General features: G+C 69.1%; 48 protein-coding genes (1 of these 48 running past the window's edge). 12 read left to right on the forward strand and 36 right to left on the reverse strand.

From position 1 onward, the window contains the following. The first annotated feature begins 375 nt into the window (after positions 1-375). Positions 376-951, forward strand: a complete 576-nt coding sequence (locus VFK57_09860) for a CDP-alcohol phosphatidyltransferase family protein (protein HET7696000.1) — start codon at positions 376-378, stop codon at positions 949-951. Here the strand turns inward: VFK57_09860 and VFK57_09865 are convergent. Genes VFK57_09865 through VFK57_09880 form a run of 4 tightly spaced genes read right to left on the reverse strand, consistent with a single transcriptional unit; the run spans position 927 to position 5,146 of the window. Further along, positions 927-1,739, reverse strand: a complete 813-nt coding sequence (locus VFK57_09865; GenBank protein HET7696001.1) for a metallophosphoesterase family protein — start codon at positions 1,737-1,739, stop codon at positions 927-929. The two genes, VFK57_09860 and VFK57_09865, sit on opposite strands and share 25 nt — an antisense overlap. Beyond that, the gene (locus VFK57_09870) at positions 1,670-2,704 is read right to left on the reverse strand and encodes a DUF3500 domain-containing protein (protein HET7696002.1); all 1,035 of its coding nucleotides are present in this window, start codon (positions 2,702-2,704) and stop codon (positions 1,670-1,672) included. Before VFK57_09870 ends, VFK57_09865 begins: the two co-directional genes overlap by 70 nt. Next, positions 2,701-3,468 carry a hypothetical protein gene (locus VFK57_09875; protein HET7696003.1) on the reverse strand — a complete coding sequence of 256 codons (768 nt, stop codon included), beginning with the start codon at positions 3,466-3,468 and terminating at the stop codon, positions 2,701-2,703. Before VFK57_09875 ends, VFK57_09870 begins: the two co-directional genes overlap by 4 nt. A gap of 1 nt (position 3,469) precedes the next feature. Beyond that, complete coding sequence (locus VFK57_09880; protein HET7696004.1) at positions 3,470-5,146, reverse strand: L-lactate permease; 1,677 nt, start codon at positions 5,144-5,146, stop codon at positions 3,470-3,472. Positions 5,147-5,232: 86 nt separating this feature from the next. Between VFK57_09880 and VFK57_09885 the strand changes: the two genes are divergently transcribed. Beyond that, positions 5,233-6,387, forward strand: a complete 1,155-nt coding sequence (locus VFK57_09885; GenBank protein ID HET7696005.1) for an alpha-hydroxy acid oxidase — start codon at positions 5,233-5,235, stop codon at positions 6,385-6,387. Positions 6,388-6,435: 48 nt separating this feature from the next. Here VFK57_09885 and VFK57_09890 read toward each other — a convergent pair whose 3' ends face one another. Then, positions 6,436-7,092 (reverse strand): hypothetical protein, encoded by a 657-nt coding sequence (locus tag VFK57_09890; protein ID HET7696006.1) that lies wholly within the window; start codon positions 7,090-7,092, stop codon positions 6,436-6,438. Positions 7,093-7,160: 68 nt separating this feature from the next. On the opposite strand from VFK57_09890, the gene VFK57_09895 reads away from it, so the two are divergent. Further along, positions 7,161-10,298, forward strand: coding sequence for a protein kinase (locus VFK57_09895; protein ID HET7696007.1), 3,138 nt, complete (start codon positions 7,161-7,163; stop codon positions 10,296-10,298). A gap of 61 nt (positions 10,299-10,359) precedes the next feature. Here VFK57_09895 and VFK57_09900 read toward each other — a convergent pair whose 3' ends face one another. Then, complete coding sequence (locus VFK57_09900) at positions 10,360-14,535, reverse strand: HYR domain-containing protein (GenBank protein ID HET7696008.1); 4,176 nt, start codon at positions 14,533-14,535, stop codon at positions 10,360-10,362. Between the two features lie 364 nt (positions 14,536-14,899). Here VFK57_09900 and VFK57_09905 point away from each other — a divergent pair, with 364 nt between their 5' ends. Further along, the gene (locus VFK57_09905) at positions 14,900-16,075 is read left to right on the forward strand and encodes a sensor domain-containing diguanylate cyclase (GenBank protein ID HET7696009.1); all 1,176 of its coding nucleotides are present in this window, start codon (positions 14,900-14,902) and stop codon (positions 16,073-16,075) included. Here VFK57_09905 and VFK57_09910 read toward each other — a convergent pair. The 10 genes from VFK57_09910 to VFK57_09955 form a co-directional block, all read right to left on the reverse strand. Next, positions 16,072-16,284: a hypothetical protein gene (locus VFK57_09910; GenBank protein ID HET7696010.1), complete on the reverse strand. Its 213-nt coding sequence runs from the start codon at positions 16,282-16,284 to the stop codon at positions 16,072-16,074. The two genes, VFK57_09905 and VFK57_09910, sit on opposite strands and share 4 nt — an antisense overlap. 88 nt (positions 16,285-16,372) lie before the next feature. Continuing rightward, entirely contained in the window at positions 16,373-21,493 is a 5,121-nt protein-coding gene (locus VFK57_09915; GenBank protein ID HET7696011.1) for a choice-of-anchor tandem repeat GloVer-containing protein, read from the reverse strand. 210 nt (positions 21,494-21,703) lie between these two features. Continuing rightward, positions 21,704-23,431, reverse strand: a complete 1,728-nt coding sequence (locus VFK57_09920; protein ID HET7696012.1) for a PQQ-binding-like beta-propeller repeat protein — start codon at positions 23,429-23,431, stop codon at positions 21,704-21,706. Positions 23,432-23,445: 14 nt separating this feature from the next. Beyond that, a complete protein-coding gene (locus VFK57_09925) occupies positions 23,446-23,952 on the reverse strand; it encodes a GNAT family N-acetyltransferase (GenBank protein ID HET7696013.1) in 507 nt (168 codons plus the stop codon). A 13-nt stretch (positions 23,953-23,965) separates the two neighbouring features. Then, positions 23,966-24,616, reverse strand: coding sequence for a YbhB/YbcL family Raf kinase inhibitor-like protein (locus VFK57_09930; protein HET7696014.1), 651 nt, complete (start codon positions 24,614-24,616; stop codon positions 23,966-23,968). Then, a complete protein-coding gene (locus tag VFK57_09935; protein HET7696015.1) occupies positions 24,613-25,449 on the reverse strand; it encodes a DUF1028 domain-containing protein in 837 nt (278 codons plus the stop codon). The genes VFK57_09930 and VFK57_09935 overlap by 4 nt, the downstream gene beginning before the upstream one ends. 9 nt (positions 25,450-25,458) lie before the next feature. Then, positions 25,459-26,001 carry a GNAT family N-acetyltransferase gene (locus tag VFK57_09940; GenBank protein HET7696016.1) on the reverse strand — a complete coding sequence of 181 codons (543 nt, stop codon included), beginning with the start codon at positions 25,999-26,001 and terminating at the stop codon, positions 25,459-25,461. A gap of 9 nt (positions 26,002-26,010) precedes the next feature. After that, entirely contained in the window at positions 26,011-26,328 is a 318-nt protein-coding gene (locus tag VFK57_09945; protein ID HET7696017.1) for a hypothetical protein, read from the reverse strand. A gap of 320 nt (positions 26,329-26,648) precedes the next feature. After that, entirely contained in the window at positions 26,649-29,822 is a 3,174-nt protein-coding gene (locus tag VFK57_09950; protein HET7696018.1) for a M14 family zinc carboxypeptidase, read from the reverse strand. Positions 29,823-29,827: 5 nt separating this feature from the next. Then, positions 29,828-31,039, reverse strand: coding sequence for a DUF3500 domain-containing protein (locus VFK57_09955; protein HET7696019.1), 1,212 nt, complete (start codon positions 31,037-31,039; stop codon positions 29,828-29,830). 113 nt (positions 31,040-31,152) lie between these two features. On the opposite strand from VFK57_09955, the gene VFK57_09960 reads away from it, so the two are divergent. After that, positions 31,153-32,088, forward strand: coding sequence for a TIM barrel protein (locus VFK57_09960; protein ID HET7696020.1), 936 nt, complete (start codon positions 31,153-31,155; stop codon positions 32,086-32,088). Between the two features lie 102 nt (positions 32,089-32,190). Further along, positions 32,191-32,979 carry an alpha/beta hydrolase gene (locus VFK57_09965; GenBank protein ID HET7696021.1) on the forward strand — a complete coding sequence of 263 codons (789 nt, stop codon included), beginning with the start codon at positions 32,191-32,193 and terminating at the stop codon, positions 32,977-32,979. Between the two features lie 54 nt (positions 32,980-33,033). On the opposite strand, the gene VFK57_09970 is transcribed toward VFK57_09965, so the two are convergent. Both VFK57_09970 and VFK57_09975 read right to left on the reverse strand, forming a co-directional pair. Then, on the reverse strand, positions 33,034-33,603 hold the full coding sequence (locus tag VFK57_09970; protein ID HET7696022.1) for a YdeI/OmpD-associated family protein: 570 nt from the start codon (positions 33,601-33,603) through the stop codon (positions 33,034-33,036). Positions 33,604-33,668: 65 nt separating this feature from the next. Next, a complete protein-coding gene (locus tag VFK57_09975; protein ID HET7696023.1) occupies positions 33,669-34,022 on the reverse strand; it encodes a YciI family protein in 354 nt (117 codons plus the stop codon). A 132-nt stretch (positions 34,023-34,154) separates the two neighbouring features. Between VFK57_09975 and VFK57_09980 the strand changes: the two genes are divergently transcribed. Beyond that, a complete protein-coding gene (locus VFK57_09980) occupies positions 34,155-36,839 on the forward strand; it encodes a hypothetical protein (GenBank protein ID HET7696024.1) in 2,685 nt (894 codons plus the stop codon). On the opposite strand, the gene VFK57_09985 is transcribed toward VFK57_09980, so the two are convergent. From VFK57_09985 to VFK57_10025, 9 genes are all read right to left on the reverse strand, one after another. Continuing rightward, the gene (locus VFK57_09985; GenBank protein HET7696025.1) at positions 36,764-37,255 is read right to left on the reverse strand and encodes a hypothetical protein; all 492 of its coding nucleotides are present in this window, start codon (positions 37,253-37,255) and stop codon (positions 36,764-36,766) included. The two genes, VFK57_09980 and VFK57_09985, sit on opposite strands and share 76 nt — an antisense overlap. Positions 37,256-37,274: 19 nt before the next feature. Further along, positions 37,275-38,171, reverse strand: coding sequence for a lysophospholipid acyltransferase family protein (locus VFK57_09990; GenBank protein HET7696026.1), 897 nt, complete (start codon positions 38,169-38,171; stop codon positions 37,275-37,277). A gap of 75 nt (positions 38,172-38,246) precedes the next feature. After that, entirely contained in the window at positions 38,247-39,158 is a 912-nt protein-coding gene (locus VFK57_09995) for a tetratricopeptide repeat protein (GenBank protein HET7696027.1), read from the reverse strand. Between the two features lie 7 nt (positions 39,159-39,165). Further along, positions 39,166-39,522 (reverse strand): hypothetical protein, encoded by a 357-nt coding sequence (locus VFK57_10000; protein ID HET7696028.1) that lies wholly within the window; start codon positions 39,520-39,522, stop codon positions 39,166-39,168. A gap of 105 nt (positions 39,523-39,627) precedes the next feature. Further along, positions 39,628-43,470 carry a TonB-dependent receptor gene (locus tag VFK57_10005; protein HET7696029.1) on the reverse strand — a complete coding sequence of 1,281 codons (3,843 nt, stop codon included), beginning with the start codon at positions 43,468-43,470 and terminating at the stop codon, positions 39,628-39,630. Between the two features lie 87 nt (positions 43,471-43,557). Then, on the reverse strand, positions 43,558-44,700 hold the full coding sequence (locus VFK57_10010; GenBank protein ID HET7696030.1) for a hypothetical protein: 1,143 nt from the start codon (positions 44,698-44,700) through the stop codon (positions 43,558-43,560). Positions 44,701-44,776: 76 nt separating this feature from the next. Further along, positions 44,777-45,058, reverse strand: a complete 282-nt coding sequence (locus VFK57_10015) for a ubiquitin-like small modifier protein 1 (protein HET7696031.1) — start codon at positions 45,056-45,058, stop codon at positions 44,777-44,779. Beyond that, complete coding sequence (locus VFK57_10020; GenBank protein ID HET7696032.1) at positions 45,058-46,176, reverse strand: hypothetical protein; 1,119 nt, start codon at positions 46,174-46,176, stop codon at positions 45,058-45,060. The genes VFK57_10015 and VFK57_10020 overlap by 1 nt, the downstream gene beginning before the upstream one ends. 11 nt (positions 46,177-46,187) lie before the next feature. Further along, the gene (locus tag VFK57_10025; GenBank protein ID HET7696033.1) at positions 46,188-47,096 is read right to left on the reverse strand and encodes an alpha/beta hydrolase; all 909 of its coding nucleotides are present in this window, start codon (positions 47,094-47,096) and stop codon (positions 46,188-46,190) included. A 177-nt stretch (positions 47,097-47,273) separates the two neighbouring features. On the opposite strand from VFK57_10025, the gene VFK57_10030 reads away from it, so the two are divergent. Further along, positions 47,274-47,492 (forward strand): DUF3072 domain-containing protein, encoded by a 219-nt coding sequence (locus VFK57_10030; protein HET7696034.1) that lies wholly within the window; start codon positions 47,274-47,276, stop codon positions 47,490-47,492. Here the strand turns inward: VFK57_10030 and VFK57_10035 are convergent. Next, on the reverse strand, positions 47,489-48,043 hold the full coding sequence (locus VFK57_10035; protein ID HET7696035.1) for a DinB family protein: 555 nt from the start codon (positions 48,041-48,043) through the stop codon (positions 47,489-47,491). The genes VFK57_10030 and VFK57_10035 overlap by 4 nt on opposite strands. Before the next feature lie 29 nt (positions 48,044-48,072). Between VFK57_10035 and VFK57_10040 the strand changes: the two genes are divergently transcribed. After that, the gene (locus VFK57_10040; GenBank protein ID HET7696036.1) at positions 48,073-49,155 is read left to right on the forward strand and encodes a Gfo/Idh/MocA family oxidoreductase; all 1,083 of its coding nucleotides are present in this window, start codon (positions 48,073-48,075) and stop codon (positions 49,153-49,155) included. A 354-nt stretch (positions 49,156-49,509) separates the two neighbouring features. On the opposite strand, the gene VFK57_10045 is transcribed toward VFK57_10040, so the two are convergent. Then, positions 49,510-50,190 (reverse strand): YdcF family protein, encoded by a 681-nt coding sequence (locus VFK57_10045; GenBank protein ID HET7696037.1) that lies wholly within the window; start codon positions 50,188-50,190, stop codon positions 49,510-49,512. Between the two features lie 29 nt (positions 50,191-50,219). Here VFK57_10045 and VFK57_10050 point away from each other — a divergent pair, with 29 nt between their 5' ends. Both VFK57_10050 and VFK57_10055 read left to right on the forward strand, forming a co-directional pair. Beyond that, positions 50,220-51,800 (forward strand): alkaline phosphatase D family protein, encoded by a 1,581-nt coding sequence (locus VFK57_10050; GenBank protein ID HET7696038.1) that lies wholly within the window; start codon positions 50,220-50,222, stop codon positions 51,798-51,800. A 10-nt stretch (positions 51,801-51,810) separates the two neighbouring features. Continuing rightward, on the forward strand, positions 51,811-52,740 hold the full coding sequence (locus VFK57_10055; protein ID HET7696039.1) for a DUF1080 domain-containing protein: 930 nt from the start codon (positions 51,811-51,813) through the stop codon (positions 52,738-52,740). 129 nt (positions 52,741-52,869) lie between these two features. Here VFK57_10055 and VFK57_10060 read toward each other — a convergent pair whose 3' ends face one another. The 7 genes from VFK57_10060 to VFK57_10090 form a co-directional block, all read right to left on the reverse strand. Further along, positions 52,870-53,406: a hypothetical protein gene (locus VFK57_10060; GenBank protein HET7696040.1), complete on the reverse strand. Its 537-nt coding sequence runs from the start codon at positions 53,404-53,406 to the stop codon at positions 52,870-52,872. A gap of 6 nt (positions 53,407-53,412) precedes the next feature. After that, positions 53,413-53,907: a hypothetical protein gene (locus tag VFK57_10065; GenBank protein ID HET7696041.1), complete on the reverse strand. Its 495-nt coding sequence runs from the start codon at positions 53,905-53,907 to the stop codon at positions 53,413-53,415. Between the two features lie 61 nt (positions 53,908-53,968). Continuing rightward, positions 53,969-54,622 carry a hypothetical protein gene (locus tag VFK57_10070; GenBank protein HET7696042.1) on the reverse strand — a complete coding sequence of 218 codons (654 nt, stop codon included), beginning with the start codon at positions 54,620-54,622 and terminating at the stop codon, positions 53,969-53,971. Positions 54,623-54,668: 46 nt separating this feature from the next. Next, positions 54,669-55,085: a hypothetical protein gene (locus VFK57_10075; protein ID HET7696043.1), complete on the reverse strand. Its 417-nt coding sequence runs from the start codon at positions 55,083-55,085 to the stop codon at positions 54,669-54,671. Between the two features lie 37 nt (positions 55,086-55,122). Then, positions 55,123-55,653, reverse strand: coding sequence for a signal peptidase II (locus tag VFK57_10080; protein HET7696044.1), 531 nt, complete (start codon positions 55,651-55,653; stop codon positions 55,123-55,125). Further along, positions 55,654-55,956 (reverse strand): DUF962 domain-containing protein, encoded by a 303-nt coding sequence (locus VFK57_10085; GenBank protein HET7696045.1) that lies wholly within the window; start codon positions 55,954-55,956, stop codon positions 55,654-55,656. It abuts the gene before it with no gap. A gap of 46 nt (positions 55,957-56,002) precedes the next feature. Continuing rightward, positions 56,003-56,638, reverse strand: a complete 636-nt coding sequence (locus VFK57_10090; GenBank protein ID HET7696046.1) for an outer membrane beta-barrel protein — start codon at positions 56,636-56,638, stop codon at positions 56,003-56,005. 147 nt (positions 56,639-56,785) lie between these two features. Here VFK57_10090 and VFK57_10095 point away from each other — a divergent pair, with 147 nt between their 5' ends. Continuing rightward, positions 56,786-57,671, forward strand: the start of a protein-coding gene (locus tag VFK57_10095; GenBank protein ID HET7696047.1) for a CehA/McbA family metallohydrolase. 1,385 nt of this gene lie beyond the right edge of the window; the window shows 886 of its 2,271 coding nt (coding positions 1-886); it begins with the start codon at positions 56,786-56,788; the stop codon falls past the right edge of the window.

The following is a 57,671-nucleotide window of genomic DNA, read 5'->3' on the forward strand; positions in this document are numbered from 1 at the left end:
CGGAACAAAACTCATCTCTCTGTTCCGAGTAACTCGATATGCTAGACATGCTGCGCCCTTAAGGGCGGTTAGTCAAGTATATTGTTACCGCCGGTAGCCAGTAGCCGGTAGGCCGGTAGCCGGTAGCCAGTAGCCGGTAGCCGGTTGCCGGTTGCCGGTAGCCAGTAGGCAGTAGTCAGTAGCCGGTTGCCAGGTAGCCAGTAGCCAGTAGTCAGTAGCCGGTAGCCGGTAGCCGGTAGCCGGTAACTGGTAACCGGTAACTGGTAACTGGTAACTGGTAACTGGTAACTGGTAACTGGTAACTGGTCACCGGTCACCGGTCACCGGTCACCGGTTCTGAGCCTCCCGCGGGGGGGTTTACGCCTTTCCTGCGGGATGCTCTCTGCGCCGCAACTGCTGGTCGCTTTTCGCGCTGCCTGCGCGCCGGCGCTGTTCGTGCTCGCGTGCTTCCGCTTTTCCGGAGGGGTGCTGGCGGCGATCGTCGTCGCCGCCGTGATCTCCGACGTCCTCGACGGGATGGTGGCTCGCCGGACCGGAACGGCCACGGACGCGCTGCGCCACGCCGACACCATCGTCGATACCATCTTCTTCGTCGGCGCCGCCATCGCGCTCAGGGTCGCGGTGCCTCACGCCTACGAAGGATTGTGGCTGCCGCTCGTGGCCCTGATCGTCGTGCACGTCTCGCGATCCACCTACGAGCTGACGAAATACGGCCGCCTGGCGGCGTATCACATGTGGTCGTCGAAGGCGCTCGGTCTTCTCCTCGTGGCGGCGCTGGCCACGGCGTTTCTCACGGGCCGCCCGACGCCGCTGCTCGGCGCCGGCCTCTGGTTCGGCGTGATCAACGAGCTGGAAGGGTTCCTCGCCTCAGTGCTGTTGCCGGTGTGGCGCTGCGACGTGCCGACGATCTTCCACGCGCGGGTGATTCACGCCAGTTCGACGCGCGAGTAGGCCGCCAGGATCGCCGCGGCCGATGGTGTGGACAGCACGTTTGCCGCGGCAAACTGCTCCGCCTGGGGATAGCTCGTGCCGCGGATGCGCTCCGCGGCGCGCGCCAGATCGTACGTGGTACGTTTCAGCTCCACCCCGCGATCCAGCAGCAGCCAGTACGCGCCGGGCTCACCGAACGGCATGCCGACGCTGCCGGCGTTCACCACCCTCGTCGTGCCGATCGTCCGATCGAATTGCATGTGGGTGTGACCGCACACGACCAGCGGCGCGCCTGCCGGATCGAACAGGAACCTCAGCCGCTCAGCGGGCGTCTCGGAGGTGAAGATGTCGGTGTCGTTCCGCGGCGTGGCGTGGCAGAACAGCACGTCGCCGATACCGTCGGCGTTCAGGCGCAGCGTGGACGGCCAGGACGCCAGACTGTCGGCGTGCCGCGGCGACAACACCTGCGCGGTCCACCGCAGCGGTTCGCGGAACTGGGCCGGAACCGCGTCGCTTTCCCGCCCGCGCATCCGCTCCAGCACCTCACGATCGCCGTTGCCGTGGATGCACTGAACCGGAATGTCGAGCGTCAGCAGCCGATCGAGGCACTCCCCCGGCATCGGCCCGGGAAGCACGTCTCCGCCGACGACGACCCGGTCGACGCCGGTGCCGCGGACCTCTTCGAGCACCGCCTCGAGCGCAGGCAGGTTGCCGTGGATGTCGTAGAGGGCGGCGATTTTCAGTGCGGCAGCGCTTTCACGTGTTCGCGCAGCAGATCGCGGCCGAAGTCGCCGTTGAAGTCGCGCCACACGGAATGAATGTGGTTGCCATCGTTCTGCGTGTTGTCGTACTCGATCAGGAACGTGGGTCCCTGCACGCGGTAATAGTGCTTCTGGCCGCGTTCGGTGCTGCCGGCCCAGGCGAACGCGATGGTGTCGAGCCCGGCCTTCTTGAGCCGCGCCATCCGCTCGGCGGCGACGTCGGGCGCCATCTTGCCGACGTAGACGTCGATCAACTTCGTCAGCGCTTCGCGCTGCGTCTTGTTCATCGCCGACATCTTCAGCCCCTCGGGCGTCAGCGGGTCGACCGACGGCTTCACCATGGTGAGGATGTCGGTCGGCGCGTTCGGCTGGACGACCGCCGTCGAGCGCTGAGTCGCGTCGAGTTGATCGAGCAGCGCACGCGCGGCGTCCTCCTCGTCGCCGAGGACGCGCAGACCTTTCTGCGGCCCCTGGCGCACTTCGGCGGGGTTCGAGCCGAAGAACGCCGGCGAACTGGCCGTCATGCTGCCGCCGACGACGTCGAAGCGGACCGACAGATGGTGCCCCTCGAGCCGCCATCCCCACGCCTGCTTGTCGCCCGGGGTGCCGAACACCGTCACCCAGTACATCTCGTGGTCGCGCGGGAAGCGCCGCTGCGGTCCTTCGATCTCGACCAGCACTTTCTCGAGCGCCATGATCGCGGTCGCGGTCAGGTAGCCGCGGGCGCTCAGCCCGGTCTTGATCAGCGCGTGCGCCAGCCCCCGCTGCGGCTCGCTCATCTCCTTGAAGTTGACCCCCTTGCGGGGGAACTGCTCGTTCGGGACGAAGTGCCAGTGCAGGCGCTCCTCCGAATCGAAAGCGAAGGCGGCCCGCTCGCGCTGCTCGGCGCTGAGCGCGTCGAGCCACTTCTGCGCCGCCGAAGACATGGCCCCCGCCGAGCGCGAGGACGCCAGCGTGGCGCCGCCGATGCTCGCGAGGATGACGACTGCTGCCGCGACGATCAGCTTCTTCATGGCGCGAATCCTATCAGATAGGTCAGCCTGCCGTTGCCTTTTGCGAACGGGACCTGCCCCGCCTCCCAGCGCATCGGCGCCGAGCCCTCGCACAATGCCTGAAGCTCGGCCACGGTGTAGGCCCGCAACTGCGACACGACGCCGTCCCACAACACCGTGAAGGGCACGAGCGGGAGGATGTACGTCCAGAAGAACCGCGGCCACGTGAACGGCCGCATGAACGGGGTCGCCAGCAGCACGAAGATCGGCGACAGCAGCACGGGCAGGGAGCGCAGCGAACGCTCCGAAATCTCCATGATCGCAATCGGCTGCCGCGCGGCGGCGGCGGCATGCAGCACGTCGCGGGCGTCGGCGGGGCGCAGGTGATGAAAGGCGTTGAACATCGTGCGCAGGCCGCCGAGGTGCGGCGGCACGCGCCGTGCGTCGACCGGGGTGCGCTCGTACGACACCAGCCCGCCCGACGCCGCCGCGATCTTCTCGAACGCCGCGAGGTTCGGGTAGAGATCGGTGAGCGTGGCGTGGACCTTCCGCCCGTTCGCGGCGAGAGCGGTGACGACGCCGAGCAGCGGTCCCGACCCGCCCGAGCACAGATCGACGATCTCGCTCGTGCGCCCCCCGTCGAGCGCACGGCGCACCAGCGGCGTCATCGCCCGATCCAGCCGGAAGCGCTCCTGGATGAACTGCAGGTAATCGGTGGCCAGATCGCGAACGATCGCGGGAAACCACGGCTGGTCCTCGAGCTCCAGCAGGTGCAGCCGCCGCATCTCAGGGAATCATCCACGGGAACACGTAGGCCTGCAGCATGACGATCACGCCCATCACGGTGACGAGCGCGACGCTGTGCCAGAAGACGAAGCGGAGGATTCGTCCTTCCTGCCCCGCCTGTCCGGTCGACGCCGTGGCGACGACGATGCTCTGGGCGTCGATCATCTTGCCCATCACGCCGCCGGTGCTGTTGGCGGTGACGATGAGGATCGGATTGAAGCCGAGCTGCTGCGCGGTGATCTTCTGCAGGCTGCCGAACAGCACGTTCGAGCTCGTGTCGGATCCGGTGAGCGCCACGCCGAGCCAGCCGAGCATGGTGGCGAAGAACGGATACAGCCACCCGGTCTTGGTGAAGGCCAGCCCCAGCGTCGCGTCGGTCCCGCTGTAGCGCGTGACGAAACCGAGCGACAGCATCAGCATGATGGTGAGGAGCGACGTGCGCATCCGGCGCAGCGTCGCGATCCCGACGGCGAGGAATTCCGCCAGCGACACCCGGAGGTAGATCGCGCTGGCGATCGCGGCGAGGAGGATGGCGGTGCCGGTGGCGGACGCCCAGTTGAACGTGAACCGCGCCGCTTCGGCGTGCCGCGCGCGATACGCCGGATCCTGGATCTGCGCGGGATCGACCGGTTCGGGCACCACCGGATAATCGCGGAACACCGTGCGATGCAGCTGCGGCACGTCCCACGCCGGCGCGAGGGGGCCGCGGTTCAGTGCCGCCTTCACCGGCACCAGACCCCAGACGATCACGGCGACGCTCAGGAACAGCCACGGGACCCAGGCGCGCGCGACGTTGTCCCTGGCGGGCGCGCGGCTGTCCCGGCCCGCCGGGGCGGCGGCCACTGACGCGTCCATCCAGTGATCCTTCGGCTGCCAGACGCGGCAGAACACGGCCAGCGCGCCGATCGCCGAGAGGCCGCCGGCGATGTCGACCAGTTCGACGCCGACGAAATTGCTCCAGGCGAACTGCACGACGGCGAACGTCCCGCCGCAGACGAGCACCGCCGGCCACACGGCGCGCAGCCCCGACACACCGCTCATCGTCGCCACCAGCCACGCCGGCACGAGCAGCGAGACGAACGGCAGTTGCCGTCCCGCCATCGCGCCGAGCGTTTCCGCCGGCAGCCCGGTCACCGCGGCGAGCGTGAGGATGGGCGTGCCGATGGCGCCGAAGGCGACCGGCGCGGTGTTGGCGATGAGCGAGAGTCCCGCGGCATAGAGCGGCGTGAAGCCGAGGCCGATCAACAGCGCCGAGCAGATCGCGACCGGCGTGCCGAAGCCCGACGCCCCCTCGATGAACGCGCCGAAGGCGAACGCGACCAGCAGCGCCTGGATCCGGCGATCGGCGGAGAGCCGGCCGACCGAGCCCTTGAGCACCTCGAACTGTCCGGTCTGCACGGTCAGGTTGTAGAGGAACACCGCCGCGAGCACGATCCAGCCGATCGGCAGGAGGCCGTACGCCGCGCCGTACGCCGCCGTCGCCAGCGCCGTGCCGGCAGGCATGCCGAACACGAACACGGCGATCCCCAGCGCCGACACCAGCCCGAGCAGCGCCGCATAGTGCGCCCGCCACTCGAGCACCGCCAGCGCCGCCAGCAGCAGCACGATGGGCAGCGCCGCCGCGCCGGTACTCAGCCACGGGCTCCCGAGCGGGTCATACACCTGAATCCAGGACAACGCGCACCATGATATGCGGAAGGCGGTAAGCGGTGAGCGGCAGGCGGTGCGCGGCAAGCCGCCGACAGCGGTTAGAATCGGACCTCGTGGCGCGACAATTCGTGAACGTCGAGGATCTCCGTCAGGCGGCCAGGCGGCGGCTGCCGCGATCGGTGTTCGATTACATCGACGGCGGCGCGGACGGCGAGGTGACACTGCGCGAGAACGTGCGCGCGTTCGAGGACATCGCCTTCCGGCCGCGCTGTGCGGTGGAGACGCCGCCGCCCGATCTGAAGACCACCGTCCTCGGCCTGCCGATCTCGATGCCGATCATTCTCGCGCCGGTCGGCAGCAGCCGCATGTTCTGGCCGCGCGGTGAAGAAGTCGCCGCCGCCGTCGCCGGCGCCGCCGGGACGATCTATTGCCTGTCCACCCTCTCGGGCTGCCGGCTCGAGGACGTGAAGAAATCGACGCCGGGCCCGGCCTGGTACCAGTTATACCTGTGCGGCGGACGCGAGGTGGCCTCCGCGACGGTGCAGCGCGCGCGTGACGTCGGCTATGCCGCGCTGATCCTCACCATCGACACCGCGGTCGCCGGAATGCGCGAGCGCGACCTGCGCAACGGCGCCAAGGAGCTGCTGACGCGCCGCGTCGGTCCGATGCTGCCGTACGTGGGCCAGTTCCTCAGCCGCCCCGGGTGGCTGCTGCAGTTCTTCCGCGACGGCGGCCTGATGAAGTTCCCCAACGTGATGCTCGCCGACGGCCCGATGCCGTACGCCGACGTCGGCCTCGCGCTCGAGCAGTCCACGGTCACCTGGAGCGACCTGGCCTGGATCCGCGAGATCTGGAAAGGGCCGATCGTGATCAAGGGCGTGCACACCGGCGATGATGCGCGGCGCGCCGTCGACGAAGGAGCGGCGGCGGTGGTGGTCTCCAATCACGGCGGCCGCCAGCTCGATGGCGTGCGCGCGACGATCCAGGTCCTGCCGGAAGTGATCGACGCGGTCGGCGGGCGGACCGAGGTGCTGCTCGACAGCGGCATTCGCCGCGGCGGAGACGTGGCCAAGGCGCTGTGCCTGGGCGCGCGCGCCGTCCTCGTCGGCCGCGCGTACGCCTACGGACTCGGCGCCGCAGGCGCGCCCGGCGTGAGCCGCGCGCTCGAGATCCTCCGCGCCGATCTGACCCGGACGATGAAGCTGCTCGGCGTCCGGTCGGTCGCGGAGCTGAATCACTCGCTCGTCGAGGTCAGCTGCCGGCGCTGAACGCCTCCACGGTTGCGCGGTGGTCCGGCAGGGCGCTTTCCCCGTCCGTCATGGTCCGCTCACCGCCGTTCGGTGCCGATCCGCCCACCAGCTCCACGCCGTGAACAGCACGCCCCCCGCGATCGCCACAGCGGTGAGCGCGCCGACCGACGGCGGCGCCGACGACGAGAGCGCGTCGCCCGCGAAGATCAGCAGCAGCGTCGCGGCGAGAATCGCAAATCCCCATCGGCCCACCGCGTCGCGCGCGCGCGTGCCACGGACGTACATCCAGACGCCGACGGCGTAGAGTCCCAGCTCGACGGCGATCGTGGCCGGGATGGAGTTCCACAACCCGAGGCCGATCCTGGGCCCGCCTGGATACAGCGGGAGATCCGGCCGGTGCATGAGCGCATCCAGGAACCAGTGACTGACCACCACCAGCGCGACGAGCGCCATCGCGCGCCGATCGCGGCGGACGAACAGCCAGCCCGCGGCAACACCCCACACCGGCAGGAGCAGCAGCGAATGTGAATACGGGTAGCTGGCGAAGTCGAGCGGCGTGAATGCGGTGTTGCCGGGATCGATGCGCACCTGCTCGGCGCCGAGGGCGAGCAGGAACGGCCACAGGATGTCGGCGAGCTGCGCCGCGCCGAACAGGACGCCGAGAGACACGCCGGGAGCGGCGCGCTTCGCGGCGAGGCCGACGGCGTAGTGTCCGAGGAACACGCCGCGATGATACCGGATGTGGCTTGTGTTCCCATCGCCGCCACCGGATAATTAGTCTGAAGCTCCCCATGCAATGTACTGCCTGCGGCGCCACGAGCGGCCCGAGTGCGACCGCGTGCGCCAGGTGCGGCATACCGTTCGATCCGGGCGCGACGGGTGTCGCGGCGATCTCTCCCCGTGGTGTCGCCGACGCCGACGCCACGCGCCTGATCGATTCGGACGCGACGCGGCTTGGTTCGCTGCCGGCGATGCCCGGCACGGCAACGCTCGGCGCGATTCCCTCCGCGGACGACCTCACGATCGCGCATACGCCGACGAGGGGGAGCACTCGGATCGATGCCGACGTGACCATGGCGCATACGCCGGGCGGGGCGCCGGCGTCCGCGACGGGCCCGCTGGCGGTCGGCGCCGCGTTCGGCGGCCGGTATCACATCATCAGGATGCTCGGCATGGGCGGCATGGGCGCCGTCTACCAGGCGTGGGACGCGGAGCTCGAGGTCGCGCTCGCGCTCAAGGTCGTGCGGCCCGCCGCCGCCGACGATCCCGAGGCGGCGGCCGAGATCGAACGCCGCTTCAAGCAGGAACTGCTCCTCGCCCGGCTGGTGACGCATCCCAACGTCGTGCGCATCCACGATCTGGGCGAGGTCGACGGCATCAAGTACATCACGATGCCGTACATCCACGGCACCGACCTGGCCGGCATCCTCGCTGAAAAAGGAAAGCTGCCGGTTCGCGAGAGCCTGCTCATCGCGCGGCAGATTGCGGCCGGCCTCCGCGCCGCGCACGAAGCCGGCGTCGTCCATCGCGATCTGAAGCCGGCCAACATCATGATCGACGCCGAGGGCCACGCGTTGATCACCGACTTCGGCATCGCGCGCACCAGTACCGGGGCCGGCGGGCCGTCCGGCCCGGTCCGTCCGGCCGGCCTGCCCGGACGGTTGACCGACGGCCACACCGTCGCGGGCACCATCGTCGGATCGATCGAGTACATGGCGCCGGAGCAGGCGCGCGGCGAGGCGGTCGACCAGCGGGCGGACGTGTACGCCTGGGGGCTGATGCTCTATCGCATGCTCGTCGGCAGGCAGGCCGCGGCGACCGGCGCCGAGATGCTGGCCAGCCTGCGGGCGCGGATGGAGGCCGAGCCGGCCAAGCTGCGCACGATCGACCGGACGATTCCCGAGGCGGTCGAAGCGCTGGTGTCGAAGTGCCTGCAGCCGGACCCGGCGGCCCGATTCGCCACGTCCGCCGATCTCGTGACGGCGCTGAACCGTCTCGACGAGAACGGCGTCCCGATCCCGCTGCCGGTACAGTTGCTGAAATCGGCGCGGTTCTGGGCCGCGGCCGCCATCGCCGCGATCGCGATCGTCACGACCACCTGGGTGATCGCCGATCGGCCCGAGCCGCCGACGCCCGATCCGATCGCCGTCCTGGTGGCGAACTTCACCAACAAGACCGGCGAGCCGGTGTTCGACGGCTTGATCGAGCCGGCCGTCACGGTCGGCATCGAAGGCGCCTCCTTCATCACGGCGTATCCCCGCCCGGCCGCGGAGCGCGTCGGACGCCGGATCAACGCCGGCACGCGGCTCGACGAATCGACGTCGCGCCTGGTCGCGATCAGCGAAGGCATCAAGGTCGTCCTGCTCGGATCGGTCGAGAAGCGCGGATCCGGCTACACCTTGTCGATGCAGGGGGTGGATCCGACGTCCCGGAAGGTGCTCTTCACCAGCAAGGCCGACGCGCGGGACCGCGACGCGGTGTTGAAGGCGAGCGGCACGCTGGCCGCGCGCGTCCGCGAAGCGCTCGGCGACACGCGGACGGCGGATCCGCGAGAGACGTTGTCCACCGCCTCGCTCGATGCGGTCAGCGCCTACACGCGCGCGCAGGAGCTGTCGAGCGCCGGCAAGGATCAGGAAGCGATCGAGTTCTTCCGGAAGGCCACCAGCATCGATCCCTCCTTCGGACGCGCCTACGGCGGCATGGCGATGAGCGCGACGCGGCTCGGGCGCAAGGACGAGGCGGCCAAGCTGTGGCAGGAAGCCCTGAAGCACGTCAGCGTGATGTCGGAGCGCGAGCAGTACCGCCTGCTCGGCGCCTACTACATGCTCGTGACCCGCAACATCGAGACCGCGCGCGACACCTACGAAAAGCTGGTGAAGCAATACCCCGCCGACGGCGCCGGCCACAACAATCTCGCCGTCTCCTACTTCGCCGCCCGGCAGTTCGACAAGGCGATGAACGAAGGCCGGCTCGCGCGGAAGATCTACCCGACCAACGCGCTGTACCGCTCCAATTACGCGCTCTACTCGATGTACGCCGGCAACTTCGCCGCGGCAGCCGAGGAAGCGTCGGGGCTGATCGCCGACGGGCTGGCGAGCTACGACACGTACCTGCCCCTCGCCATCAGCGCAATCGCGAACGGTCAGCCGGATGCCGCGCGTGACGCCTATCAGCGGATGGCTGCCGCCGACGCGACGGGGGCGTCGCTCGCCGCGACCGGGCTCGCCGATCTGGCGCTCGCGGAAGGGCGCGCCGCCGACGCGATCGCGATCCTGCAGGCCGGGATCAAAGCCGATCAGGCGCAGCAGAATCTGGCCGGCATCACCGCCAAGGAGACCGCGCTGGCCGACGCCTACGGCATGCAGGGGAACATCAAGGCCGCCGTCGCCGCGTCAGGCCGCGCGCTCAAGCTCGATCGCACCGAAATTCAGGTGCTGCCCGCCGTGCGCTGGCTGATTGCCGCCAACCAGCTCAACGAGGCGGAGCGGCTCGGGGCGGCGCTCGAACAGAACCTGGAACCACGCGTCCGCGCCTACGGGCGCATCGTCGCGGCGCAGGTCGCGCTGGCGCGCGGCAAGCGGGTCGAGGCCGTCGATGCGATGCGCGAGGCGCTGAAGCTCGCGGATCTCTGGCTGGTGCGGTTTCATCTCGGCCAGGCCTACCTGGCGGCCGGAGCCCCGGCCGAAGCGTTCTCCGAATTCGAGACGTGCATCAAGCGCCGCGGCGAGGGCTACGCGGTCTTTCTCGACGACGTCCCGACGGCGCGCGCCGTGGCTCCGGTGAACTACTGGATGGGACGGGCGCGCGAGGGGATGGGGCTGACCGCGCAGGCGCTCACCGAGTACCGCGCCTACGTGGCGGGCCGCGCCAAGGATTCTCCCGAACCGCTGCTGAAGGACGCCATCGCCAGGATGGCGAAGCTCGAGTAGCTCGCGCCGGCCGGTGACCGATGGCCGCTGACGCGGTCCATCGGCCATCGGCCGGCGCTCGTTACTGCTGATCGTGCGGGACGCGCACGATCACGTTGGACGTCACGGTCCGGCCGAGTGCGTCCGTCGCGGTCAGCACGATGGTGTAGAACCGCCCATCCGCGTCGTTGCCGTTCCGGTACGCTTCCAGCCTGACCACGAACGAGAAGTTCCCGGTGGCGTCGACCGACACGGTGCCGGACGGCTGGACTTTCTTGTACTCGTCCTGCACGCGGTAGCTGACGCTGGTCACGTTGAACCCGGTGACTCGTCCGCTGACCGTCACCGGCACGAGGACCTTGTTCGGCGACCACAGCAGCGTGCTGGGCGTCGCGGTCGCGGTCACCGTCAGCGGTGTGGCGTCGACCGTCACCGTGAAGCTGCCGGACGCGGTGTTGCCGGAGCTGTCCGTCGCCGTGCAGGTGACCGTGGTCACGCCGACGGCGAACGTCAATCCGGACGCCGGCGCGCAGACCACCGGCACCGATCCGTCGACCACGTCCGTCGCCGTCGCGCTGTAGGTCACGACCGCGCCCGCGGGGGATGTCGCCGCAACGATGATCGGTGACGGCAGCGACAGGACCGGCGCGGCAGTGTCGGTGACGGCGAAGGTGTAAGTCGCCGTCGCCTTGTTGCCCGAGTCGTCGGTCGCGGTGCACGTGATGGTATTCGTGCCCAGCGACAGCTTGGTGCCGCTCGGGGGCGTGCAGGCCACGGTCGGCGTGGTGTCGACGACGTCGGCCGCCGTCACCGAGGACACGGCGTAGGTCACGATTGCGCCGCCGCTGGCCGGCGTGAGTGCGATCGTGCCCGCCAGGCCGCTGACGTCGATCGTGGGCGGCGTGCTGTCGATGATGCCGATCGGGAACGTTCCCGTCGTCTCGTTGCCCGCCGCGTCGGCGGCGGTACAGGTGCCCGTCCAGGTGCCGAGCGGAATGAAGGTCGCCGTCCCGTCCACCGGCAACGGCACCGTCCCCGACGTGTCGGTCCGCACGCATGACACGGTCGCCGCCCCCTGCGTATCCGTGGCGGTGACGTTGACGGTCACGCTCGCGCCGCCTGGCGCGTTGCCTTCGACGCTCGCGAGGAAGCCGGTGCCCGACAGATCCAGCGTCGGGTTGGTGGTGTCGATGGCGCCGTCCTGATCGTCGTCCGACTGATCGATGGCGCTGGTGTCGGGCTGCGAGCGGACGATGACGCCGGCGCGCCCCGCCAGCTTCGACGCGAACTGCGCGTCGAACTTGCCGACCAGGCGCAGCGTCAGGAACACGATCTGCTTCGGCCCGACGAAGAACGTCGGCTGCTGCGTCAGCGGATTGACGGTGTCGGGGCCGCCCACGTCCGGCGCCAGCGTCGCCGGATCGACGACGTTGTTCACGATCACCTGGTTCTCGACCACGATCGCCTGGGTGCCGTCGCAGGTGCGGTTGACGGTGTAGAAGTGCGGCACCGAGACGATCAGCTGCGCCCCCTGCACGCAGTTCTGCGTCACCGTCGCCGAGCAGATCGGAATCACGCCGTTCACGAAGATCTCGGACGACATGCCGGTGATCGTGTTGGCGCCCGTCCCCGTGCCGACCGGCCAGGTGACTTCGGCGACCTGGGTCGCGGACGTGATCACGCCCGAGTCGTCACCGGTCAGCGGCGAATACTCGATGCGCGGGTTCTGCACGCTGCTGTACTCGATGCGCGGGTATTCGATCCGCGGGTACTCGATCCGCGGGTTCCCCACCGCGTCGTACTCGATGCGCGGATACTCGATCCGGGGATACTCGATCCGCGGATACTCGATGCGCGGGTACTCGATGCGCGGATACTCGATCCGCGGATTCTGCACGCCGGCGACGGGAGTCAGATCGGGATTGACCACGCCGGTCGTGTAGTAGCTGAACTGCCGCGACAGGATGTCCGGCTGGTAGTTCTCGACCGACAGGATGTCGGGCAGGAACTCCAGGCTGTCCGGATTCTCGATCTCGGCGACGCTCGGATTGGCGTTGAGGATGATCGATCCGGTCTGTGTGCCGCCGATCTCGGCGACCGTGACCAGAATCCGCGGCCGCGGCTGCGTCGACCGGACGTACACCGTCCGCGTCACGCTCGACGCGCGGGCGATGTCGACCTGGATCTTGCGGCAGTCGGTGCCCGCGACGCAGCCGGTATCCGGCACGTTGTCCACGTCCGGGCGGAACGAGGCGCGTCCGGTTCCCGACGGCGGCGCATCCGGCGGCTGGTTCGCGACGCTGATCTCGAAGCGGCGATCCTGCCCGGTGAGGTTCTGGACGAAGATCACATACGCGCGCTCGAGCGCGCCGGTCGGCTTGGACGCGGAGGGGGTCGCCACCACGAGTCCCGGGAGCGTCGTCGCCGCGTAGATGTTCTGGTAGCGGGAGCGCGGACTGTCGTTCGCCGTCCACACCGTCTGATCGAGCGACGTCTCGAGCGACGGCGTGCACGACGACAGCGTCTCGATGCCGCTCTCCGCTTCCTGCGTCACCCCGGCCGGGGTGAAGGACGTCGACGGCGGCCCCGCCCACACGTAGCCCTGCACGTCACGGTTGTCGGTGAACGCCGAATAGAAGATCGAATGGCTCGTCGACGGCGCGGTGTTGCGGATCCAGGCGCCGGGCGTCGTCTCGCTGGGCCGGTAGCGCTGGCTCGCGACGGCGTGATAGTCGCCGTTGAAGGGCACGGCCCCCTTCTGGAACAGCCGCGCGTTCAGGAAGTTGAACTCGAGCTGACGGCGGACGCCGTTCACCAGCCCGAACCGGTAGCGTGAGATGACCTGGGCGGACGAGAATCCAACCGCCGGCGGCCCGTTGGGGCTCGCGATGGGCGCCTGCGCGCCGTAGATGTCCGCCGACTGGCGATAGATGTAATGCGGATCCGAGCCGGCCGCCGGCGACGGCGCGTCCATCGGGACGCGGTTGCCCGCGGAATCCATCCGGAAATCGGTGATGAAGCGATCGAACGTTCCCGCCTCGTTGTTGCGGGTGTCGATCCAGTCGACCTGGATGCGCCCCCCGGCGACGGCGGCCTGCGGAATGATCTGGTGGCCGCGCCCGGCGTACGCTTCAACCACCACCGGGCTGCTCCACGTGCGGCCGTCGCGCGAGCTCGATCGCACGATTCGCGCGTCGTCGGGATTGGCGGCGAAGCCGCGCGCCGACCAGAAGGCATGGAACGCCCGCCCGTCGTGCACGATCGACGGCATCGAACGGGTGCGGAACTGCAGCGACGACGTGTCCTGATCGAAGAAGCCGAAGCCGGCCGGAGGCGTCCACATTGCCTGCGCCTTGCTCCACGTCTGCCCGCCGTCGGTCGATCGCGCCACGACCATCGAGTTGGGCTCGTTGGTGTCGGCAACCTGCCGCCAGATCACGACGATCGTACTGGTCGCGTCGTCGACCGCGATGTCGCTTCCCTGGTTCACGCCGAGGCTCTCGCTCAACTTCTTCGGGGAAGACCACGACGTGCCGTAATCCTTCGAGAACGTGTGGTAAATCTGCGAGGAGGAGTTGTTCTCGTTGCCGGGGAACAGCGAGTAGCTGAAATGCACGGTCCCCTTCGGGATCGTACGCCCGCCGACGTCCATCGATCCGCCCGCCGGATCGAGCACGGCGAGCATCGCCGGCTTGTCGTTGAACCGCCCCGGCGTGCCGTTGCCGATGATGCGGCGCTCGAAGAACTGGTACGGCTCGCCGTTCTCCTTGTTGCGCTCGAGCAGCACGGCGAGCGACAGCGTCCCGCGCCCGTCGGTCCGGCTCAGCGTGATGTAGGAGACGAGGCCGAGCCCGGGCACGGTCCGCACCACGGGGTCGGCAGCGCCGATGCCGCTCGGCGCCGCGGGAAATCCCTCGAGCAGCCGATCCCGCCAGGTGCGCGCTCCGTCGGTCGACATCGACAGGCCGATCCACGAATCACCGAACTTCTCGATGCCGCGGTAGTCGTTATTGGCGCACAGAATGACCCAGGGATTCTGCGGCGATACGTCGCACGAACTCTCGTTGCGCTGCTTGTGCTTCGGGTTCCCGGCGAGCGCCGCGTTGGTTCCAGGCGGTGTCGGACCGAGCGTGTTGACGCTCCGCCCGGTGGTAAAGAACAATTCCGGCGCAGGCGACTGCGCGCCGCTTGACGCGACGTACAGACCGGCAACGCCGAGGACGACGAGCGACCTCCGGACGACTGAATTCCAACTCACACAACTCTCCAGTCAGGCTGTGGACGAACGAGCCTGAAAGCGCAGCTTTCCGTAGGGAAGGGAAGGCGACGATATCACCAAACGCCCGCCATGTGGGGCCGAAACTACTCACTTTTCGTACCGCACGCCGTCCCACCGGCTCGGCCGTACCGGCATTCGTCTTGTAGTGGCCCGAAACGGACGGATGAATGGGCTGAAGAGACCGGCCGCGAGGCCGCTCTGGCTTGCTCGTCCGCGTCGAGCGTCGCGGGCGGGCGGGGGGGAAGTATGCGCCCGGGCAGACTAATGTTCGCCGTGGCGCGGAGCTTCAAAAACGTAACGCGGTTTCTGCGCGGCAGAGGGTGATCTGGATCTCAACCAGCGAGTGATCCTCGGACGGCAGCGTTCGGGCGGCGGCAGCCCGGAATCCGCGCCGGAAGGCGGCGGCGGCGGTTCCTCGCCCGCGGAGGGCGTGGACCATCGGCGCGCGGAGGAGCCATGGCTCGAGACGCTGCTGGAGTTCGCGCAGGAGGCGCTCGGGGCGCTCCAGGGGGATCGCCTTCGCACGCTGATCGCCCAGCGGCTGCCGGCGCTCACCGGCCGGGAGGACGTCTGGGTCGTCGCGCAGATCGGCGCCCACCAGCAGGTCATCCTGCCGCAGCGCCCCGGGCGCGACCCGCGCCGGATGATCAGCGACGAGCCGCGTCAATGGGCGACGTTCCCGCTCAAGGCCGACGGACAGACGGTCGGCGTGATGGGCCTCGAAGCGGGTCAGCGCGGCATCACCGCCCGCGAGTGGCGGATGCTGACCTCCCTCTCGGGCGTGCTCGGCCGCGCGCTCAAGACGTCGGAAGCGTTCGAGCTGATGCGCGAGGCAACGCTGGTGGACCCGCTCACCGGCTGCGCGACGCGCGCCGAGGGGCTGCGCCGGTTCGAAGCGGAGTTGCGCCGCGCCGAGCGGTCGAAGACCTCGCTGGCGGTCCTGATGATCGACCTCGATCACTTCAAGAGCATCAACGATCGCTACGGGCACAACACGGGGGACGCGGTGCTCTCGGCGGTCGGCGAGACGCTGCTCGGCACGCTGCGCGCGAGCGACATCCGCAGCCGATGGGGCGGTGAGGAGTTCCTGGTGGTGCTGCCGGAGTCGACCATCGAGCGCGCCTCGAGCGCCGCCGAATCGCTCCGCCAGCGCATCGCCGCCACGACGGTGCGCGACGGCACCCACACCGTCGGCGTGACGACGAGCATCGGGATAACGATTGCGCGGCCGGGCGAGACCGACATCCCCCGGCTGCTGGGGCGGGCCGACGCGGCGCTGTATCAGGCGAAAAGCGACGGGCGCAACCGGGTGATGATCGCGCTCGCCGATCAGAAGACGACGGTTCCCCCGGCCGCGCCGGCGTCCACCGCTCCGGCGCCGCCGCGGTCGGAGCCGCCGAGCGGCACGGTGCCGGCCCACGCGCGCGAACGGCGTAATCCCTCGCAGACGGATCGACGGTCCGGCAGCGGGCGCCGGCGGACCGACCTGATCGCGGGTCCCTGGGCGGGCAACGGCTAGCGCGTGGGGTGCGGCCCCTGCCACCCCTCGCGCACCAGGATCCGCTCGATCTCGCGCCAGCGGCGGTTCAAGTCCGGAGGCGCGCCGAAGCGCTCGACGCTGAGCGTGGCGTTCGGACGGTCCACGATCAGCTCGTAGCCCTCCCCTGCCGAATCAGCCCGGACCTCGCACCGGATGCTGCTGCCGTTACGGCGGAAGAAGTAGAACATACAGCCCGTGTCTCGGCCGGCCGCCGTGCATGCCTTACCCGGCGGCTGACCACGGCTGCGCGCCGCTGCACGAAGAATCTGCCGGGCGCTACGGCGTGATCACCAGCAGCACGACGCTCGAATTGCTCGCGGCGAGGCCGGCCGCGCCGCCGTAGGATGCCGTCGCGACCCTGACGCCGACCGGCAGCGCGGCGGTCGTGAACGTTGCCGTTCCGCCGACCACCGGCGCTGTCCCGGCGGCGACGCCGTCGACAAAGAACCTCACCGTTCCGCCGGACGGCGCTCCCGGACTCACCGTCGCGGTAAACGTCACCGGCTGCCCCAAGGTCCCCGGACTCGGTCCACTGCTCAGCGTCGTCGTCGTGGCCGCCGGTGCCGTTCCGCCGGCGAAGATCGTGATGTGCACCGGCGGTGAGGTGCTCGGCGCGAGAGCGGCGCTCCCGAGGTAGCGTGCCGACAGCGTGTGCGGTCCTGCCACCACGGGGGTGAACGACAGCGTGGCCAGTCCACCCGAGAGCGACGCGGATCCGATCAGCACGCCGCCGTCGAAGAATTCCACGGTCCCCGCTGCCGGCGGGCCGCCCGGCAGCGGCACGACCAGCGCGCTGACCACGACCGCCGACCCGAGCGCCTGCGGATTCGTCCAGGGCAGGAGCAGCGTGAACGAGGATTCGTTCAGCGGCCGCACGGTGAGCGGCAGCGGCGCCGACGTGCTTCCCGTGAACGTGCCGGTCCCGGCGTAGCGCGCCGTCACGGTATAGGTGCCGCCGGTCATGCCGCCGTTCGCCCGCAGCGTCGCGACGCCGTTGACGAGCGGCGCGATGCCGATCACGATGGTGCCATTGAGCAGGAACTCGACCTCCCCGGCCGGCACGGCCGTACCGGCCGCCGGTGCGACCGTGGCGATGATGCTGAGCGGCTCGAGCGAGCCGATCGTTCCCGCCGATGCCGTCACCGTGGTGATCGTTCCGATGGTCAGCGGCTGAATCGTCAGACTCGTCGACGCCGTATCGCCGCCGCCGAGCGTGTCCAGGACGCTCAACTGCACGGCGAACGTGCCGGGGCCGAGCGCCGCGATCTGCGCTGCGCTGAGCGAGGGCGTCGGGCCGGCGAGCACAATCGTGCCGTTCACCAGCCATTGATACGTGGCGATGCTGTCCCCGCAGGCGGTGTTCGGATCGGAGGAGCCGCGGCCGTCGAAGGTGACGCCGCCGCCGATCGTGGCGGCATACGGACCGCCGGGGTTGGCTGCCGGCGGATGTCCCGGATGGATCGAGACCGGCTGCGTGCGGCTTGCGGCGATCCCGAGGTCGTCGGTGACGGTGAGCTGGGCGGCGTAGTTGCCGTAGCCCGCATACGTGTGCTGCGTGAGCACGCCGGTCGAGGCGCTGGTTCCGTCCCCGAAGTCGTAGACGTAGCTCACGATCGTCCGCGTGCTGCGCGCCGTCGCGGCGGCGGTCGCGTCGAACGTCATCGCGACTCCGCAGGCCGCCGGATTCGGGGCGACCGAGAAGTCCGCGGTCGGCCGGCGGACGGTCAACGGCGTGTCGGCGTTCGTCGAGAATCCGCTCGCGTCGGTCACGCGAAGCGTGATCGAGAAGGAGCCCGAGCCGAGCTTCGTCATGATGTCCGACGCCGAGATCGTGGGGGTCGGACCGGACGCCAGGTGAACGCCCCCGGCCGACCACGTGTACTGAACGATCGAGTCCCCGTAGATCTCGTCCGGATCGCTGGAGCCGGTGCCGTCGAACGTGACCGGGGCTCCGAGATCCGTCGTGTAGGGTCCGCCCGGATTCGAGATCGGCGCACGGTCCAGCGGGCGCACCGTGATCGTCACGGCCGCCACGTTGCTGTCGCTGGTGCCGTCGTTCACCTTGAACGTGAAGCTGTCCGGCCCGCTGTAATCCGCCGCGGGCGTGTAGGTGTAGTTCGGCGCCGAGCCGGACAACACGCCGTGAGCCGGCAGCGTGACGTTGACGTAGGTGAGCGCGTCCCCTTCGGGATCGCTGGCTGCGAGCGCTATCGGCGTCGGCGTGTCGTGCCGGACGATGACGGACTGATCCTGCGCCGTGGGGGCGCCATTCGGCGCCGTCACATTGATCGTCACCGTCGCGACGCTGCCGATGGCCGTGCCGTCGTTGGCGTAGAAGGTGAACGTGTCGGTTCCGGTGAATCCTGCGTTCGGCGTGTAGGTCAGGTTCGGCGCGGCGCCCGTGAGCCCGCCGTTCAGCGGAGCGTCGCCGATGTAATAGAGGAGCGGGTCGCCGTCGGCGTCGAGCGCGCCGAGCACGATCGGGACCGGCGATCCGCCGTTCGACGTGACCGTCTGATCGAGGGCCACGGGCGGATCGTTCACCGGATCGACGGTGATGGAGATCGTCGCGACGTTGCTGTCCAGGCTGCCGTCGTTCACCTTGAAGGTGAAGCCGTCCGGCCCGTAGTAGTTCGCCGCCGGCGTGTAGATGAAGTCCGGCGCCGCGCCGCTCAGCGTGCCATGCGCGGGCTGCGTCAGCAAGGTGAACGACAGCGGGTTGTTCTCGGCGTCGAATGTGAGGAGCGAGACGGTGAACCCGATCTCCTCCGGCGTGGCGAGGGTCTGATCGTAAGCGATCGGCGCGGTGTTCGTCCCGCCGACCGTGATCATCACGCCGGCGACCGCGCTCGACGCGGTGCCGTCGGTGGCGCGCACGTGGAAGACGTCGGTGCCGCTGAATCCGCTGTTCGGCTGGTACTGGAACGAGGGACCGCTGCCGCTCACGGTGCCGTGGGCCGGCTGCCCGACGATCGTGAAGGCGAGCGGATTGCCGTCCGGGTCGGAGGCGTCGATGGTGACGTTGGCGATGTCACCCGGGCCGATTGAAACCCGTTGGTGACGCGCGATCGGGCTCCTGTTGGCGATGCCGGCATTGAGTGAGTACAGCGTGCCGCCGGGCAGATTCAATGTGGAGCCGTAGAGCAGGTTGTCGCTGCCCTGCTGCACGCCGGCGCTGGGGGTGCCCCCCTCGTCCGCCACGCTCCCGAAGACGTGCAGCAGGCTGAAGCCGCCGCTGTCGTAGCGGTACAACGTTCCAAGGCCTTGCACGAATCCGGGCAGATCGCCGCCGAACACCGTGGTCCCGTAGAAATTGCCGTCGCCCGCGGCGAGCGGAGGCGCGGCCGCCATCGATCCGTCGATGTCGCGATTGAACCGGTGCAGCACGGTCACGTCGCCGGCGGGCGTCATGCGGAAGAGCGTGCCGAACGTCGCCGTGCCCGGGAACGCGCCCGCCTCTGTCACGCCGAGGAAGTTGCCGTCCGGCAGGAGCGTCAGTCCGCCGGGATGGCCGCCCTCGGTGTCGTCGAACTGATGGATGAGGGTGAAGTTGCCGTCGCGGTCGATCTTGTAGGCGACGCCGTAGTTCGGGTTGACCCCTCCCTCGCGCGTCACGCCATAGAAGAACCCGTCGTGCCCGAGGACCAGGCTCGACGGCGTCGGTCCCCAGCCGTCGCTGGTGTTGAACTCGTGCAGCGTCGTCACCGCGCCGGCCGGCGTCATCCTGAACACCGTGCCGGGCCCGCTCGGCCCATAGAACGAGGTTCCGTAGAAGTTGCCGTCGGGCCCTTCGACCAGGCCGGCGAGCGGCACCGCCGGACCGGATCCGGCCGTGAAGGTGTGCAGCGTCGTCAGCGTCCCCGCGAGTGAGATCCTGAACACCGTGCCGGCGCCGAGATCCGCGGGAGACAGCGCCGGGCCGCCATACCGCGTCGTGCCATACAGGTAGCCGTCGCTCCCCTGCACCAGCTCGCCGGACGGCTGATACCCGTCGGCGAAATTGAAGCTATGGAGCGTCGTCACCACGCCGTTGGCGACTCTGAAGATGGTGCCGCCGTTGTACTCGCCGCCCGCAACGGTGGTGCCGTATAGATGACCGTCGGAGGCCAGAATCATCCGATCGTTCGCCGTCGACGGGCCGAGCGACGGAAAATCGATCGCCTTGGATACGGCCGGGGCGCCGCCGCTCACATCCACGCGGTACACGGTGCCGACGCGGTGCGCGCCGCCGTTGAGCGTCGTGCCGAACAGGGAGCCGTCTGCGGCGCGGAACAGGCCGGCGTTGGTCGTCAGCCCCGTGCCGGGATCGCTGTTGTAGTCGTGGGCGACGGTGAGCGCGCCGGTTGCGGGATCGAGCGAGAACACGACACCCCGGCTGCTGAATGGAATCGGACCGCCGGATTCGGTGGTCCCGTAGAGCAATCCGTCGGGGCCCTTGACGAGGGGGCCGTTCGGATACGCGCCCTGCCGCGGGGCGCCGGCGTCGAGGACGAAGCTCGCGACGGTCGCGAACGTGCCGTCGGGGGTGATGCTGAAGACCGAGCCCATGTCCTGCGCGCCGCCGCCTCCGGTCACGCCGTAGAAGATGTCCGCGCCTCCGGCCGTATCGCGCATCAATCCGCGCGGCTGCGTGCTGCCGGCGGGTCCGGTGAAATCGTGCAGCGTCTCGAACCCGCTGCCGGTCTTGTCGATCCGGAACACGGTGCCGGCGTCGTTGGCGCCGCCAAACGCCGTCGTGCCGTAGAGGAACCCGTCGCTGCCCTCGACGAGCGTCGAGGCCGGCGTGCTGCCGTTCGCGCCGCTGAACGTCCACAGGGTTTCCATGTTGCCGCTGCGGTCGATCTTGAAGATGGCGCCGAGTCCCGGGGACGTCGAGGCGGCGGATCCGGTGCCGTAGAAGGCGCCGTCGCTGCCCTCGACGAGGCCGGCCTGCGGCTGCAGCGGCTGCGGATTGGCGAAGTCGAACGCGAACACGCGCAGCGTGGTCACCGCCGGTGCCGCCGGATCCAGCGAGAAGACGGTGCCGTTGCCGAGGGGCAGCCCGCCAACCAGTCCGCCGTGCTGCGTCGTGCCGTAGAGCAGTCCGTCGGCGGGGGAGTATGTCAGGCCCATCGGCTTCTGTCCGTCGGCGCCGTTGAAGACGTGGAGGAGGTCGAAGGTGTAGCCGCCGCTGCCGTCCGGCGTGAGCATGTAGACGGCTCCCCTGTCGCCGGCGCCGCCTTGTTCGAGGATGCCGAACAGGCGTCCGTCCGGCGCTTCGGTCAGCGGCGCCAGGCCGGCTCTGACCGGGGCCGCGAACCGGTGCACGGTGGTTGGGGGGGCGGGCGGTTGCGCGGCGGGGCGCGCGGCCGCCAGGAGGGTCAGGAGGGCGGCGGACAGGACTCGGGCGACTTTCATGGCGTCTCCAATGGCCGGGGGTGCCGGTGCCCCCTTACGCGCCACTGGAGCGAAAACGAGCTCAAAAACGGGGACAGTCCCCTTTTCCGCGCAAAAAGCCCCGCCAAAAACGGCGCTTCGCGGTTTTTGCCAGGAAATCCGCCCGCCGCCGCACGGAAACGGGGACAGTCCCCATTTCGCAGGCGCGCGGAAAAAGGGGACAGTCCCCTTTTACCGGCCGATGGCGAACAGGGTGTGGAGGCCGCGGACGTACATCACGCCGCGGGAGAGCGCCGGCGTGGCCATGACCAGCTCGCCCATCGAGTTCACCGCGATCTGCGCGAACGTCGATCCCGCCGTGATCACGATGATGTCGCCGTCCTCGTTGGAGAGATAGATCTTGTCATCGGCCGCCACCGGCGACGCGCTGAAGCCGTTGCCAATCGTCGACAGACGCTGGCGGTAGATCTCCGCGCCGGTCGCGAGATCGTAGGCGTCGAACTGCCCATTGTTGGCGAGAACGTAGAGGATCCCCTTGTAGGCCAGCGGCGTCGGCATGTACGAGCCGCGATTCACCTTGCTCCACGCCACCGCCTCGCTCTGGGTGATCCCGCTGCCGAGCGTGATATTCCCCTTCGCCTCCGGACGGACGGCAAAGATCGGCCGCTCCGGCGCGCGGCCGCTGGCAATCACGAACAGCCCGCCGGCGAAGATCGGCGTCGGCGCCGTGATCTTCGAGCTGCCCCCGAGCCGCCAGAGCTCCCTGCCCGTGCGCGGATCGTAGCCGCGGATGAAGTTCGACGCATTCGTCACGAGCACCGGTCCGGCCGCCGTCTCGGCCACCGTGGGCGTGCCCCACGACGGAAGCTCCTCGCGCGCCGTCTTCCAGACCGTCTCGCCGGTCTCCGCCTTCACCGCGATCAGAAACGAATCCGCCTGCGTGTCGACCTGCAGGATCACGAGTCCGTTCCAGATGACCGGCGAGCTCGCCGTGCCCCACTCGAACGTGGGGATGTCGTACGCGCCGACGTCCATCCGTCCGAGATCGATCGTCCACAGCGGCGCGCCGTTGACATCGTACGCGTGCAGGCCGTGCGATCCGAACGAGGCGACGACGATACGGCCGTCGGTCGCGGGCGTCGCACTCGCGTACGTGGACTTGATGTGCCGCTTCTCGCGTGGCTCCCCCTCGTGTGCGACGCGCTCCCAGAGCACCTTCCCGGTGACCCGATCCAGCGCGTAAATCGTCCAGCGCTGTTGCGTGCGATCGTCCGACGCGTCGCCGTCGCCGTAGAGTCCCGGCTTGAACGTGGCATCGGCGCGGGTGCTCACCGCGCTGGTGACGAAGACGCGATCACCCCAGACGATCGGGCTCGAATGCGCGAGGCCGGGAATCGCGGCTCTCCAGCGGATGTTGAGGCCGGTCGCCGGGTTCCAGGTGTCAGGCAGGTTCATGCCGTCCGCGATGCCGGACGCCATCGGCCCGCGGAATGCCGGCCAGCTGCCGGCGGCGGGTGCCGGCGATGGCAGCGGACCGCTGCGCGGCGCCGCCGTCCTCACGATCGTGCGCTCGGGAACCGGGTCCTTCTCACCCGCGCGGCGCCAGCTGCTGCGGTCGAGGATCATCCGCCGCGGACCGCAGTCGTCGGCGACGAGATCGAGCGTCGTGCGGCCGTCCTGTGAGTGCACGCGATAGCGGCCGGGGTTCTCGCACCCGCCGGGCGCGCCGGGCGTCAGCAGCTCGATCGCGCCGTCCACCACCTTCCACGTGCCGCGGAACGAGGGCCATCCGGCCCCCTCGAGCGTGAACGTACCGTCAGGCTGGAACCGCGCGGCGAAGCCCGCGAACTGCAGCGGATAGTCGGGCATCCGCGGAGGCGCCTGCGCGGCGCCGAGCATCCCCGCGACGGCCACGACGAAAAAAGGGGACAGTCCCCTTTTTCCAGCAGGTTTGTGCATCAGATGCGATGGTATCAAAGCCGTCCCGCGAACACCTGCAGTTCCTGCGCGTCGTTCGGCACCGTCATCGTCCTCTCGAACGCAAACCCCAGGCGCTGCAGCAGCCGGATCGACCGGCCATTCGCCGGGCTCACGATCGCGAGCAGGCGCGGCAGCCGAAGTGTCTGGCGCGCGAAGTCGCGGACGGCGGCAGCCGCTTCATAGGCGAATCCGCGCGACCGATAGTCCGGCAGAAACGCGAAGCCGATGTCCGGATCCGGCAAGACGTCGCGCTTGAGGATGCCGCAAATCCCGATCGGCGTCGACGTGTCGGACAATTCGACGAGCCATAGGCCGAAGCCGTGCTGCGCGTAGCTCGCCCGCGGCCCCCGCTCGATGTACGACACGGCGTCCGCGATGCTGCGCACCCCGCGATCGCCGATGTGCTCGATGAAGCCGGGATCGTTGAGGAGCGCGAGGATGAACGGCCCGTCCTCGGCGGTGAGCTCGCGCAGGCCCAGGCGCGCGGTACGCAGGATCATCGCCCGCCGACGGTCATGGACGTCGATAGAGACCGGTGTAGACCGCTTTGCCGCGCACGCGTCCGGCCATCGCGGTCATGACCGCGGCGCGCGTCTGCGACGGCGCCGCGCCCACGGCAGGCACGTCGAGCATGCCGTCGAGCGCGAACAGCTCGAACACGTAATGATGCGGCGGGCCGCTGGACGGGGCCGCGGGACCACGATAGACCGGACCCGTTGCGCTGATCTGACGCGAGCCGTCCGGCAACACGGCGCCCTGCGGAACCGCCTCCGCCAGCGACCGCGCGGCGCCGGGAATGTTCCAGACCAGCCAGTGCAGCGTGTCGTCCGTGCCGGCGCCGGTCGCCGCATCGAGATCGTGGACGACGAGCACGAAGCTCGCGGCGGTCTCGGGCACGTTGCTCCACGCCAGCGGGGGGGAGACCTCCCCTCCCGGCTGTGCGTACTTCGCAGGGATCGGGCCGCCGTCGGGCCATGCCGCAGAGGTCAACGTCATCACCTGCACGCTGCGTCCGCGCCCTGGGCCGCGCTGCGGCGCGGACGGCGCGCCGGGCGCGGGCGGCTGCGCCAGGGGCGCCGGCGGCGACTGCGCCGGCAGATCGATCGCGGCCGCCAGCGCCAGCACGGCGATCCCCAGTCCGATGCGAGAACGGGGGATCCTCATTTGAACGACGCCGGCTGCGCCTTGCGCCACGCGTCGTAGCGCATCCGCAGCGTCTTGACCGGATTCAGGTTCTCACCCGCGCGGATCTCATTCGCACCGCGCCCCGGCTGCGCGACGCGCAGGAACATCGCATAGCGGCCGTTGTTGTGCGAGTCGCCGTTGGTGTCCGCCTTTTCCGCCATCAGAATGTAGGCGACGTGCGCCGTCTTGCCGTCGCAGGGGATGGCGGATGCGGGCTGATCGGCGGACGGCGGTGGACAGGAACAGCGGCTGTCGCCGCCAGCGGCATCCGCCGCTTCGAGCGCCGCCATGACGCGATCGGTCACGGCGCCGCGCGCGGCGACGAACGCCTTCACGGCGTTCGGCACGGCGTCGCCCGGGCGCAGGATGTTTCCCTGGATCGAATAGAAGATCTCGGTGCCCGGCACCTGTCCCTGCATGTCCTGCGACACGTAGCCGTTCGTCAGGCCCGAATGTCCCGCGCTGCGTCCCTGCAGATCGACGATGCCGAACTGCCGGCTCTGAAAGGCCGGATCGCGGCTGAGCATCTCGACGATCGCCTTCGGATCGGTGCCCTTCTGCAGCTCGGCGAAGACCAGCATCTGATTCTGGTGCGTGCCGTCGACGGCCGCCTGGCAGGCCGCAACACCTTTCCCGGGCACGACGACGGCCTGCACGCCGGGCAGGAATTGATCGTCGCGATCGACGCACGTCGCAGAGGCGATCACGACGCGGCCGGTGCTCCGATCGACCGCGATCACCGACCACGTCGCGAGCGCCGGAACCGGCGCCGCCAGCAGCGCCGCCATCATCAGCACGAGAGCTCTGGGCATGGTCACGGGTCAGACCCCTGGATAGCGCATGGCGTAGCACAGCACGTCGGCCTGCACGCCGGGCGCGAGGTTCGGGAATTCAGCGTACCCGCGCAGCGTTCCCTCGCAGAGGAAGCCGCACTTCTCCAGCACGCGCGCCGACGCTCGATGGGCCGGATGGCAGAGCGCGTAGACGCGTTCGACGCCCAGCCGCGCCGCACGCTCGCGCACGGCGGCGAGCGCCTCGGTCGCATAGCCGAAGCCCCATGCGTCGTACGCGAGCACGTAGCCGGTGGACGCCTGTGTCGGGGTCTCGAAGCCGAGGCCGGTGCCGCCGAGGAGTGTGCCGTCGGCGCGGGATTCGATGAGCAGGGGACCGGCGGGCCAGCGTTCCCACTCGGCGGCGCAGAAGCCGAGAAAGCCCTCGGTGTCGCTCACCGACCGGTGCGTGGGCCATCCCAGATAGCGCGTGACGCGCGGATCGCTGGAATAGCGATCGAAGATCGCCTGCGCGTCGTCCGCCGTGGGCGGGCGGAGGCGCAGGCGGGGCGTTTCGAGGACGTGGGTCGTAATCCGGGGATTCTACCCTGCGAGCGCGTCCTCGAGGCTCTCGTAGACGCGCAGTCCGCGCGCGCGCGCGGTCTCGAGCAGGGCGCCGGCGCCCGGCGTGGGCTCGACGCACAGGACCGCGTCGCAGCGGCCGAGCAGCCGGGTGCCGACCGGGTCGGCGAGATCGTCGAACGCGGCGTCCGCGCTCGCATTCTCGCTGCTGACCAGCGGCCAGAACCACTGGCCGAGGACGGGAAGGTGTCCGGCGCGGAAGAGCGACAGCGCCGCCCACTCGATCAGCCGCGGGTCGTCGCCGACGACGAGGATCATCTGGGTCTCGGTTGCCTGCATAGCTACCTGCCAACGGGTGAACAGTTCGGTCCGTGACGCGGGCGATGTGTTCTGCACGCGGCGCTGGGCTGCAACCGACATTCCCGTCGCGTCGCGCGCGCGAGCGTCCTGTCGAATCAACGAGTTGTGGGGACGCGGGAACGGACGTCCCGCGGCGTCTGACAGGCTGCGTCACGCCCGGCGCCAAAAACTGTCACAAACGGGGACTGTCCCCATTTCCTGGCGGCGGGTGCGCAGTTTCCTCGAGAATCTGCGCGGTCCGAAATTTTGGCGGGGCTTTGCGTGCGGAAAAGGGGACTGTCCCCGTTTCCGCGGCGGCGTCAGCGCGGATCCAGCTTCCGCCCGGCGTCCAGCGCGTCCCAGTTCAGGATCGTGTTGAACACCAGGAAGTAGCTGCCGATCGTCTCGCCGCGCCAGATCGGGTTGTTGGCGAACAGCACCACGTGCCCCTTGCCGACCGGCACATCGACCACCACCGGACGCTGCGCGATGTCGGCGCCGCCGTCCAGCAGCCCCGAGACCAGCAGCGCCGTCTGCGCCTCGAACCGCACCGCAACGCGCGGCCGGAACGGCGGGGGAATCACGTTCGCCGGATTGCGCCGCAGCGCCTCCTCCGTCGGCAGCGCATACTGCCAGGGCTGCACCTGCTGCAGCGGCGGCAGCGGCTTGAGGTTGCTCCCCTCGCTGGCCGGACGTCCCTGGACGATGTCCGGATCGTCGGGCGTGCCGCGTCCGGTGGGTCGCCCGCCGGGACCGCCGCCCCGTCCGCCGCCCGCCGCGCCGCCCCCGCCACCCCCCGCGCCGCGCCCGCCGCCGCCGGCCGTCGCGCTCACGCCGAACACGCTGCCGTCATCGCTGTACATCGCCAGGTTGTCCGGCACGCCGTACACGATCGGGCTCGCATCGTCCGCCACGCGGGTGCGGAGCAGCGATCCGACGACGCGCGTGTTCGCGGCCGCGTTCACCGAGGTCACGCCGTACGTGAAGCTGTTGTTGATCGCGAAGTCGGCGCTGCTGTTGGACGCGAGGAACACGCCGCCGTCGGCGATGAACTGCCGCAGGTGCAGCAGCCCCTGCAGCCCCATGCCGACGCGCGTGTCGTCGGTCTGCGCGAACGCCGCGATGTTCGGCGTCTCGGCGGAGCGCTTGTAGGGAATCGGCGTCCGCCACATCGGCATCCCCTCGACCGCCCCCTGATTGCCGCCGGGCCCGAACAGAATCACGTCGTACCTGGCGCGCAGGTTCGGCGTGTCGGCAATCGCCTTCGGATCGATGTAGTCGTACGGCACGCCGTAGGTGTCGAGCGCCTGCCGCCACCACCCTTCGGTCTGCGTATTCGTCCAGGTGTGCAGAAGCGCGACCCGCGCCGCGCGCCCGGCGTGCGTCTTCACCGCCGGCGCCGCCGCCAGGCCGTGGGCGGTCAGACCAAGCTCCTTCGTCACCGTGTCGAGCGCCGCCCGCGCGATCCCTTTGATCAGAAACGTGCCGCGGTTGAACTTCGTGCCGGCGGACTCGAACGGCTCTTCCGCGATCTGGATGTCGGCATCCTTCAGCCGGTAGCGCAGGGTCACCAGCGCGTTGTCGGCGTTGTGATTGATCGCGAACACGCCCGGTGCGCCCGGCTCCGTGGACGCGGCGCCGGTCACGCCGCTCGGCGCCTTGACGTCCCCCTTCACCGGCTCCATCGGCACCGCCAGCACCTTCGCATCGACGACACGGACGGCCTGCACGGCGAAGCCTTCGGGGAAGGTCCACCCGGTGTCGTCGTAGGGGCGCGTCTGCGCGTCGTTCGGCGCCCAGTACTGGTAGTCGAGCAGCGCGTCCGCGATCCGCGAGTACGGCTGATCCATGCGGACGATGTAGCTGCCGGCCGGAAACTCGCGGGTGGCCGGCGCTGGAGGCGTGGCCGGCGCGGATTCGGCCGGCGCGCCGCCCCGTCCGCCCCCGGCGCCGCCGCGGCCGCCGCCCCCGCGTCCGCCGCCCGCGGCCGGCCGCGACGGGAGCGTCACGGTGAACGGCGCGGTCGCGCGGGAGATCTCGACCGCCTGCTTCTGCAGCACGCGCAGCAGTTCGGCCTGCGATCCGGGGCGCGGATCGTTCGCCGGGAACACGTACGCCGCGGGTCCTTCGACCTTGGCCTTGAGGATCGACCGCTTGCTCTTGTCGTAGAAGTTGCGCAGGAAGTAGATGCGGTTGCTGGCGAAGTGATTGAGCGAGATCAGCAGCCCCGTCATCTCGTAGTTGTTGTTGTTGCGCAGCGACCAGCGCACGCGGGAGATCGGCGGATTCTGCCGGAACCACGTCCGCGCCGTTTCCGCCGGCGACAGCGTGCGCTCTTCGGTGTCGCCGCTGCCGCTGTTGCCGAACGTCTCGTAGAGGCGGCTGATGCCGTTGTGCGTCGCGGCCATGAACATCAGGTAGCCGGGCGACCAGGTGTCGAACGTCCCCCACGCGTACACGCCCGGCATCCCCATCCGCGTCATCTCGTTGACGTTGTTCCAGCCGATCAAATGCCACTCGTTGGTGAGAATCGGATCGAGCCAGGCGTTGTAGGGGCCGTTGCCGATGGTGTTGTCGTAGAGAAACGAGCCGGACTCGTGCAGATCGTGGAGCACCTGCGCCTTCCACTGCAGGTACGTGTTCAGCACGTTCTGCGACAGCTTCAGCGTGAGCGCCATCGCGTCGCGGTTGTTGTCGTGCGCCACGTACTTGCCCCAGTACAGATTGCTCATCGGGGTCTGATCGGGGTGCTTCTTGCGCCATTCGTAGGCGTCGACGATCTTGTCGCGGCCGTCGACTTCGACGATCGGCGTGATCAGCGTGATCAGGTGCTCGCGGATGTTGCGGATGTAGGCGCTCTCGTCGACCGCCAGCCGGTAGGCCAGTTCCATCAGCGCCGTCGGCGCGCCGGCCTCGGTCGAGTGGATCGTGCCGGTGATGTAGTACACCGGCGCCGCCCGCCGCGCGATCTCGTCCGCGACCTCGTCGTTCATCTGAATCGTGCGCGGGTCGGCGAGCCTGGCGAGGTCCGCCTGGTTGCGCTCCAGCCTCGCCATCAGCGCCTCGGACGCCACCGCGACGGCGAGCATCTCGCGGCCCTCCTCGGTGGTGCCGATGGTGTAGACCTTGACGCGGGGCGTCGACTTGGCGAGCAGCCGCATGTACTCGTAGACCTCCTTCGAGTACGGCAGCTTGCCTTCCGCGCCGGCGATGTCGCCGAGCACCGCCTTCGGCGTCGGCACCGTCTTCGACGCCGGCAGGTAGTCGACCAGCGGCGAGAGGAAGAACGTCTCGGTGGTGTACTCCTTGATCTTCCTGGTGTATGCCTCGTCGATCGGCTGCCCCGCATCGCGTCCCGGCTTTGCCGTCGCGAGATCCGCGCTGGTCGTCGCCCGCGGGGATTTCCCGTTGGCCGAGCCGTTCCGTGCCGGCGACTGCGCGGCGAGCGGCACGGCGAGACCGATGACGGCGAGGGACGTCAGGACACGGTGCACGCGGTTCATTTGGAATCGATCCCGTACGCGGCGGAATGCTTGTGGCGGGCGTAGTGCTGCCGCAGCAGGTCCTTGCCGTAGTCGTTGCCGTTCGGCGTGCGGACCACCACGTGAATGTGCTCAGGGTTCGGCGCGGACGGATCCTTCGCCAGGTGGCGCAGGTTGGCCGGCGTCTGGTGATCGAACTCGATCAACACCACCGGGCTCTGAATCCGGTAGTAGAACACGCTGCCAGGTTCGGTCTTGCCCACCCAGGCGAACGAGGTCTGCGCGATGTGCCGTTCGATCTCGCTCATCTTCACTCTGGCGTGGCCGTCGTCCATGTTGCCGATGAACAGCGCGACCAGATCGAGCAGCTGCCTGCGCTGGCGGTCGGAGAGATCCGGCGCGAAGATGCCCGCCTGCGGCACCACGGCATTGTCCTTCCACGCTTCGGTGAGATTGTTGTTGCGCGTCTTGTCGGGCGAGAGCACCGCCTTGGCGCGCTGTGCCTCGTCGAGCGTCCGCGCGAACGCCAGGCCCTGGTTCTGCTCGTCCTGCAGCACCGCAGTGCCCTTGAACTTGCCCGACGTCGCGATCACCGGCTCCGACCCGGCGAAGAACGGCGTCATCACCACCTGGTCGCCGAGCACGAAGTAGTTGACGATCGCGTGGTGGCCGTCGAACTGCCAGCCCCAGGGCTCGGTGGCCGAGGGCGTGCCCATGACGGTGAGGTGATACTTCCACTCGCCGTACTGCTCGAAATCGTTGTTGTTCAGCTCGCCGAGCGTCTCGTTGAGCCGCATGATGTCGCGGGTCTGCTTCAACCCGCGCGCGCTGAGCCCGGCGCGGAGCACGGCAATCCCGGCCTCGCGCTGTGCCGGCGACAGCTCCTGGAAGCCGACCCCCTGCCGCACGTAGAAGTGCTGATTCATCCACTTGCGCCACTCGTCGTCGTCCACGGGGAACGACGTGCGCGCGCGCTGCTCGGCGGAGAGCGAGGCGAGAAATGCCGCGGCCGCCCTGGTCACGCCCGCGGTGGACACGCCGGTCGACTTGATCGCATACAGGTTCGGCACGATGGTGCCGGCGGTCGTCACCCCCCTGAAGGGCTCGGCCAGACCCGCCTTTTCGGCGGCGAGGGATCGCTGCTGCACCGAGTTCTGCGCCCAGGCACCCGCGGTGGCGATGGCGACACCGGCGAGCCCCGCGGCGGTGAGGCGAGTGAGGTTCGTCATGGCACGGATGATACACTGCGCAGCCGGGCGTGAAGGCTCACACGCGAGCGCGGCTGGCGAGCGCGTGCAGGGGAGTCCGACGGCGAGCCCCTCGGACAAGACCAGGAGGACCGATGGAATACACCCGCCGCGAGCTGGGAAAACTGATGCTGGCCGTGCCGGCGGCAGGACTGCTGCCGCGGCACGTGTTTGCGCTGCAGGCGAAGCCGAACTCGAAGTGGGCCGGCGTGCAGGTCGGGCTGAACGTGCCGTACAACTTCGGCAGCCGGACGATGAGCGCCGACGAGACGTTGCAGAAGACGGTGCAGCTCGGCGTGAGCGCCGTGGAGATGCGCTCGCAGCCGATCGAGCTGGCGATGGGGGCACCCGAGGCCGCGATTGCCGGAGGGCGCGGAGAAGCGGCGAAGGCGGCGGCCGCGCAGCTGCGCGAGTGGCGGCTGAAGGCCGACCCCAGGAAGGCGGCCGACGTCCGGAAGAAGTACGAGGACGCCGGCGTCAGGATCGAGATCGTGAAGTTCGACGGCATCTACGACTTCACCGACCCGGAAATGGATTACGCCTTCGCATTCGCCAAAGCGGCGGGGGCCCGCGCCATCTCGTGCGAACTGGAGCTGCCGGGGGCGAAGCGGCTCGGGCAATTCGCGGACAAACACAAGTTCCCCGTCGGCTTGCACGGTCACACCAAGACCACCGCGGCGATGTACGACGAGGTCTTCTCGGCCGCCAGGTACAACTGGGCGAATGTCGACATCGGCCACTGGGTCGCCGGCGGCCTGGGCAATCCCGTCGACATCATCCGCAAGCACCACGATCGGATCACCCACATCCACGTGAAGGACCGCAAGAAGCCGACCGACGGGAAGGACGGTGCCAACGTGCCGTTCGGCGAAGGCGACACGCCGATCAAGGAAGTGCTGCAGCTCATTCGCGACAACAAGTACCCGATCCAGGCGACGATCGAATTCGAGTACCCGGTCCCGGCGGGCTCGGACCGGATGGCGGAGATGGCAAAGGCACTTCAGTACTGTAAGGATGCGTTGCTGAAATAGCGTAGTGCGCGGTGCGCGGTGCGCGGTGCGCGGTGCGGCAGTGCGCAGTGCGTCAGTGCGTCAGTGCGTCAGTGCGGCAGTGCGCGTCAGCGAAGTGAGGGAGTGACTACAGTTCTCGATCCGCAACGCCGCCGACTCTGGCCGATCGTCCGGCGCGTGTGGATCACGGCGGGGCTGGCGGTTACGGCGATCTTCGTCCTCTGGTCGGTGCTGGCGTATCGCGCGACCGGGGATGCGCGGGCGGCGCTGCAGACGGACGGCAGGGTCGCCGTCACGCTCGCCGACGGCTATTGGGCCTTCGATCCCGGGACGCCGTCCTCCACCGGACTGCTCTTCTTCGCCGGAGCGCTGGTCGATCCCGCCGCCTACGCGCCGCTCGCGCGCACGATTGCGGACGACGGCTTCACCGTCATGCTCGTGGCGCTGCCGCGGCGCGGAGTACTCGGGGGGGCCGACGGGCCCGAAGTGTTCGCGAGAGCGCGTGCGGCCGCGGCCGCGCGGCCGCGCGTCACCCGGTGGGTCGCGGCCGGGCACTCGCGCGGCGGCGTGGTCGTGGCGGAGCTGGTCCGCGATGGCTTTCCCGGCCTCGCCGGCGCCGTGCTGATCGGCACCTCCCATCCGCGCGACTTCTCGATCGCCGCGGCATCGATCCCGATCACGCGCATCTACGGCACCCGCGATACCATCGCCGACGTCGAGAAGCTCGCCAGGACGCGGGCGAATCTCCCCGCATCCACCCGCATCGTCGCCATCGAGGGCGGCAATCATTCGCAGTTCGGCTACTACGGCTTCCAGCCGGGCGACTGGCCCGCGACGATCCCGCGCGAGGCGCAGCAGGCGATCACGGAGCGCGCGCTGCTGGAGGCGCTGCGCGCCGCGGCGACTCGCTAGGCCTCAGCGTTTGCTGCCGCTGACGCCGCGGACGTGCGCGCCGGATTCCACCGATCAGCGCAGCCGCTCACCGCGCAGGCACGCGTCGAGCAGCCGCTGGAATCTCGCCAGGCGGGTGTCGTCCCTCTTTGCGCTGATCACGTACCAGCCCACGAGCTTGCGGTAATACGGCGGCTGCGCCTGAAAGAACGCCCAGGCGCGCGGATGCTTCTGCATCATGCCCGCGTACGGCTCTTCCAGCGTGTCGCGGCGCTGTTCGTAGGCGTAGATGCCCGACTTGTTCGCCTTCCGTTCCGCAAACGCGGCGAGCCCCGCCGCCTGCATCCGCTTTTCGCGCGTGAGCACCTCGACGCGCGCGATGTTGATCGCGCTCCAGACGCTGCCCTTGCGCCGCGGCGTGAACCGGTTCGTATAGCTGTCCTCGTCCACCCGATGGCGGACGCCGTCGATCCACCCGACGCACAGCGCTTCGTCGACGGCCTCCGGCCAGGTGATGCTCGTCCGGCCGGAGCCCTTGCGATAGAAGCCGACCCACAGTTCGTCCGCCGATCTGTGATTGGCCCGGAACCACTTGCGCAGTTCTGCCGCGGTCTTGAAGAACCGAACGTCAGCGGGTTTTGGCACCGCGTCCGATCATAGCCGCCCGCTCACCCACCCGCGCTGCGCACGGCGCACCCAGCGCCACCCCCTCAGCGCTGATGCTCCTGGATTGGCCGCACCTCGATGCTGCCCAGCCTGGCGGACGGAATCCGTGCCGCGATCTGGATCGCCTCGTTCAGGTCGGCGGCTTCGAGCAGGTAGTAGCCGCCCAACTGCTCCTTGGTCTCCGCGAACGGCCCGTCGGTCGTCATCACCTTCCCGTTCCGCACCCGGACGGTGGTCGCATTCTGCGTCGGCTGCAGGTCGTTTCCGGCGAGCATGTGACCGCTCTTCACGATGGCGTCGGTGAACGCGAAATACTCCCTCATCAGCGCGTCCATCTCCCCTTTCGTCATCGCATGGAGCTTCTTCTCTTCGTCGTAGATCAGGCACAGATACTTCATGGCTGCTTGGCCCTCCAGCCATTGGTCGAATGGAGACCCGCAAAATCGACAGCGAGCGCGGACAACGGTTTAGCTTGCCGCATACGCGCCGGGCAGGGGTCAGACCCGGGTCTGACCCCTATAATGCGCCGCATGAGAGTCCGCGCGTTCGCCGCCTTTCTGATCGCCGCCGGCCTGACGTGGCTGCCGCTCGGCGCCCGGCAGCCCACCGCTCTCGAGAACGTCGTCAATGCGCTGACCTTCCGCAACCTCGGCCCGTTCCGGACCGCGGCATGGGTGACGGAAGTCGCCGTGCCGGAAACGCCCGCACGCGACCATCTCTACACGATGTTCGCGGCCACGCGCAGCGGCGGACTCTGGAAGACGACGAATGCCGGGATCACCTGGACGCCGGTCTCGGACAGCGTCGCGGCCGCCGCGGTGGGCGCGGTGGCGATCGCGCCGTCGAACTCGAAGATCGTGTGGATGGGGACCGGCGACCAGGCGAACGCGCGATCGTCGTATTCCGGCAAGGGCGTGTTCAAGTCCGAGGATGCGGGGGGGACCTGGCAATTCGCCGGGCTCCCCGACTCGCACCACATCGCCCGGATCGTCATTCATCCGGCGAAGCCGGACATCGTCTATGTCGCCGCAATGGGCCACCTGTTCTCGAGGAACGAGGAGCGCGGCGTCTTCCGCACCACCGACGGCGGCAAGTCGTGGAAGAGGGTGCTCTATGTGAACGACGGCGTCGGCGCGATCGATCTCGTGATCAACCGCAAGTCGCCGGGCACGCTGTATGCCGCGATGTACGAGAAGGACCGGCGTCCGTGGCAGATCGTCGAGAGCGGGCCCGAGAGCGCGATCTACCGGACCGACGACGGCGGGGACAGGTGGACCAGGCTGGCCGGCGGACTGCCCGCCGGCAGGATCGGCCGCATCGGGCTGGATCTCTATCAACGCCACCCGTCGATTCTCTACGCGCTGCTCGAGAACCAGAATCCCAGGGCCGGAGCGGCGGCGCGGGACGTCAGCGCCATCAGTCCGCTCGCCTCGGGGATCATCGGCAACGAGTTGTATCGCACCGACGATGGCGGGAAATCGTGGCGGAAGGTGACCGACGAGAACGTCGCCGGCGGCAAGGCGCCGTACTCGTTCAACCAGATTCGGATCAACCCCCACGACGATCGGACGGTCATCGTGACCAGCGACTCGATGTACATCTCGCGCGACGGCGGAAAGACCTGGAACACCGATTTCTTCAGGGGCGTGTTCGGCGACTTCCGGTCGATGTGGTGGGATCCCGAGGACGAGGATCGCATCATCCTCGGCAGCGACGGGGGCGTGAACGTGTCGCTCGACGGCGGCAGGACCGGCGACTACTTCCCCAACATGGGAATCGGCGAAGTCTACGCCATCGGCGTCGACATGGACGATCCCTACAACGTCTACGGCGGCCTGCAGGATCACGACTCGTGGAAAGGGCCGAGCAACAGTCCGACGGGGCGGATCACGCTCGAGCACTGGGTGACCGTCGGCCCGGGCGATGGAATGTACAACGCCGTCGATCCCACCGACAGCCGCTGGGTCTACAACACGCGCGAGCTGAATCAGATGGGGCGGATGGACCAGAAGACCGGCGTGCGCACCAGCATCGCGCCGGCCCGCGCGGCCGGCCAGCCCCGGCTGCGCTTCAACTGGATTGCCCCGATCGCGCTGTCGCCCCACAACCCGAAGATCGTCTACGCCGGCGCGCAGGTGCTGTTCCGCTCGCTCAGCCAGGGGAACGCGTGGGAGGAGATCAGTCCGGATCTCACCACCAACGACCCGGACAAGATCGGCCGGAACGTGCCCTATTGCACGATCACCACGATCGCCGAGTCGCCGCTCAAGGCCGGCGTCATCTGGGTGGGCACCGACGACGGCAAGGTGCAGCTGACACAGAATCACGGCGGCACGTGGACGGACGTGACGCCGGCGCTCACCGCCGCAGGCGCTCCGCCGGACCGCTGGGTGAGCCGCGTGTTCGCGTCGCCGCACGATCCGTCCACCGCGCTGGTCGCGAAGAACGGGTTCCGCAACGACGACTTCCGTCCGTTTCTCTACAGGACGACGGACGCCGGCAAGACGTGGACGGCGATCGCGGGCAATCTTCCGAACGCTCCCATCAACGTCGTCGTCCAGGACCGGCGCAGCAAGGACCTGCTGATCGTCGCCAACGACATCGGCGTCTTCGTGTCGGTCGACGGGGGCGGCGCGTGGACGCGACTGAAGGCGAACCTGCCGACCGTCGCGGTGCACGATCTCACGATCCACCCGCGCGAAAACGACCTGGTGCTCGGCACCTACGGCCGCGCGATCTGGGCCGGCGACATCACGCCGCTGCAGGAATTGTCCGCCGCCACGCTCGACGCGCCGGCGCACCTGTTCGACGTGGAGCCGCGGGCCCGCTACGGCTTCGGGCTGCAGGGCATGAACTATCACCTGTTCGGCGATCGCTACCTCGAGATCCCGAACGAGCCGGAAGCGCTGACGATCAACTATCACCTGAAGGCAGACGCGCCGGCCCCGGCGAAGATCGCGATCAAGGATCCGGCCGGCAAGGTGATCCGCGAAATCGAAGGACCGGCCAGGCGCGGGTTGAACCGTGCGCTCGTGCCGCTCGCCGGCAGCGGCGGGCGCGGCGTCGCCGCGGGCGGGAGCGGCGCGGCCGGCGGACGGGGGCGTGGCGGCCCGCCGGCGCCGCCGCTGGCGGTTGGCGACTACACGGTCAGCGTTGACGTCGCCGGACAGACGTTGACGAAGCCGGCGCGGGTTCGCGCGCGGATCGGAAGCTGACGGCAGCCGGCGCGGCGAGCGGAGCGCTCGCGGTTCACCGCGCCACCCTCTCCCACACGCCGCCGATCGATCGCGCCTCCGGCGCGACCCGCTGAAGCGCATACCCCGCGGCCGTGCCGGGAGCGCGGGAGCGGCAGATCGAGATTCGACAGCACGTCGCCCACGTCGAGATCCGAATCCGACGTGAACTGCCGCCGTTTCCACGCCACCCATCCACGAATCAACGAGACGAACGTGAAATAGCCGGCCAGCGCGGCAGCGCCGTCGCGCAGAGCCATCGACTCGACGCCGATGGAGAGCAGCAGCACGGAAGAGAGAAACGCCGCTCCGGCCGACAGCGCGACCATCAGCACGCAGTTCAGCCGCGGCCAACTGTGCGTCTCGAGGTGCTCGCGCATCCGCTCGATGCCGGCCATCACGGTTTCTCCGGCTCGCTCATCGAACCGCTCCGTACGCGCCGCGATACTCGTCGGGCAGCAGTTCGGCAATCGAGCGCCCGAGATCATCCATCATCGCGCGGCGATCGCCGCCGTGGCGGGCGCGCAGCGCCGCCGCGTCAACCGGGTTGCCGATGCGCGCGACGATCGGGACGTCGTGCAGCGCGTCCTCCCCGATCGGGAACATCACCTCGGTGCCGGTCAGCCCCACCGGCAGGATCTGCGTGCCGGGCCACTCGAGGTACCGGGCCACCCCGGCAAGGGTCGGCTGCATCCCGCACGTCCGGCTGCGCGTCCCTTCGGCAAACACCAGCAGCGTTTCCCCACGGCGGATGCGATCCAGCGCAATGTCGATGCACTGCCGGGCGAGGCGCGCGACTTCGCGCGGATGCATGACCGCGTCGTCACTCGAGAGCGCCGTGCTCTGCGGTGTCTTGATGGTCCCGAAGCAGAGGCTCGAGAACCGGCGCTTGAGACTCGAGTAGACCTTCGGCCCCGCCACCACCGTCAGCCGGTCGGCGACGTGCGTCGCGCCGGCGCGATGCAGCAGGATCTCGAGCAGGTTGGCGTCCGAGTACGACAGGTGATTGGCGAGCAGCACGGTCGGGCGGCCGGAGACCGACGCGAGGTGTGCGAGGCCGGCCACGGTCGAACGGGGGTCGAGGATCGCCTCGGCGAGCGCGTGGTGCACGCGGCGCGCGAGCGGGTCGGCCGGGTAGTAGGTCCAGTCGATGCCGGCCGTCTCGAGCCGCAGGTTCAACGCTTCCAGCGCCGCGGCGCCCGCGGCATCGAGCTCGCGCTCGAGCACGGTGCGCATCCGCGCCATGGTCCGCTCGTCACGGCCGCCGAGAAACGTGGTGATGGCGCCGATCAACTCGGCGCGTCCAAGCGGCATGGGCTTGCGGTAACAATACGCCAGGTCGTGCCGGCGATCGTACTCCGCCTCCGGCGCGGGCCCATGCCGCGGCGGCTACTTCCGGCTCAGTTCTGCCTCCGCCGCGATGTAGCCGAACGCCGGCCACTGCTGCGGCGCGCCGTCGACGACCGCCCGCAGCAGCGGAATCGCGGCATCCCTGCGGCCGTGCGCCAGGTGCCAGGCGGCGATGCCGTATCGGGTGGTCACCGCGTCGAGCCCCGCGGCGCCGGGCGCGAGCAGCGCGTCGGGCGTCAGCTCCCCTTTGAACATCCGCAGCAGCCGGTGGTACGAGGCATTCTCGATGATCTCCATGTCCGCGGAGATCGGCTGCAGCAGCCTCGCCGCGTCCGCCATGCGCCCCTGGCGCGCCAGCGCGAGATGGTACCAGTAGGTGGTGGCGACCAGCATGTCGGGGTTCTTCGACACCGTCATGCACCTCGCGTAGGCATCGGCCGCCCTGGCCCAGTCCCCCGTCAGGTAATGCGCGAGGCCCAGGTGGTAGTAGATGTTCGATTGCAGCGTACTCGTGGGGATGTTGCGCGCGTTCGGCTGGCCGTCCGGCTCCACCTGGTCCGGCTGTCCGGCGACCAGCGCCGCCGCCCTGGTGAAGTCCGCGATCGCCTTCGGGAACTCGCGCACCGTAAGGTAGCGGTGACCGCGATGCCGGTACAACCGGGCGTCGTCGGGATGCTTCTCGATGCCTTCGCTGTAGGTCTCGATCGCCTCGCGGTACCGTCCCAGGTACGCCTGCCGCCGCCCGAGCCAGATCGTCGCATCCGGATCGTCCGGGTTTTTCCCGTGCTCGATCTCCGCCTTCTTCAGGTTCTCTTCGAGCGTCCTGCGCGTCTCCGCGGGAATCGGCGCCGGGACGAGCGGCTTGCCGAGCAGCGATATCGCTTCGGCTCCCGGGGGCGGCGACTGCGCCAACACGAACAGAAGACCGGCGATGCACAGACCCTTCAGCATGCGGCTCTCATTTCCATTCAGGAGAGTACCCGCGTCGGCGCCGCTTGTGCTCGACGCGCAGGCTCAACGTGAACAGCGCGATCACTTCGGCCAGGCCCACGAACGCGTAGATCGCGAACCTGGTGAACGCCGGCGGATTCGGGAAGCACGGCAGCCCGGCATCCAGGCAGGCGAAGACGACCCGCTCGATCTGCATGTGCTCGCGCATGATCAGCGCGAACGCGGATCCGAAGATCACCGCGGTGCCCACGATGTTGCCGAAGATCGGCTGCTCCTTCCACCAGAAAGGGAACGCCACCAGCACCGCCACCACGGGCGGGACGGTGGCGCCGAGCAGGATCCAGTTCCAGTTCAGTCCCTCCACGACGTCCTCACTATGCACCAAAAAAAAGGCCGGGCCCCCGACGGTGCCCGGCCTCTGCGTGTCGTTCAGCACGCCCGGCCTCAGGCCGGGCTCACTGACGCGGCGTTACCAGCTGAAGCGGAGTACCAGCTGGCCGATGCGGCCGCCCGGATCGAACGTCGTGTTGATGTCGGTGTAGGCCGACGTCACGCGGAACGTGTCCGCCGACGTGTTCGGGCTCGGATTGGTGGCGTAGTTGAAGTTGATGTTGTCGAACACGTTCAGCACCTCGAAGCCGAGTTCGAACGAGGTCTTCGGGCCGAACGGGAACCGCTTGTTCAGCCGCATGTCCCAGCGCGAGAACACCGGGCCCAGGAGCAGCACCTGCTTCGCCGCGCCGCAATCACCCGCATACAGCGCGATGCAGTTCGCGTCCGAGGCCGGGCCGATGTAGCGGCCGGTGGGCGGCCCGTCGCCGCCGTACCCGGTCGCCGAACCGGCGTCGGTATTGAACGCGCGGCGCGTGTTGTCGACGATGTCCTGCGGGAAGTTGAACACGGTGATGGTTCCCGCGTCCGACCGCACGGTGCGGATCTTGAACGCCTTCTGCAGTTCGTCCTTCGTCATCCCGAACAGCTTGACGCTGCCGAGATCGAACAGCTGGCGCTGCAGCCGGCCGGTGCCGGAGAACTCCCAGTTGCCGAGGATGGCGTTGAGCGCCGAGTTCATGCCGGTCCCGAAGCGGCGATCGCGGCCGACCGGGATCTGCCAGGTCCACTGCGTCTTGAACGCGTGCGGCACCTGGGTGTCCTCGAGGTAGATGCGCTCCTGGCGCAGCGACTGGAGCGACGAGCCCTGACGCTTCGCGAACGTGTAGTTCATGTTGATCAGGAAGCCGCGCGAGAAGCGGCGCCGCAGATCGACCTGCAGCGAATCGTACTTGGTCCCGGCCAGCGAACGGGTGATCTGCGCCGCGTTGACCGCCGGGTTCATCACGAAGAAGTTCGCCGGCAGGCCGGCGCTGATCGCGTTGCCGCGGAACGTCGTGTTGGCGTGCAGATCGTTCGCCGCGTCCTGCGGATCGGCCTCGTAGGTGCTGAGGTGGCCGGTCCACGCCGTGTTCGAGAAGTTCGCCGACGTGTAGCGCGCCGGATCGCCCGCCTGCGACGCGGGCACGCCGCTGAAGTACGCGAGGTAGATCGGCAGCGGCGAGGTGCCGGTGCCCGGGCCGAAGTAGCGGAAGGTCGCGCCCCGGCCGGCCGCCACGTTCGCCGCGATGTTCTGCTGCGCCAGCTTGAACTCGTTCAGGAACCCGGTCTCGAAGATGTTCTCCTCGGCGTTCCAGTTCTCCGTCGTCCAGGCGTTCTTGTTGCGGTTGCCGACGTAGCGCACTTCGAGCGCCATGTCGCGCCCGATCGAGCGCTGGAAGCCGGCGGAGAACTGGTGGACGTAGGGAGTCTTGATGTTCGGGTCGAAGATGTTCAGGTTGTTCGCTGCCGTCGCCAGCAGCGGGTACACCGGCTCGGTCGAGAACGCCGGCGGACCGAGACGGTTCTGCTCGCGGAACAGCAACGGCGCCGTCCCGATCGGGAACCCCGTCGTGTAGTTGCGACTCGCGACTGTGGTGCCGCCCGGGTTGCCGCCGTAGATGTCGGTGAAGCGCTGCATGCGCTCGAGACCGAAGGTCATCGAGTAGCCGCCGCGCAGCGTCGCCTGTTCCGGATCGCCGAGCAGCGTCCGCAGCCAGCCGCCCTGCACGTTCGGACGCCACGCCACGCCGGCGTTCGGACCGACGTTGTTCCAGTCGGTCGGCACGGCATGGCTGCCCGGCTCGAACAGCAGGTACGTCGGCGCGTTCACCGCGCCGGCGGGATTGATGCCGGGCTGGAACAGGTTGCACGAGCGTCCCGCCGGTCCGTTGCCGACACCCGACCGGCCGCACAGATCCGCCAGCGTCGACGTCGACCACGTCCTGGTGACCGGGCTGAACGGCAGCTGCACGTCGTACCGCACGCCGTAGTTGACGGTGAAGGTCGGCGTCATGCGCCACGAGTCCTGCGCGAAGAGGTCGAACGAGTCCATCCGCGCCACCTGATACAGGTTGCCGAGATACACGTACTTGTTCGTGTTCGCGTCGAGACGCGCCGTGCCGGTCACGCTGGTGATCCGGCCGGTGAGGATGGCGTAGATGTTCCGCGCCTCGGTGAGCACGTTGTTCGACGCGCCCGGGAAGTTCGCGGTCGTGAACATCGCGTTCGCCGGATCGAACGTCTGATCGACGCCGAAATCGAGCTGCGGCACGAGGTTCTTGCTGTTCTGGCGGTGCTCGGTGCGCTGGTACGAACCGCCCAGCGAGAAGCTGTGCGAGCCGCGCTGCAGGCTGAGCGTGTCTTCGATGTTGTAGTTCGGCGTGTTGCGCGGCGCCGGGTTGTTGTTGGCGCCGGGGTCCGTGATGGTCGGGAAGTTCAGCAGGAACCCGCCCTGGTAGTCGAACATGTCGCGGCTGATGTTGCCGAAGAAGTTGTTCGGCGATGTCTGCCAGCCGCCGCGCAGCTCGTTGACCATCTTCGACGACAGCGTCGAACGCATCCACAGCGAGCCGACGGTGCGCCACGACGTCTGGAAGCCCTGGTTCGGGAACCCGGGGAACGGCGGTTCCGCGTTGTTCAGCAGGTCCGGCTTGCTCAGGAACCGCTGGAACAGGTAGCTGCCGCCCAGACGATGGTTGTCCGTCAGGTTGTAGTCGATGCGCGTCGTCGGCGCGTACTGGTTGTTCGACGACGTCGCCTGGTAGACGAAGTTCTGCAGGTTGGTCTGCCCCGCCGGCGTCGTCACCGATCCGGTGGTCGTCGTGCTCTGGCGGATCTGCCCGAGCAGGTTGAGGATGAACGGATCCGGCGTCGCGGTCTGGCCGTTCGCCGCCGCGAGCGTGTACAGGTTCACCGTACGGGTCTGCCCGCCCGAGGTGTAGGCGAAGAGGCCGTTCTGCGCATCGGGATTCAGGATCGTGCGCGTGCGCGTCGCCGAGCTCGGCTGATACTGATGCTCCATGTTGAAGAAGAAGAACGCCTTGTTGTGCCCGTCGTAGAGACCGGGAATGACGATCGGACCGCCGAGGCGGCCGCCGTAGGTCTGCAGCTTGACCTGGTTCTTCTGGAGCCCGTTGATCCGGTTGAAGTAGTAGTTGGAGTTCAGCCGCGGGTCGCGGATGGTGTCATAGACGCTGCCGTTGAACTCGTTGGTGCCCGAGCGGGTGGTGAACGCGACCTGCGTCGAGCCGTTGCCGCTGCCCGCGCCGGGCGTGGCGCCGGTGACGGTGATTTCCTCGATCGCGTCGAGACGCGGCGTGACCATCGAGAAGAACCCGTCGGTGTTCTGGAACTGGTTGCCGGTGCTGATGCCGTCGATGGTGATGTTGACGGTGTTGTTCGGGAGGCCGCTGATGACCGCGCCGCGCGGCCCGCCGGCGGTTTCGACGCCGGGCAGGAACGCCAGCGAATACAGCGCGTTGCGCGAGACGAGCGGCAGCTGCTTCAGCTGCTCGACCGCCATCGTCGAGGTGACCGCCGACGACTGCGTCTGCACGAGGGTGGACGATGCCCGTACTTCCACCGTCTCGGTGAGCGCGCCGACATCGAGCTTGACGTCGATGCTGGCCGGCGTCGCCGTGAGAAGACGGATGTTGCTGATGACCGACGTCTTGAATCCCGAGAGGGAGACGGTGGCGGTATAGGTACCCGGGTCGAGGGACGGGACGCTGAAGGCGCCCGTGGACGAGGACACCGTTTCGTAGGTGACGCCCGTCGCATCATTCTTGACGACTACCGTTGCGCCGGGAATTACGCCGCCGCCGGTATCGGTAACCACGCCGGACAGCGACGTCGTGCCGCTCCCCTGCGCGAACGCACTGTTCGAAAACGCACACACCACCAGCGCCAGCACCAGCAGGCGCTGTACAACACGACTCATTGATCCTCCTCCCACCGGAAGCGGACGCACTTCCGGTGCCCGTCCTAACTGTAGTCGGCCGAGGTGGGAGCGGTCAACGGCGGGTGGCTACATCGTCGACTTGGGACTGCAGTTGACGAAGAGGCCGCGGACGTCCTTGGGGGACTTGATCGAGGAATAGAAGCTGTCGATGAACGAGCGGACCGTGTCGCGGACGCCGCGCTCGAAGCCGGGAATGCTGTCGGGCAGCGCGCGCACGATGTCCTTCTTCGCCACGAAGTTGGCGACGTACGGGTCGACGATGCTCTGCGGCCGGCACGGCCCGCGGTACATCCGCTCGGTGACCGACTTGATCATCAACGCCCGCGCCGGGATGCCGTACGGCGGATTCACCAGCCCGGACACGTCGAAGTCGTACGGAACCGGATGCAGCGACTTGTCCGGCCGCTGCACGATCCGGACGTTGTGCAGCGCGTAGATCGAGTAGTCGGTGTTGCCGATCATGTACTGGAAGATCATCATCGGCATCAGCGTGTCGGTGCTGAGGTCGTCGAATCGCAGGCGCGGCAGTTCGACCACCCGCCCTTCCATGCGGCGGGCGACGCTCGACTCGTCCTCGAGGAACATCCCGGACCGGGTGCCCAGTCCCTTGCCCGTCGCCGCGTCGACGTAGGTGATCCGCGCGAGCCGGGCGCGGAACGAGTTCGGCGTGATCACGTTGAACACGCGATACGCCAGGTGCTCGCGCAGGATGTACTGCTCGTAATCGCGCCCCCCGGCGCACTGGACGACCAGCTTCACCGCGTCCTGCCGCGCGAACAGGGTCCCCTTGACGTCCTTCTTCTCGAACGCGACGCGCAGCGGGACGTAATCACACGTCCGCGCCATGCGGCGCAGGTGGCCGCGCGCGTTGATCGTCGCCGGGATGCTGGCATCCCCCATGCGCAGCGTGCCGGGAAAGGCGGTCTTGCTCTCGGGATTGCGATCGCGGTTGATCGCCTTGAAGTCGGCGACGAGCGTCACCTCGAGCGGCTCGTCTGACACGAACAGCGGATCGGACTCCGCCTCGCGCTTCCGCTCCGCCATCTTTTCCGGCGTCGGCCACGGCTCCACGAGCTTGGCGAGCGGATTCTTCTTCGGAGCCGCCGCCGGTTTCGCGGCGGTCTGCTGGGCCGAGGCGGTCTCGGTCGACAGCAGCACGAGGAGCACGACGCCGAGGGACCGCCGCCGCAGACGCGAACGTACCAGCATGATGGCTCCTGCGTGTTGTGGGCCTGCAGTATAGCGGGATCCCGCGCATTTCGGGGACCAAAACCAACGGCAATCCTCAGCCGCCGCTGACCGCAGGCAGGATGAAGACTTCGGCGTCGGCGCCGACGGGCGTTTCCAGGCCGCCGGCGTCGCGGATGTTCTCGCCGTCGACGAAGATGTTGATGTGCGGCCGCACGCGGCCGGCCTCGGTGATGACACGGTCGCGGATGCCCGGGCACTCCGCCCAGAGCCGGGCGAGCGCTGCCGACAGCGGACCGGCGGGCGCGTCGACGGGGACCTCCGAGCGGCCCGCAGCCAGCTCGCGCAGCGCGCCCGGAATCATGAACACGACCGGCATCAGATCACCGCGGTCTTCACCGCCACCACCGGCGGGAGCCCTTCGGCGATCGTCATCCAGGTCTCCCCTTCGTCCGCCGATCCGAACAGCTTCCCGCTGCGCGTCCCGAAATACACGCCGGTCCGGCCGAGGGTGTCGACGGCGAGCGCATCGCGCAGGACGGTTTCGTAGGCGCCCTCCTGCGGCAGCCCGTCGGACAGCGGCTGCCACGACGCGCCGGCGTCGCGGGTGCGATAGACGCGCAGCTTTCCTTCCGGCGTGCAGCGGAACGCGTCCGATTCGAGCGGCACGATCCACGCGCAGTCCGGGTCGGACGGATGGATCGCCATGGGGAAGCCGAAGTCGGACGGCACCCCGTTGGCGATGTCGGCCCACGTCTCGCCGCGATCGTCGCTGCGATACAGCCCCCAGTGGTTCTGCAGGAACAGGCGATCGGGCCTGGACCGCGACTGCGCGACCTTGTGCACGCACTGGCCGAACTCGGGATGCTTGTCGGGCAGGAAATCGGCGCGGACGCCCTTGTTCGACGCGCGCCAGATCCCGCCGCCATCGTCCGTGAGATACACCCCGCCGGTGGAAATCGCGACGCCCATACGCGCCGGGCGCTCCGGGTCGAGGAAGATGGTGTGCAGGCAGAGCCCGCCGCCTCCCGGCTGCCACTTCGCGCGATGCGGATGGTTCCACAGACCGTCGACCAGCGACCACGTCGCGCCGGCGTCGCGCGACGCGAACAACGCCGCCGGTTCGACGCCGCAGTACAGCGTGTCCGGCTCGCTGTCGCGCCCCGGCACGATCTGCCAGATCCGCGTCAGCGACGCTCCGGTCCCTTCCGGGAACTTGACGTTCGCGGTCTCCGGCTCGGTCCAGGTGCGGCCGAAGTCGTCGCTGCAGCGCAGCAGCCCGCCCCAATGCATGCTGTTCGGCCCGGCCCAGATCCGCGCGCGTCCCGCGCGGCGATCGCAGCCGATCGCGTAGACCTCGTGGCCGGGGAAGTACGGGCCGCCGACGTCCCACGCGCGGCGCGCGGCATCGCTGCGCAGGATGAACGCCCCCTTCATGGTCCCGGCGAGCAGCACGATGTCGCCGGCTTTCGCGTCGACGTGACGAACGGCAGGCATGGATCGAGTGCCTACTTGATCGCGCCGCGGCCGCGGAGCCAGTTGGCGAGCAGGTTCGACCAGGCGGACAGCGCCGGATCGTTGTTGGCCAGACCGACGCCGTGAGGGCCGCGCTCGAAGATGTGCATCTCTGCCGGCACGCCGGCCTGCCGCAGCGCGAGGTAGTAATGGACGCTGTTCTCCGCCGGCACGGCCGTGTCCTGGTTGGTCTGGAAGATGAACGTCGGCGGCGTGTCCTTCGTTACCGCCTTCTCGCCGGAGAGCTTCGACGCGACGTCGGCGTCGGGCGCGTCGCCGAGCAGGTTGCGCTTCGATCCCTGATGCGTCCAGGACGCCGTCATCGAGATCACCGGGTAGCCCAGCACGGCGAAGTCCGGCCGGCTGCCGGCGCGATCGATCGGATCGGGCGCGTCGGTGGCGCCGGCGTCGAACAGCGTACTCGCCGTCATCGCGAGATGTCCGCCGGCGGAGAAGCCCATGATGCCGATCCGCGCCGGATCGATCCGCCACTCCGCCGCTTTCGCCCGGACGGTGCGAATGGCGCGCTGCGCGTCGCCGAGCTGAATCGGATGGTGGTACTTCGGTCCGAGCCGGTACCGCAGGACGAACGCCGCCATGCCGAGCGAGTTGAGGAAATTGGCGACCTGCCGTCCTTCGTGGTTCGCGGCCAGCCCACCATATCCGCCGCCCGGACAGACGATCATCGCCGGCGTGCCCGGCGCCATGGTGCGCGGGAGGTACACGGTGATGGCGGGCACGTCGCTGTCTGCGGCGCCCTGCGCACCCGGCGCGCCGCCGGGCCACAGCGGAAGGAGTTGTCCGTCCTGAATCGGCATGGGCGGCGGCTGCTGTCCCGCAAAGGCGGCTGCGGGAAGGAGGAGCATCACCACCCACGCGATCAGCCGGCCCGCGTCCCGCATCAGCGTCCTCCCGCGGCCCGCTGCAGCGCCGCGATATCGATCTCGTTCATCGTCCAGGTCCTTTCGGCTCGAGAATGTCGGGCCTACGTTAGCACCGCGCGCGACGCCGGCAGCTCGGCCGATCGTTTCGCTGTTTCTTCGGCACGCGGTGTGCTTCGACCGTCCCCAGGAGACCAGATGAAGAATCAGACGGACGACTCGACCATCAAACATCCCGACGAGTGGAAGACGGGCGACGATCCGGCGACGCCGTCGCAGCGGTCCTACCTCGAGACTCTGGCGGCGCAGGCGGGCGAACCGGCCGACGCGGCCGACGACGAGCTGACGAAGGCCGACGCGTCGAAGCGGATCGACGAGCTGCGCGAAAAGGCGGGGCTGGACCGGGCCGGACGCTAGCGCCGCTCGCGAAGCCCGCGCGCGTGCTCGCCCGCCAGTTGCCGCGACGGATTCTTGTTGAAGGCGTCCGACTGGCCGCGCGGGATGCTGAGCGACCGCCAGGCGGCGCCGCGCGCGTGCTTCGCCAGCACCACGATCTGGCCGCAGTGGTAGGCGGTGTGCGCGAGCGCGCGATGGAGAGCCTCGTCGACGCGCATGCCCTGGCCGCGGATGGTGATCGGGCGATCGAGCTGCGAGTCGTTCAGCTCGGACAGCGCGCCGAGCAGCACCGCCCAGCCTGCCTCCCATTTCGCGAGCAGCTCCGCGCGCGACACCGGCCGCGGCTCGAACTCCTCGTCGCGGCGGCGCCACGGCTTTTCGCCGTCGCTGGTGAGGAACTCGGTGAAGCGCGACTGCAGATTTCCCGCCACGTGCCAGCAGACGGTCGCAATCGAGTTGCCGTCTTCGGCCGGTATGCGGGACAGCTCGGGCTCGTCGAGCTGGGCGATCGCGGCTTCGGCGAGCGCTTTATAGCGTTCGAACTCGCCGCGAATGGACGCGATGATGGGCATCGGTGAACCCTCCGTGAGATTATGACGCCGTGACTCCGCAGCGCGTTCTCGTCGTCGGCCTCGGCAACATGGGACTCAGCCACGCGCGTGCCTACGCCAGGCTCCCCGGCGCCACCATCGCCGGCGTGTGCGCGCGGCGGGTGAAGACGATGCTGCGGCCGCCCGAGATCGCCGGCGTCCCCGCGTTCACCTCGTTCGACGAGGCGCTCGCGGCGACGAAGCCGGACGTGGTGTCGATCAACACGTTTCCCGACACCCACGCCGAGTACGCCGTCAAGGCGATGGAGGCCGGCGCGCACGTCTTCGTCGAGAAGCCGCTCGCCGAAACCGTCGCCGAAGCGGAGCGGGTGGTCGAGACGGCGGCGCGGACGAAGCGGAAGCTGGTGATCGGCTACATCCTCCGGCATCATCCGTCGTGGCTGCAGTTCATCGAGCTCGCCCGCACGCTCGGCACGCCGCTGGTGTTCCGCATGAACCTGAATCAGCAGTCGAGCGGCGCGCAGTGGCAGACTCACAAGAACCTGCTCAACAGCCTCTCGCCGATCGTCGACTGCGGCGTCCATTACGTCGACATCTGGTGTCAGATCACAAGGGCCAATCCGCGCTCGGTCCATGCCGTCGGCGCGCGGCTGACCGACGATCTCCCGGCGGGCATGTACAACTACGGCCACCTCCATGTGGTGTTCGACGATGCGTCGGTGGGCTGGTACGAGGCGGGCTGGGGCCCGATGATGAGCGAGACCGCGTTCTTCGTGAAGGACGTGATCGGCCCGAACGGTTCGGTGTCGATCGTGCTGGCGGAGGGGGTGGTCTCGGTGAAGTCGGACGACATCAACGCGCACACCCAGACCAACCAGCTGCTGCGCCATCATGCCGAGCTGAAGCAGGACGGCACGTTCGCGCGTGCCGACGAGCGGATCTCGACGGCGGACGAGCCGAGCCACGACGAGCTGTGCGAGCGGGAACAGCGCTTCCTGCTGAAGGCGATCGCCGAGGACGTCGATCTCACCGCGCACATGCACGACGCCGTGAAGAGCCTGCGGATCGTGCTGGCCGCGGACGAGTCCGTCCGGACCGGGCGGGTCGTGACCCTGCCGGTGCCAGGTCTGTAGACGGGCGTCCGGCGGTGCCAGGTCTGCGAACGGGCGTCCGGCGGTGCCAGGTCTGCGAACGGCCGTCCCGGAGGTGCCAAGTCTGCGAACGGGCGTCCCGGAGGTGCCAGGTCTGCGAACGGCCGTCCCGGAGGTGCCAGGTCTGCGAACGGGCGTCCCGGAGGTGCCAGGTCTGCGAACGGGCGTCCGGAGGTGCCAGGTCTGCGAACGGGCGTCCGGCGGTGCCAGGTCTGCGAACGGCCGTCTGGAGGTGCCAGGTCTGCGAACGGGCGTCCGGCGGTGCCAGGTCTGCGAACGGGCACACCCGCGCCGTCACGAGTCGCGAACGGAGACCTGGCCCCGGTATGTGCCGGTTTAGAGACCTGGCACCCGGGACGGGGACGGCGACAGATGCGTGTCGTAGCCGAGCGCGACGAGCTCCTCGAACGCGGCCCACACGTCGGCCGGGATCTCCTGCGGGATCTGGAAACCGCGCGCCGGATAGTCCCGGATCCGCTGCAGATCGCCGACCATGATGCCGATCACCTCCGCTTCGGAGAGCGCGGCGTTCGAGTAGCGCGCCAGATACTCGTCGAAGGGCACCTGCGGCGAGGTCACGACCACCTGCTTGCCCGGCCACCGCTTCATGAATGTCGCGTAGCTGCGGCGCTCCATGTACGGCTTCTGCACGAGGATGAAGGACGCCGGATCGAGCCCTCGCCCGCCGAGTAGACGCCGTGTGAACTCGACGTTCTCCCCGGTATTCATCGACTGGTTCTCGATGAGAATCCGTTCGGCCGGCACGCCGCGCTCGATCGCGATGCGCGCGAATCGATCCGCCTCGGGCTCGGTCCACAGCCGGCGGGTGATCGCCCCCTGGCCGCCGGCGAAGATCAGCAGCGGCGCCCAGCCGTCGAGGAACAGCTGCGCGCCGCGATCGGCGACGGCGGTGTCGTAACTGCACAGCACCAGGATGGCGTCAGCCGGCGCCAGCACGTGATGCATGTGGTGGTAGTCCCAGATCTGTCGCGCCAGCGCGCGCACACGCTCCGTCATCGTCAGCATCATAGCCGCGGGGTTGTCGTATGCTCATCCCCGCCATGAACCAGCAGCCGGCCTTCGCATTCGACAACCTGTGGCGCGGCCGCGTCGATCGACGCGCGTTCCTGCTCGGCGGCATCGCCGTCGTCGCCGCCGGCGCGCTGCCCCGCGCCCGCGAGCGCGTGCGCTGGGCGTCCGATCCGTTCACCCTCGGCGTGGCGTCAGGCGATCCGGCCCACGACGGTGTCGTCCTCTGGACGCGCCTGGCGCCGGACCCGCTGAACGGCGGCGGGATCGCCGAACCGGTGGAGGTCACCTGGGAAGTCGGCGAAGACGCAGGGATGCGGAAGATCCTGCGGCAGGGGCGCGTGACCGCGTCGGCCGCGGCGGCCCACAGCGTCCACGCCGAGGTAGAGGGACTCGATCCGGACCGGTGGTACTGGTACCGCTTCCACGCCGCGGACGCGACCAGTCCGATCGGCCGCACGAAGACGCTGCCGAAGAGCGGCGCCGACGTCAATCGCCTGCGCTTCGCGTTCGCCTCGTGCCAGCACTACGAAACGGGCTTCTTCACGGCCTACCGGCACATGTGCAGCGAGGATCTCGACCTCGTGTTCCACCTCGGGGACTACATCTACGAAGGCCCGGGCCGTGACAACGTGGTCCGCCGCCATCATGGCCCCGAACTGACGACGCTGCAGCATTATCGGGAGCGCTACGCCCAGTACCGACTGGATCCGGATCTGCAGGCGGCGCACGCGTCGTTCCCGTGGATCGTCACACCCGACGATCACGAGGTCGACAACAACTACGCCGGGGACATCTCGGAGAACACCGACCCGCGCGACCTGTTTCTCGCCCGCCGGGCCGCGGCCTACCAGGCCTACTACGAGCACATGCCGCTGCGCCGCCGGTCCGTCCCGGCCGGACCCGACATCCAGCTGTACCGCCAGTTCACCTACGGGCAGCTCGCTTCCTTTTTCGTGCTCGACACGCGCCAGTACCGCACCGATCAACCGTGCGGCGACATGACCAAGCCGCCCTGTCCGGGAACGGCGGATCCCGCGGCGACGCTGCTCGGCGCCGCGCAGGAGCGGTGGCTGTTCGAGGCGTTCGACAAATCGCGGCGGCGATGGAACGTGCTGCCGCAGCAGGTCATGGTGGCGCGCGTCGATCAGTTCCCCGGCCCCGAGGAGCGGATCTCCATGGACCAGTGGTCCGGCTACGACGCCGGACGCACGCGGCTGCTCGAGCTGTTCGCGCGGCGGCGCGCGGCCAATCCCATCGTCCTGACCGGCGACATCCACAGCAACTGGGTCAACGACCTGCGAGTCGATTTCCGCGACCCGAAGTCGCCGACGGTCGGCACCGAGTTCGTCGGCACCTCGATCACCTCGGGAGGGGACGGGACCGATCTGCCCGAGCGGCTGATCGCGGTGATGGCGGAGAACCCGTTCGTGAAGTTCTACAACAGCCAGCGCGGTTACGTGTCGTGTTCGGTGACGCCGCAGCGGTGGCACGCCGACTACCAGGTGGTCGACTTCGTGACCCGGAAGGAAGGGCCGCGCCGCACGCGCGCCTCGTTCCTCGTCGAGGATGGACGTCCGGGGGCGCAGCGGCTTTAGAATGGCGCGCATGCGCATGCTGCTCCCCGCCCTGCTCGTCGCCCTCACCGCGATCGTCTCCCCGCAGCCGACTCAGCCGCCGATCATCGGCCGCTGGGACATCACCGTGCAGCGCGCCGACGGCAGCGAGCGCAGCGCCTGGCTCGAGGTGCGTCATTCGGGCGTCAACACGCTGGTCGGGCAGTTCGTCGGCATGTCGGGCAGCGCGCGTCCGATTGCGAAGGTCGAGTTCACGAACGGCGAGATGCGGTTCGCGATTCCGCCGCAGTGGGAGCGCGTGGACGGCGACGTCGTCGTCAGCGGGACGCTCAGTGGCGACAGGCTGACCGGGACGATGGCGATTGGCAGCGGGGCGCCGATGAAATGGACCGGCGTGCGGGCGCCGTCGCTGCGGCGCGCGTCCGCGCCGCGGTGGGACGCGCCGGTTCCGCTGTTCAACGGGCGTGATCTCTCCGGCTGGCACATCGTCGGCGGCAGCAACGAGTGGGAGGCGGCTGAGGGAGGCGTGCTGCGCAACCGCAAGTCGGGCGGCAATCTCGTCACCGACGCGACGTTCGACGACTTCAAGTTGCACGCGGAGTTCCGCTATCCGGCCGGCGGGAACAGCGGGATCTACCTGCGCGGGCGTTACGAAGTGCAGATCGCCGACGTGGCCGGTGCGGAGCCGGAGATCGACAGCCTCGGCGCGATCTACGGCTATCTCGCTCCCAGCGTCATGGCGGCCAGGAAGCCGGGGGAATGGCAGTCGTTCGACGTGACGCTGATCGGCCGCCACGTGACGGTCGCGCTGAACGGGACGACGATCATCGCCGATCGCGAGATTCCGGGGATCACCGGCGCGGCGCTGGACAGTCACGAGGGGAAGCCGGGTCCCCTGCTGCTGCAGGGCGATCACGGCCCGATCGAGTATCGCAACCTGACGCTCGCGCGCGGGAAATAGGGACTGTCCCCTTTTCCGGGAAAAATCGCGCGGATTCAGGCGGAAAACGAACGCGACCCGCGATATTGCGCCGGAAAACGCGCCCGCGCTTCGGGAAAAGGGGACAGTCCCCATTTCAGCGGGCGCGGATCACGGCGTCCGGTGACGGCCGGGGGCGCCGGGCGGCTGCGGCGGCTGGTCCGGCGACCACCAGTCGTCGGGCGCCGCCGGGGCGGCCTGCACCGGACCCACGTTCTCCACCCGGATGTCCGCGAAGATGAAATTCTCCGACGCCACCGGCGAGCCCGCCAGCCGGCGCAGCATCGCCAGCTGCCCGGCGTGCGTCATCGCATCCGCCAGCGGACCCTGCAGGAACTGCTCGTCGCTGATCGCCGCCGTCAACCCGCGGTCGGCGAAGTCGTCGCGCAGCGCCTGCAGCGTGTCGTGAAAGCGGGCAATCTCCTCCTCGAACGTGGCCAGCCGCGGCGGCGTGAAGGTTCCGCCGCGCAGCATCGTGCGCGCGTAGCCGATCACCCCGGTCATGTGCCACACCAGCTCGTGCGGCGTCCGCACGTGCCGGCCGGCACGATACTCGGCGAAATCCGCCGGCGCGCCGCGCAGTGCCTTCTGCGTCCGGTAGGCGAGGGCGGCGAGGAAGTGGCGCAGCAGCGCGCGCGACGCGTCCATCGGCGGCTATCGCAACGAACCGGTGCGGAACGCGCGCCGGGCGCCCGACGCAATCGGAAACCCGATCAGAAACATGTGGACCAGGACGCCGGTGACGACCACGATCGCCGCCGGCAGCGGCCGCGGCCCGATCTTCGACAGCGGAATGACGACGAAGTTCATCACGAGATACACGCCAATCCCGTAGAGCGCGCCGGTGACGGCGGGATGGCTGGTCAGCGCGGGCACCCGCGCCGCGGCGGCGAAGAACACGGCGGTGATGATGAACGCGATCAGGAAATGGAAGCCGAGGCCGAGCGCGGCGGTCGCCGCGCCCCCCGCGTAGGCGTCGCGGCCGAGGGCGCCGCTCGCCACCGACTGCAGCAGCCGCGCCGGCGTCGTGCCGCTGCGGAAGTACGAGAACAGGATCGCGTAGGTGATGTCGAGCACGCCGGCGGTCAGCGCGCTCACCACGAACGCACTGCCCCACCGCGCCCGGTTGATTCCCCGTCGAGTGCCCATCACGAGGCGCTATCTTATCCCCGGGCCGCCGCCTTTGCAGAACAGCGGCCCCGACCCGCCGTCAGCGGAACTCGACGCGGACGCCGGTGCGGACCAGATACTTCGGTCCCACGTTCTGCGTATTCGCCAGCCGCAGCCCGGCGAACGGACGCAGCGTCACCCGCGGCGCGACGCGGATGTCGACCCCGAGCCCGCCGTCGACGGCCGCCGCGTTCGTGCCGGGGCCGCGGCGGGTCTCGCCGTCCCCGGGCTGCAGCGTGAATCCGGGCGGCGCCTGCGGCGCCACCTTCGGCCCGCGCTCGGTGCCGCCATGCGTCATGAACCCGCCGCCTCCCCACACGACGGGGCGCACCGGGCCGGACCCGAACGTGTGCGCGACCGACGCGATGACGAACGTCGCCGTCCCCTCCCAGCGCTCCGTGTAGGGAACCGGCTCCAGCCGTCCCTGCGCGTCGTGCGCCACCGCGAACAGCCCGAGATCGCGCACGTGGCGCGTCCGGCTGACTTCGATCTCGACGCCCGTCGCATCAGTCAGGCGCCAGCCGAGCGCGCCTCCGGCGCCGATGCCGGATCCGAGCAGGCTCTCGTCGTCGGTAATGCGCGTGTAATCGACCGTGCCGGCGACCGAGAATCGGCCGGCCGGCTGCGCGTACGCCGGCGACGAACAGGCCGCCACCACGGCCAGCGCCGCCGCAATCCCTGCAAATCTCTCCACGTCTGCCTCCATCGCCCTGGAAGGCGTGAATCGCCGCACGCGCGGCTCACCTTGGCGGATACGACGCGGACGTCAGGCGCGTCAGCAGGGCGATCACCAGACCGAAGGCGATGATCGGCGGCCCCTCGAGCGCCGTCCAGTACGCCGGCAGACCGGCGTGCAGGTCGATCGCGATCAGCATCGCGCCGAAGGCGATGTTCATCACGGCGATGAACCAGACGATCGGCCGGTAGCGCACGGGATCGGTCGAGACCAGCAGCACCAGGACGCCGTGGAAACCGTAGAGCGCCGCAATCGAACGGGCGAGGTAATCGACGACCGCGGAGCGCGGGAACTCACCCAGGCCGAGCCGCGCGTGCGTGGACGCCATCCAGTCCACCGGCAACAGCATCGCGGGAAACGCCGCAATCGTGAAGACGCCGGCAATGCGAAGAACGACGACGAGCCATCTTTGTGCGTTCATGTCATCGCGAGGCGCGCTCGTCGTCCGGCCCCGCGACTCAGCGCGGATCAGGGCGCACGCGAATGGAGGGACGCGTGAACTCCGAGATCAGGACGATGGCGACGCCGAGCAGGATCGCGACGTCGGCGACGTTGAACACCCCGGTGCGCAGCGGACCGACGCCGACGTTGATGAAGTCGATGACGCTGCCGTGCAGGACGCGGTCGACCCAGTTCGACACGCCGCCGGCGACGAACAGCGCGAGACCGAAGGCCGCCCACCCGCGCCAGCGAAGCCTGATGCCGTAGGCGACGAGCGCGAGCAGGAGCACGCCGGTGGCGACGACGAACAACGAGGTACGGACCGTCTCGGGCAGATCCGCCCCGAGGCTCAGGAATCCGCCGGCGTTCTGCACGTAGCCGAGGCGGATGGTATCGGCGAGCAGCGACCGCGCCGGCCGGCCGGCCAGCGCGGCGGTCGCCACGTGCTTGGTGACACGGTCGCAGCCGACCGTCGCCGCGATCGTGGCGACCAGCCCGAGCTGGAGCACCAGCGTCCCGATCGCGGGCCGCGCGCCAGGCGGCGGCACTTAGGCGCGTCCCCGCATCTTGGCGATCCACCAGCGCAGGCCGACCAGGAGAAAACGCCAGTCGTGCAGGAACTCGGGCGGCTTGCCTTCCACCGCGTGGCCGACGAACTGGAAAATCCATCCGAGGACGAACAGCGCCGCCGGCACCGGCCACCAGCGCGGCTCGACGAGCGCCACCAGGACGAGCGGCAGCGAGAGCACGATCAGGGGGATCCCGATCGTATGGCAGAAACGGTTGACGGGATGCTGGTGGCTCAGCGCGTACTGCGAGATCCACTGATCCCAGGTCTTGCCGCCAAGCATGCCTCACCTCCCACGACGAGCTTCCGGCCGGGCGCGACGGACGCGTCTAGAAACGGTATCCGATCCCGAGCCGCGTGGAAAGGTTGTGGGTCGTGCACTCCGACGCCGGGCACGGCGGGGCAAAGCTGCGGTGGCGGATGATCGTGTCCCCCATCTCGAAGCGCGCGACGGTGCGGGCGGTGGGATGAACTTCGACGCCGCCGCCGAAATCGAACGCGAACTCGGTGCGGTACTGATAAGGGGCGATCAGCATCAGGATGACGGCGCAGCCGGGCCCTTCGCAGGCGGTGCCGCGATCGGCAAGGCGCGTGAAGCCCGGCCGGGCCTTGCCGAACACGCCGAACCGGTCGAAGCGGGCGCCGACCTTGACGCCGAACAGCGCGTCGGTGCGCCGCCGCTCGCTGACGACGCGGTAGCTTCCGGCGGCTGTTTCGGTCAAGACCCCCGCGATGCGATCCTTGGGATAGAACGCGAGCTCCCCTTCGAGGGCGACGTGGCGCGTCAGGTCGAACGTCAGGCGCCCGCCCAGGCCGGCGCGCGCGCCCGAGACATCGCTCAGCCGCAGCATGCTCAGATTGGCGGCGGCCTCGAGCCGTTCGCCGGGCGTCTGGGCGGAGGCGTGCCGCACGCCGGCGGCGCACGCGCACAACAGCGCCAGGGCGAAAAGCCGTGTGGTCTTCATGGTCGGATCTCCTGCAGGTCTGGCGCACCGACGCGGAGCAAATCCGGTGCCCGCGCGCGCCGGGAGTGGCCGCGGGCAGCCGGGGCCGGATCCGCCCCGGACGATCCCGATCGCTGGATTTCGCCGTCCAAGAACTAGAATGCGCGCATGTCCGATCGCATCGGCCGCCGCGCGCTGCTCCGCCAGGTTGCCGAGCTCGCGCTGGTCGCCGCGCCGCTGCTCCGCGCGGTGCGCGCCGACGCCGACGTCCTCGAGCTGCAGCCGCTGCTCGCGCAGGTCCGCCGCGTGCTCGACGCCATGCACGCGCTCGGCGAGCCGTTCGCCGAGGCCGACATCGCCGCGCTGACGGCTGCCGAGAACGGCGGCGACGCCGCGGCCATCGCCGCCGCGGTGGATCGCGTGCTCGCGTCGCGATGTCTCGCCGAGGTCCGGATCAATCCGGAGGCGCGCGTCTCGGTGACGCGGGGCCCGGCGGAGGCGCGGCTCGCCGAGCACGGCTGGCGCGCGTTTCTGATCAAGGTCCGCAACGAAGCGGGCGTCACGGCGCGGCTGCTGCTCGAGAGCCCGCAGGCGCGCCCGGTGTATCGTCCGGCCACCGGCAATGCCATGGCGCCGCCCAGCGTCCGCCAGGCCGACGTCCTCGATCGCTGGCTGGCGATCGAGATGTACGACGAGAAGCCGCTCGAGCCGCCGCTGTCCGGCCTGCCGCTCGAGTACCGGGTGGTGACGCTCTACAGCCGCGATCGCGGACGGCGCGAGGCGCAGATCGGCGCCACGATCGGCAGCGGCAGCGAGGACATCGGTTTCCGCAACCGGGTCGCGATCGTCTTCCACATCGATCCATCCGAGGACGTGGGCATCCGCGTGCGGGACGAGCACGGCCGGCCCGCGGTGGCGTCGCTGCTGGTCGAGGATCGGCAGGGCCGCGTCTATCCGGCGCGTTCGAAGCGGCTGGCGCCCGATTTCTTCTTCCAGCGCCAGGTCTATCGCGCCGACGGCGAGACGATACGGCTGCCGGCCGGCGAATTCACGG

It is taken from the genome of Vicinamibacterales bacterium (genome assembly GCA_035699745.1).
In the GTDB taxonomy this organism is placed as follows: Bacteria; Acidobacteriota; Vicinamibacteria; order Vicinamibacterales; family 2-12-FULL-66-21; genus JAICSD01.

Coding starts and splice junctions, on each gene's coding strand:
- VFK57_10050 (HET7696038.1), top strand. CDS start 50,220: ATGCTCATCCCCGCCATGAACCAGCAGCCGGCCTTCGCATTCGACAAC.
- VFK57_09975 (HET7696023.1), bottom strand. CDS start 34,022: ATGAAGTATCTGTGCCTGATCTACGACGAAGAGAAGAAGCTCCATGCG.
- VFK57_10005 (HET7696029.1), bottom strand. CDS start 43,470: ATGAGTCGTGTTGTACAGCGCCTGCTGGTGCTGGCGCTGGTGGTGTGT.
- VFK57_09930 (HET7696014.1), bottom strand. CDS start 24,616: ATGAGGATCCCCCGTTCTCGCATCGGACTGGGGATCGCCGTGCTGGCG.
- VFK57_10085 (HET7696045.1), bottom strand. CDS start 55,956: ATGCTTGGCGGCAAGACCTGGGATCAGTGGATCTCGCAGTACGCGCTG.
- VFK57_10075 (HET7696043.1), bottom strand. CDS start 55,085: ATGAACGCACAAAGATGGCTCGTCGTCGTTCTTCGCATTGCCGGCGTC.
- VFK57_10055 (HET7696039.1), top strand. CDS start 51,811: ATGCGCATGCTGCTCCCCGCCCTGCTCGTCGCCCTCACCGCGATCGTC.
- VFK57_10045 (HET7696037.1), bottom strand. CDS start 50,190: ATGACGGAGCGTGTGCGCGCGCTGGCGCGACAGATCTGGGACTACCAC.
- VFK57_09990 (HET7696026.1), bottom strand. CDS start 38,171: ATGCCGCTTGGACGCGCCGAGTTGATCGGCGCCATCACCACGTTTCTC.
- VFK57_09895 (HET7696007.1), top strand. CDS start 7,161: ATGCAATGTACTGCCTGCGGCGCCACGAGCGGCCCGAGTGCGACCGCG.
- VFK57_09945 (HET7696017.1), bottom strand. CDS start 26,328: ATGCAGGCAACCGAGACCCAGATGATCCTCGTCGTCGGCGACGACCCG.
- VFK57_10015 (HET7696031.1), bottom strand. CDS start 45,058: ATGCCGGTCGTGTTCATGATTCCGGGCGCGCTGCGCGAGCTGGCTGCG.
- VFK57_09915 (HET7696011.1), bottom strand. CDS start 21,493: ATGAAAGTCGCCCGAGTCCTGTCCGCCGCCCTCCTGACCCTCCTGGCG.
- VFK57_09875 (HET7696003.1), bottom strand. CDS start 3,468: ATGCGGCGGCTGCACCTGCTGGAGCTCGAGGACCAGCCGTGGTTTCCC.
- VFK57_10010 (HET7696030.1), bottom strand. CDS start 44,700: ATGCTGGTACGTTCGCGTCTGCGGCGGCGGTCCCTCGGCGTCGTGCTC.
- VFK57_10065 (HET7696041.1), bottom strand. CDS start 53,907: ATGGGCACTCGACGGGGAATCAACCGGGCGCGGTGGGGCAGTGCGTTC.
- VFK57_10090 (HET7696046.1), bottom strand. CDS start 56,638: ATGAAGACCACACGGCTTTTCGCCCTGGCGCTGTTGTGCGCGTGCGCC.
- VFK57_09960 (HET7696020.1), top strand. CDS start 31,153: ATGGAATACACCCGCCGCGAGCTGGGAAAACTGATGCTGGCCGTGCCG.
- VFK57_10025 (HET7696033.1), bottom strand. CDS start 47,096: ATGCGGGACGCGGGCCGGCTGATCGCGTGGGTGGTGATGCTCCTCCTT.
- VFK57_09985 (HET7696025.1), bottom strand. CDS start 37,255: ATGGCCGGCATCGAGCGGATGCGCGAGCACCTCGAGACGCACAGTTGG.
- VFK57_09925 (HET7696013.1), bottom strand. CDS start 23,952: ATGATCCTGCGTACCGCGCGCCTGGGCCTGCGCGAGCTCACCGCCGAG.
- VFK57_09870 (HET7696002.1), bottom strand. CDS start 2,704: ATGAAGAAGCTGATCGTCGCGGCAGCAGTCGTCATCCTCGCGAGCATC.
- VFK57_09860 (HET7696000.1), top strand. CDS start 376: ATGCTCTCTGCGCCGCAACTGCTGGTCGCTTTTCGCGCTGCCTGCGCG.
- VFK57_09995 (HET7696027.1), bottom strand. CDS start 39,158: ATGCTGAAGGGTCTGTGCATCGCCGGTCTTCTGTTCGTGTTGGCGCAG.
- VFK57_10060 (HET7696040.1), bottom strand. CDS start 53,406: ATGGACGCGTCGCGCGCGCTGCTGCGCCACTTCCTCGCCGCCCTCGCC.
- VFK57_10035 (HET7696035.1), bottom strand. CDS start 48,043: ATGCCCATCATCGCGTCCATTCGCGGCGAGTTCGAACGCTATAAAGCG.
- VFK57_10030 (HET7696034.1), top strand. CDS start 47,274: ATGAAGAATCAGACGGACGACTCGACCATCAAACATCCCGACGAGTGG.
- VFK57_09920 (HET7696012.1), bottom strand. CDS start 23,431: ATGCACAAACCTGCTGGAAAAAGGGGACTGTCCCCTTTTTTCGTCGTG.
- VFK57_09955 (HET7696019.1), bottom strand. CDS start 31,039: ATGACGAACCTCACTCGCCTCACCGCCGCGGGGCTCGCCGGTGTCGCC.
- VFK57_09935 (HET7696015.1), bottom strand. CDS start 25,449: ATGCCCAGAGCTCTCGTGCTGATGATGGCGGCGCTGCTGGCGGCGCCG.
- VFK57_10020 (HET7696032.1), bottom strand. CDS start 46,176: ATGCCTGCCGTTCGTCACGTCGACGCGAAAGCCGGCGACATCGTGCTG.
- VFK57_09980 (HET7696024.1), top strand. CDS start 34,155: ATGAGAGTCCGCGCGTTCGCCGCCTTTCTGATCGCCGCCGGCCTGACG.
- VFK57_09910 (HET7696010.1), bottom strand. CDS start 16,284: ATGTTCTACTTCTTCCGCCGTAACGGCAGCAGCATCCGGTGCGAGGTC.